Source organism: Bradyrhizobium sp. WSM3983 (assembly GCF_000473045.1).
Lineage (GTDB): Bacteria > Pseudomonadota > Alphaproteobacteria > Rhizobiales > Xanthobacteraceae > Bradyrhizobium.
In genome coordinates this window covers 224557-281639 of record NZ_AXAY01000002.1, presented here as the reverse complement: position 1 = coordinate 281639, position 57083 = coordinate 224557, and the positions used below count along the sequence as shown (strand labels likewise).

General features: G+C 64.7%; 51 protein-coding genes and 2 pseudogenes (2 of these 53 only partly in view). 29 read left to right on the top strand and 24 right to left on the bottom strand.

The genetic code is table 11. From position 1 onward, the window contains the following. A protein-coding gene (locus tag YUA_RS0104215) for an ester cyclase (protein WP_027529546.1) crosses the window boundary here: on the top strand, nucleotides 1-116 show its end. It extends 334 nt beyond the left edge of the window; 116 of the gene's 450 nt are visible here — the last part of the coding sequence; the start codon falls outside the window, past its left edge; it ends in the stop codon at nucleotides 114-116. Nucleotides 117-344: 228 nt separating this feature from the next. On the opposite strand, the gene YUA_RS0104210 is transcribed toward YUA_RS0104215, so the two are convergent. Beyond that, nucleotides 345-833, bottom strand: coding sequence for a MarR family winged helix-turn-helix transcriptional regulator (locus tag YUA_RS0104210; protein WP_245285099.1), 489 nt, complete (start codon nucleotides 831-833; stop codon nucleotides 345-347). Between the two features lie 124 nt (nucleotides 834-957). On the opposite strand from YUA_RS0104210, the gene YUA_RS0104205 reads away from it, so the two are divergent. Both YUA_RS0104205 and YUA_RS0104200 read left to right on the top strand, forming a co-directional pair. Continuing rightward, nucleotides 958-1857, top strand: a complete 900-nt coding sequence (locus YUA_RS0104205; protein ID WP_027529544.1) for an alpha/beta fold hydrolase — start codon at nucleotides 958-960, stop codon at nucleotides 1855-1857. 68 nt (nucleotides 1858-1925) lie between these two features. Next, on the top strand, nucleotides 1926-2729 hold the full coding sequence (locus YUA_RS0104200) for an isocitrate lyase/phosphoenolpyruvate mutase family protein (protein ID WP_027529543.1): 804 nt from the start codon (nucleotides 1926-1928) through the stop codon (nucleotides 2727-2729). 24 nt (nucleotides 2730-2753) lie between these two features. On the opposite strand, the gene YUA_RS0104195 is transcribed toward YUA_RS0104200, so the two are convergent. The 3 genes from YUA_RS0104195 to YUA_RS0104185 form a co-directional block, all read right to left on the bottom strand. Continuing rightward, complete coding sequence (locus YUA_RS0104195) at nucleotides 2754-5333, bottom strand: EAL domain-containing protein (protein WP_027529542.1); 2580 nt, start codon at nucleotides 5331-5333, stop codon at nucleotides 2754-2756. Between the two features lie 157 nt (nucleotides 5334-5490). Further along, nucleotides 5491-6792, bottom strand: coding sequence for an MFS transporter (locus tag YUA_RS0104190; RefSeq protein ID WP_027529541.1), 1302 nt, complete (start codon nucleotides 6790-6792; stop codon nucleotides 5491-5493). A gap of 261 nt (nucleotides 6793-7053) precedes the next feature. Then, on the bottom strand, nucleotides 7054-9483 hold the full coding sequence (locus YUA_RS0104185; RefSeq protein WP_027529540.1) for an EAL domain-containing protein: 2430 nt from the start codon (nucleotides 9481-9483) through the stop codon (nucleotides 7054-7056). Nucleotides 9484-9767: 284 nt separating this feature from the next. Between YUA_RS0104185 and YUA_RS0104180 the strand changes: the two genes are divergently transcribed. Then, nucleotides 9768-10934: an ABC transporter substrate-binding protein gene (locus YUA_RS0104180; RefSeq protein WP_027529539.1), complete on the top strand. Its 1167-nt coding sequence runs from the start codon at nucleotides 9768-9770 to the stop codon at nucleotides 10932-10934. Nucleotides 10935-10940: 6 nt separating this feature from the next. On the opposite strand, the gene YUA_RS0104175 is transcribed toward YUA_RS0104180, so the two are convergent. Genes YUA_RS0104175 through YUA_RS0104165 form a run of 3 tightly spaced genes read right to left on the bottom strand, consistent with a single transcriptional unit; the run spans nucleotide 10941 to nucleotide 14838 of the window. After that, entirely contained in the window at nucleotides 10941-11918 is a 978-nt protein-coding gene (locus YUA_RS0104175; protein ID WP_027529538.1) for a hydroxyacid dehydrogenase, read from the bottom strand. 12 nt (nucleotides 11919-11930) lie between these two features. After that, entirely contained in the window at nucleotides 11931-13784 is a 1854-nt protein-coding gene (locus tag YUA_RS0104170; protein WP_027529537.1) for a TRAP transporter large permease subunit, read from the bottom strand. 22 nt (nucleotides 13785-13806) lie between these two features. Next, nucleotides 13807-14838, bottom strand: coding sequence for a TRAP transporter substrate-binding protein (locus YUA_RS0104165; protein WP_027529536.1), 1032 nt, complete (start codon nucleotides 14836-14838; stop codon nucleotides 13807-13809). A gap of 515 nt (nucleotides 14839-15353) precedes the next feature. Between YUA_RS0104165 and YUA_RS43440 the strand changes: the two genes are divergently transcribed. Next, the gene (locus YUA_RS43440; protein WP_051383088.1) at nucleotides 15354-16820 is read left to right on the top strand and encodes a cytochrome-c peroxidase; all 1467 of its coding nucleotides are present in this window, start codon (nucleotides 15354-15356) and stop codon (nucleotides 16818-16820) included. Nucleotides 16821-16888: 68 nt separating this feature from the next. Here YUA_RS43440 and YUA_RS0104155 read toward each other — a convergent pair whose 3' ends face one another. Beyond that, the gene (locus tag YUA_RS0104155) at nucleotides 16889-17332 is read right to left on the bottom strand and encodes a DoxX family protein (protein WP_027529535.1); all 444 of its coding nucleotides are present in this window, start codon (nucleotides 17330-17332) and stop codon (nucleotides 16889-16891) included. Nucleotides 17333-17427: 95 nt separating this feature from the next. Between YUA_RS0104155 and YUA_RS0104150 the strand changes: the two genes are divergently transcribed. From YUA_RS0104150 to YUA_RS0104140, 3 genes are all read left to right on the top strand, one after another. Continuing rightward, a complete protein-coding gene (locus YUA_RS0104150; RefSeq protein WP_027529534.1) occupies nucleotides 17428-18348 on the top strand; it encodes a LysR family transcriptional regulator in 921 nt (306 codons plus the stop codon). A 146-nt stretch (nucleotides 18349-18494) separates the two neighbouring features. Next, on the top strand, nucleotides 18495-19973 hold the full coding sequence (locus YUA_RS0104145) for a caspase family protein (protein ID WP_027529533.1): 1479 nt from the start codon (nucleotides 18495-18497) through the stop codon (nucleotides 19971-19973). 231 nt (nucleotides 19974-20204) lie between these two features. After that, entirely contained in the window at nucleotides 20205-21872 is a 1668-nt protein-coding gene (locus YUA_RS0104140) for a SulP family inorganic anion transporter (RefSeq protein ID WP_027529532.1), read from the top strand. A 186-nt stretch (nucleotides 21873-22058) separates the two neighbouring features. Here YUA_RS0104140 and YUA_RS0104135 read toward each other — a convergent pair whose 3' ends face one another. The 3 genes from YUA_RS0104135 to YUA_RS0104125 form a co-directional block, all read right to left on the bottom strand. After that, a complete protein-coding gene (locus tag YUA_RS0104135) occupies nucleotides 22059-22421 on the bottom strand; it encodes a hypothetical protein (protein ID WP_027529531.1) in 363 nt (120 codons plus the stop codon). Between the two features lie 97 nt (nucleotides 22422-22518). After that, complete coding sequence (locus tag YUA_RS0104130) at nucleotides 22519-23859, bottom strand: Spy/CpxP family protein refolding chaperone (RefSeq protein ID WP_027529530.1); 1341 nt, start codon at nucleotides 23857-23859, stop codon at nucleotides 22519-22521. 101 nt (nucleotides 23860-23960) lie between these two features. Beyond that, complete coding sequence (locus tag YUA_RS0104125) at nucleotides 23961-25385, bottom strand: FAD-binding oxidoreductase (protein WP_027529529.1); 1425 nt, start codon at nucleotides 25383-25385, stop codon at nucleotides 23961-23963. Nucleotides 25386-25472: 87 nt separating this feature from the next. Here YUA_RS0104125 and YUA_RS0104120 point away from each other — a divergent pair, with 87 nt between their 5' ends. Beyond that, complete coding sequence (locus YUA_RS0104120) at nucleotides 25473-25979, top strand: thioesterase family protein (RefSeq protein ID WP_027529528.1); 507 nt, start codon at nucleotides 25473-25475, stop codon at nucleotides 25977-25979. Between the two features lie 2 nt (nucleotides 25980-25981). On the opposite strand, the gene YUA_RS0104115 is transcribed toward YUA_RS0104120, so the two are convergent. Continuing rightward, nucleotides 25982-26152, bottom strand: coding sequence for a DUF1328 domain-containing protein (locus tag YUA_RS0104115; RefSeq protein WP_027529527.1), 171 nt, complete (start codon nucleotides 26150-26152; stop codon nucleotides 25982-25984). A 241-nt stretch (nucleotides 26153-26393) separates the two neighbouring features. Here YUA_RS0104115 and YUA_RS0104110 point away from each other — a divergent pair, with 241 nt between their 5' ends. From YUA_RS0104110 to YUA_RS0104080, 7 genes are all read left to right on the top strand, one after another. Then, on the top strand, nucleotides 26394-28955 hold the full coding sequence (locus YUA_RS0104110; RefSeq protein ID WP_063627774.1) for an ATP-dependent helicase: 2562 nt from the start codon (nucleotides 26394-26396) through the stop codon (nucleotides 28953-28955). A 217-nt stretch (nucleotides 28956-29172) separates the two neighbouring features. Further along, nucleotides 29173-29589 (top strand): hypothetical protein, encoded by a 417-nt coding sequence (locus YUA_RS50870; protein WP_027529525.1) that lies wholly within the window; start codon nucleotides 29173-29175, stop codon nucleotides 29587-29589. Beyond that, entirely contained in the window at nucleotides 29589-30281 is a 693-nt protein-coding gene (locus tag YUA_RS50865) for an OmpA family protein (RefSeq protein WP_027529524.1), read from the top strand. The genes YUA_RS50870 and YUA_RS50865 overlap by 1 nt, the downstream gene beginning before the upstream one ends. Nucleotides 30282-30440: 159 nt before the next feature. Further along, nucleotides 30441-30959 carry a DUF962 domain-containing protein gene (locus YUA_RS0104095; RefSeq protein ID WP_027529523.1) on the top strand — a complete coding sequence of 173 codons (519 nt, stop codon included), beginning with the start codon at nucleotides 30441-30443 and terminating at the stop codon, nucleotides 30957-30959. Between the two features lie 32 nt (nucleotides 30960-30991). Then, nucleotides 30992-32023: an NAD-dependent epimerase/dehydratase family protein gene (locus tag YUA_RS0104090; RefSeq protein WP_027529522.1), complete on the top strand. Its 1032-nt coding sequence runs from the start codon at nucleotides 30992-30994 to the stop codon at nucleotides 32021-32023. A 30-nt stretch (nucleotides 32024-32053) separates the two neighbouring features. Beyond that, nucleotides 32054-32680, top strand: coding sequence for an isoprenylcysteine carboxylmethyltransferase family protein (locus YUA_RS0104085; RefSeq protein WP_027529521.1), 627 nt, complete (start codon nucleotides 32054-32056; stop codon nucleotides 32678-32680). 430 nt (nucleotides 32681-33110) lie between these two features. Further along, nucleotides 33111-34415 (top strand): sorbosone dehydrogenase family protein, encoded by a 1305-nt coding sequence (locus tag YUA_RS0104080; RefSeq protein WP_027529520.1) that lies wholly within the window; start codon nucleotides 33111-33113, stop codon nucleotides 34413-34415. Between the two features lie 192 nt (nucleotides 34416-34607). On the opposite strand, the pseudogene YUA_RS43435 reads toward YUA_RS0104080, so the two are convergent. Next, a pseudogene (locus YUA_RS43435) lies at nucleotides 34608-35431 on the bottom strand (aspartate dehydrogenase). 37 nt (nucleotides 35432-35468) lie between these two features. Then, a complete protein-coding gene (locus YUA_RS0104070) occupies nucleotides 35469-36386 on the bottom strand; it encodes a LysR family transcriptional regulator (RefSeq protein WP_027529519.1) in 918 nt (305 codons plus the stop codon). A gap of 130 nt (nucleotides 36387-36516) precedes the next feature. On the opposite strand from YUA_RS0104070, the gene YUA_RS0104065 reads away from it, so the two are divergent. After that, entirely contained in the window at nucleotides 36517-37815 is a 1299-nt protein-coding gene (locus tag YUA_RS0104065) for an MFS transporter (protein WP_027529518.1), read from the top strand. 21 nt (nucleotides 37816-37836) lie between these two features. Further along, nucleotides 37837-38910, top strand: a complete 1074-nt coding sequence (locus tag YUA_RS0104060) for a tartrate dehydrogenase (protein WP_027529517.1) — start codon at nucleotides 37837-37839, stop codon at nucleotides 38908-38910. 51 nt (nucleotides 38911-38961) lie between these two features. Here YUA_RS0104060 and YUA_RS0104055 read toward each other — a convergent pair whose 3' ends face one another. The 3 genes from YUA_RS0104055 to YUA_RS0104040 form a co-directional block, all read right to left on the bottom strand. Next, complete coding sequence (locus YUA_RS0104055) at nucleotides 38962-39915, bottom strand: LysM domain-containing protein (RefSeq protein WP_027529516.1); 954 nt, start codon at nucleotides 39913-39915, stop codon at nucleotides 38962-38964. A gap of 131 nt (nucleotides 39916-40046) precedes the next feature. Next, nucleotides 40047-40385, bottom strand: a complete 339-nt coding sequence (locus YUA_RS0104050; protein WP_245285098.1) for a hypothetical protein — start codon at nucleotides 40383-40385, stop codon at nucleotides 40047-40049. A 409-nt stretch (nucleotides 40386-40794) separates the two neighbouring features. Further along, on the bottom strand, nucleotides 40795-41646 hold the full coding sequence (locus YUA_RS0104040) for a DUF3313 domain-containing protein (protein WP_035970487.1): 852 nt from the start codon (nucleotides 41644-41646) through the stop codon (nucleotides 40795-40797). Between the two features lie 182 nt (nucleotides 41647-41828). On the opposite strand from YUA_RS0104040, the pseudogene YUA_RS52500 reads away from it, so the two are divergent. From YUA_RS52500 to YUA_RS0104015, 5 genes and pseudogenes are all read left to right on the top strand, one after another. Beyond that, a pseudogene (locus YUA_RS52500) lies at nucleotides 41829-41954 on the top strand (TetR/AcrR family transcriptional regulator); the annotation flags it as partial. A gap of 39 nt (nucleotides 41955-41993) precedes the next feature. Then, complete coding sequence (locus YUA_RS0104035; protein ID WP_371259869.1) at nucleotides 41994-42491, top strand: TetR/AcrR family transcriptional regulator; 498 nt, start codon at nucleotides 41994-41996, stop codon at nucleotides 42489-42491. A gap of 420 nt (nucleotides 42492-42911) precedes the next feature. Then, nucleotides 42912-43793: an NmrA family NAD(P)-binding protein gene (locus YUA_RS0104025; protein WP_027529511.1), complete on the top strand. Its 882-nt coding sequence runs from the start codon at nucleotides 42912-42914 to the stop codon at nucleotides 43791-43793. Between the two features lie 2 nt (nucleotides 43794-43795). Then, on the top strand, nucleotides 43796-44407 hold the full coding sequence (locus tag YUA_RS43430; protein ID WP_084292068.1) for an SDR family NAD(P)-dependent oxidoreductase: 612 nt from the start codon (nucleotides 43796-43798) through the stop codon (nucleotides 44405-44407). Between the two features lie 71 nt (nucleotides 44408-44478). Then, nucleotides 44479-44940 (top strand): MarR family winged helix-turn-helix transcriptional regulator, encoded by a 462-nt coding sequence (locus tag YUA_RS0104015; RefSeq protein WP_027529510.1) that lies wholly within the window; start codon nucleotides 44479-44481, stop codon nucleotides 44938-44940. A 103-nt stretch (nucleotides 44941-45043) separates the two neighbouring features. On the opposite strand, the gene YUA_RS0104010 is transcribed toward YUA_RS0104015, so the two are convergent. Beyond that, nucleotides 45044-45661 (bottom strand): ABATE domain-containing protein, encoded by a 618-nt coding sequence (locus YUA_RS0104010; protein WP_027529509.1) that lies wholly within the window; start codon nucleotides 45659-45661, stop codon nucleotides 45044-45046. 128 nt (nucleotides 45662-45789) lie between these two features. Between YUA_RS0104010 and YUA_RS0104005 the strand changes: the two genes are divergently transcribed. After that, on the top strand, nucleotides 45790-46641 hold the full coding sequence (locus YUA_RS0104005) for an alpha/beta fold hydrolase (RefSeq protein ID WP_027529508.1): 852 nt from the start codon (nucleotides 45790-45792) through the stop codon (nucleotides 46639-46641). Between the two features lie 107 nt (nucleotides 46642-46748). Here the strand turns inward: YUA_RS0104005 and YUA_RS0104000 are convergent, their stop codons facing one another. Continuing rightward, the gene (locus tag YUA_RS0104000) at nucleotides 46749-47465 is read right to left on the bottom strand and encodes a hypothetical protein (protein ID WP_027529507.1); all 717 of its coding nucleotides are present in this window, start codon (nucleotides 47463-47465) and stop codon (nucleotides 46749-46751) included. Between the two features lie 280 nt (nucleotides 47466-47745). Here YUA_RS0104000 and YUA_RS0103995 point away from each other — a divergent pair, with 280 nt between their 5' ends. Next, on the top strand, nucleotides 47746-48669 hold the full coding sequence (locus YUA_RS0103995; protein ID WP_027529506.1) for an ABC transporter ATP-binding protein: 924 nt from the start codon (nucleotides 47746-47748) through the stop codon (nucleotides 48667-48669). Then, the gene (locus tag YUA_RS0103990) at nucleotides 48666-49427 is read left to right on the top strand and encodes an ABC transporter permease (protein ID WP_027529505.1); all 762 of its coding nucleotides are present in this window, start codon (nucleotides 48666-48668) and stop codon (nucleotides 49425-49427) included. Before YUA_RS0103995 ends, YUA_RS0103990 begins: the two co-directional genes overlap by 4 nt. 111 nt (nucleotides 49428-49538) lie before the next feature. On the opposite strand, the gene YUA_RS0103985 is transcribed toward YUA_RS0103990, so the two are convergent. Further along, on the bottom strand, nucleotides 49539-49862 hold the full coding sequence (locus tag YUA_RS0103985; protein WP_027529504.1) for a hypothetical protein: 324 nt from the start codon (nucleotides 49860-49862) through the stop codon (nucleotides 49539-49541). Nucleotides 49863-50191: 329 nt separating this feature from the next. Between YUA_RS0103985 and YUA_RS0103980 the strand changes: the two genes are divergently transcribed. Next, nucleotides 50192-50977: a L,D-transpeptidase gene (locus YUA_RS0103980; protein WP_027529503.1), complete on the top strand. Its 786-nt coding sequence runs from the start codon at nucleotides 50192-50194 to the stop codon at nucleotides 50975-50977. A gap of 2 nt (nucleotides 50978-50979) precedes the next feature. Here the strand turns inward: YUA_RS0103980 and YUA_RS43425 are convergent, their stop codons facing one another. Next, on the bottom strand, nucleotides 50980-52179 hold the full coding sequence (locus YUA_RS43425) for a hypothetical protein (protein ID WP_245285097.1): 1200 nt from the start codon (nucleotides 52177-52179) through the stop codon (nucleotides 50980-50982). A 335-nt stretch (nucleotides 52180-52514) separates the two neighbouring features. Between YUA_RS43425 and YUA_RS0103970 the strand changes: the two genes are divergently transcribed. Together YUA_RS0103970 and YUA_RS0103965 are read left to right on the top strand one after the other, a co-directional pair. Further along, entirely contained in the window at nucleotides 52515-52769 is a 255-nt protein-coding gene (locus tag YUA_RS0103970; protein ID WP_027529502.1) for an acyl carrier protein, read from the top strand. 26 nt (nucleotides 52770-52795) lie between these two features. Further along, a complete protein-coding gene (locus YUA_RS0103965) occupies nucleotides 52796-54496 on the top strand; it encodes a fatty acyl-AMP ligase (RefSeq protein WP_027529501.1) in 1701 nt (566 codons plus the stop codon). A 12-nt stretch (nucleotides 54497-54508) separates the two neighbouring features. Here YUA_RS0103965 and YUA_RS0103960 read toward each other — a convergent pair whose 3' ends face one another. The 3 genes in view from YUA_RS0103960 to YUA_RS0103950 are tightly spaced (at most 38 nt apart) and all read right to left on the bottom strand, a layout consistent with a single transcriptional unit that may run on beyond the window. Continuing rightward, nucleotides 54509-55519 (bottom strand): hypothetical protein, encoded by a 1011-nt coding sequence (locus YUA_RS0103960; protein WP_027529500.1) that lies wholly within the window; start codon nucleotides 55517-55519, stop codon nucleotides 54509-54511. Further along, nucleotides 55494-56876, bottom strand: a complete 1383-nt coding sequence (locus tag YUA_RS0103955; protein ID WP_027529499.1) for an MBOAT family protein — start codon at nucleotides 56874-56876, stop codon at nucleotides 55494-55496. Before YUA_RS0103955 ends, YUA_RS0103960 begins: the two co-directional genes overlap by 26 nt. 38 nt (nucleotides 56877-56914) lie before the next feature. Then, nucleotides 56915-57083, bottom strand: the 3' end of a protein-coding gene (locus YUA_RS0103950) for a fatty acid desaturase (protein ID WP_245285096.1). Its footprint extends 791 nt past the window's final position; only the last 169 of its 960 coding nucleotides appear in the window; its start codon lies off the right edge, out of view — the gene reads right to left on this strand; it ends in the stop codon at nucleotides 56915-56917.

Below are 57083 nucleotides of genomic sequence, written 5' to 3'. Positions count from 1 at the left end.
TGAAATTCACCGGCACGACCGTGTTGAAACTCAGGGATGGAAAGATCCTCGAGGAAATCGGTCTCGACGATGGGGTCACGGCCTTGCAGCAGCTTGGCCTGATCCGCGCTGCGTGAATACCACGTTGCCCCATGCCGGCCGCGGAAACCTCGGGGAAGAAACCGGCGACCTTGCGGTCGCTGGTACCATGTCGGAGTGCGCGCGCTAAGCCGATCGTTTCACCGCGGCCACACCCGCCGCCTTGACATCGAGCCGGCCCAGCATCGCCCTCGCCTGCTCGGCGCAGTGCTCGATCAGCCAGCGTTCGAAGGCGACCGGCCGCCCCCCGTTGGCAACACCTCTGGCTAGCGATTGCGTTTGCCCTTGCTGGTGGGCAATGGACAATTCGTACAGACGCTATCGTCGCACATCCGGCAGATCGTGAAGCGATCCAGTTCCGACGTGTCCTGCCGTGCCAGCAGCTCGTGGATCAGCGTTTCAAGTCGCTTCGTCTCGGCCGGCGACAGTACATCCAGAAGTGATGCGACGGCTGAAATCCGGGACATCATCAGATCGTTCCGGGTCGCAACGCCCGAGGCCGTCAGGTGCAATGCGACCTCGCGTCCGTCCTTTCCCGGCCGGCGTTCGACAAGCCGATCCGAAACCAGACGGTCGACCAGCCGGACCGTTCCGGAATGCGACAGGCCAAGGATCCGCCGCAGCTTGTCGTTGGTCATGCCCTGGCCATAGCCAATGACGACGAGTGCTGCAGGCGTCTCGCCGCCGCGGCCGATGACCTCGCGCGCGCCCTGCTCGATGCGGTCCATGACCGCGAGCGAGAGCGCTCCCAGCAAATTCGCGATTCCAGTTTCCATGCCGGCAATAATATGTGCGCTGCGCACAAAAAACAACTTGACCTGACATGTGTGCTGCGCACATATTTGTCGCAGAAGAGTGACGACGACATGGAGGATGACGATGACGATCCGGAGCGCAGCCTTATCGACGCCGACTGCCAACGGCAGTGAACCCGTCTTGAAATACGTGCAGGCCAATGGCGTGCGGTTCGCCTATCTCGAACAGGGGAACGGTCCCCTTGTGATCTTCATGCACGGCTTTCCCGACAACGCCTGGTCCTACCGAAAGCAGCTGCAAGTCTTCGCGGATGCGGGCTATCGCGCGGTGTCGCCGTTCCTGCGCGGATATGCGCCGACCGAGGTCCCGGCGGACGGCATTTTCGATCCCATCGCATTGGGCAAGGATCTTGAAGCGCTGATCGCGGCGCTGAGCGAGGACGGACAGGCCCGTGTCGTCGGCATGGATTGGGGCGGCACGTCGACCTTTCAGGCGCTGGCGACGGCTCCGTCGGCGATCAAGGCCGCGGTGGTCATGAACACCGCCCATCCGATCACATTCTCGAGCATCAGGCGGGACCCGGAAATCGTTCGATCGATCTTCCACGTCTATTTCTTCCAGCTGCCTGGCGCCGAGTCGGCGGTCAATACCGAAGGACTGCCCTTCGTCGATTATCTTTGGAAGCTGTGGTCGCCGACCTTCAACGATGCCGAGCACATCCGTTCGATCAAAGAGACGCTCAGCTCTCCCGGCACCATGGCCGCGGCGCTTAGATATTACGGAGGCCTGACCGAGGCGGGACGCATGGGCCGGCTGCCGATCAACGAGATGCAGACGCCGACGCTGACGATCTACGGCGGCAACGATCCGACAGCGAGATATTCGGTGAAGGAAGAGCCGCTGTTCAAGGGACCGCATCAGCGCGTTGTCCTGCCGGATGTCGGACACTTCCCGCACCTCGAGCGTGAGGCCGAAGTCACCGGCCTGATCATGGACTGGTTCAGGACGCACGCGCCCGACTGAACGCCTTTCGCGGACGCCGGACGGCGCCGCCCGATCGGCTTCGGAATTTCTGACGAGGAGTACGCGAGATGGACGCCAACATGCAGCAGCAATACGCCGAAGCGTTTCACGGTCTTCACAGGACGGGGGATCCGCTCGTCCTGTTCAACGCCTGGGATGCCGCCACCGCCAAAGCCATCGCGAAGACGTCCCCGGCGATCGCGACCAGCAGCGGGGCGGTCGCGGCCGCACTTGGATATGCGGACGGAGAAAATGTCCCCCTCGATATGGTGGCAGGTCTGGTGTCGCGGATAACCGCGTCCGTGTCAGTTCCCGTGTCGATCGATCTCGAAGCCGGCTATGGCGACACCCCAGACGCCGCCGCGACATCGGCAGCCAGAATTCTGCAAGCTGGTGCCGTCGGCATCAATATCGAAGACGGGCTATCCGGAGGAAAGCGGCAGCTCGCGAGCCCCGAACAGCACGCCGCGAAGATCAAGGCCGTGCGGCACGCTGCGCAACAACTCGGCGTTCATCTATTCATCAATGCGAGGACTGATCCGTTCTTGCTGAAATACGGATCGCCGGCGGAGTGCCTGGACGAAGCGGCAAGGCGTGCGAAGATCTATGCCGACGCCGGCGCCGACGGAATTTTCGTGCCCGGCCTCACCGACCTCGCGCTTATCGGGAAGTTCGTTCAACTCGCGCCTCTGCCGGTCAACATCATGGTGACGCAAGGCGTTCCCGCAATTCCGGATCTCGCCCGCGTCGGGGTTCGGCGGGTGAGCCTCGGGCCGTGGCCGATGCTGGCGGCGATGCGTGCGATCGGAGCGGCCGCCGCCGAGGTCGCCATGAGCAAGCAATACGGCACGTTCCTGCAACCGAATGCCTGAGCCGCCGGCTCGGGCCGTCGTGCCCTAAGCGGACCGTTTCACCGCGATCGCATCGACCGGCGCGAGCCGCCCCAGCATCGCCCTTGCCTGCCCGGCGCAGTGCTCGATCAGCCAGCGCTCGAAGGCGACCGGTGCGAGCGCGGGGGCGTAGAGGAAGCCTTGCACGACGTCGCAGCCGAGCTCGGCCAGCATCTTGCGCTGGCCTTCGGTCTCGACCCCTTCGGCGACGACGGTCATGCCGAGGCCCTGGCCAACGCGCACCACGGCGGTGGCGATCGCAAGCGCGCCCGCGTCACGCTCGATATCGCGCATAAAACTGCGGTCGATCTTGAGCTCGCGGATCGGCAGATGCGCGAGCCGGCTGAGGCTCGAATAGCCAGTGCCGAAATCGTCAACCGACAGCCCGATGCCGAGCGCGCGAATGGCCTGCATTGTTTCCAATGCGGCGGCACCGTCCTGCATGAAGGTGCCTTCGGTGATCTCCAGCATCAGCGCGTCCGCCGGCAGCGCGTACTCAGCGAGGATATCGGCGAGGCGCGCCGCGAGCGCGACATGGCGGAAATTGATCGGCGACAGGTTGACCGAGACGCTGGGAATGTCGAGCCCGGCACGGCGCCAGCTCGCCATCTGCCGGCAGGCCTCGCGCACCGACCACAGGCCAATCTGCTCGATCAGGCCGCATTCTTCCGCGAGCGGAATGAACTTTGCCGGCGAGACATCGCCCAGCGAAGCATCGTGCCAGCGCGCCAGCGCCTCGACGCCGTGGATGGCGCCGTCGCCACTGCGGATCTGCGGCTGATAGCTGAGGCTCAGCGCGTTGTCGACAATGGCGCGGCGGAGTGCTGCGATCATCGCCAGCCGCTGCTCGGCCAATCCGTTCATCTCGGCGCTGAACATGCGATGGGTCGAGCGGCCCGCCTGTTTGGCCATGTACATGGCGGCGTCGGCCTGTTGCATCAGCGTGTCGATATCAGTCGCATTGTCGGGATAGAGGCTGATGCCGATGCTGGCCGACATCGGCATCAGCCTCGATCCGAGCCGCAACGGCGAGGCCAGCGCTTCAGTGACGTCGGCCGCGACGCGCTCGGCGCTCTCGGCATTGCGGTTCGGCAGCAGGATGACGAACTCGTCGCCGCCGAGCCGGCCCAGCATGTCTTCGGGCCCGATCTGCTCGCGCAAGCGCTGTGCCAGCCGGATCAGAAGCTCGTCGCCGGCGGCGTGGCCGAGCGTGTCGTTGACGTCCTTGAAATGATCGACGTCGAGGAAGGCGAGCGCAACGTGGCCGCCGGTCGGACAGGCGTCGATCGCGGTCGTGATCAGGTGCCGCAACTGCGCGCGGTTCGGCAGGCCGGTGAGGATGTCGTGATAGGCGAGCCGCGCGATCTCGGCGCGCGCCTCCTTGCGCTCGATCGCGAAGGCGCCGAGGTTGACGCAGGCATCGACGATGCGACGGTGCCAGTTGCTCGGCGCGCGCGGCTCACGGAAGTAGAAGGCGAAGGTGGCGATGACGCGGCCGTCCTTGGCCTTGATCGGCGTCGACCAGCAGGCGCGCAAGCCGACTTCGAGCGGACGGGTCTTGTAGGGTTGCCAGCGCGGATCGGTGTCGAGATCTTCGGCTAGCACCGGCTCGCCGTAGAAGGCCGCGGTCCCGCAGGAGCCGACGTCGGGGCCGATCGCCACGCCGTCCAGCGCGCGGGAATAGTCTTCGGGCAGGCTCGGGCCGCCGAGCGGATGGACCAGGCCTGAGGCATCGACGTGCAGCAGCGAGCAGACCACGTCGGGCGCGATCTCCTCGACGCGGCGGCACAGCCGGTCGGCGATCTCGGTGATCGGCACCTCGTCGGCGAGCGTGCTCATGATGAGCTGCTGGAGCGAGCGCAGCTGCCTGGACTCGGTGATGTCCTCGAGCAGCGCGAAGATGTGCTTGACCTGTCCCTTCTTGTCACGGAAGGCATCGATCTGGGCGCAGACCCAGATTTCCTCGCCGTCCTTGTCGTAGGCGAGCACCTCGGCCTCGCCGCGGCGGCCGCCATGCATCAGGCGCTTGACAAGCTTGGCGATAGCCGTGCGATCGGTATGGCGACCAGCAATGAGCTCACCTGCGTGCCGACCCTCGGCTTCCTCGCTGGTGTAGCCGAACAGCGTCGTGAACGCCGAGTTGACGTAGACAATGATCTGTTCGACGTCGGTGATGATCACCGCGCGGTTGGTCTGATCCGCAACGGTATCGAGAAGGCCGATCCGCGCGCGGCGTTCGGCCTCGGCGGTGACGTCGCGCGCGAACACGATGTGATGATCGGCGCCGTCGATGGTCACGGACGAGAGCGAGACAGTCGCCCTGATGTGGCTTCCGTCATGGCGCACGAGGCTGATCTCGTCGCGGAAGTCAGCGACCGGATCGGCCTGAAGGCATCTGAGCGTGAGCAGGGCGGCATCGCGGCCGAGCACGTCAGCGCGCGCGAATTTCCAGATCCGCTCCGCGCCGGCGTTGAAATGCGTGATGCGATGCGCGCCATCGACAATGACGATGCCATCGTCGGCGCATTCGAGCGCCGCGCGGAGCACGTCCGACATTTCGGTCACTGGGTCATCGGAGGCAGACATCGTTGGGCTCGGCAGCATCAGGAAAATGCGGCAATCCGCTCCAAGCTAATGCTTCGATGGTGTCCAAGACGTTTTTGCTACCGGCTCGCGTTCGGCGAAGCCGCGACATGCTTAACATTCCGCGAAAGATGCGAAGGTAATCCGTTGCAGAAGGAACCTATTTCGACGCAGCTTCGGCCTGGCGCTCGTGCAGCCGGCCGGCCACGGCCCGCACCTTACCAGGCGAAGCCTGCCAGATCGACAGCGCCGACAGCCCGCTGATGACGATGGCGATGGCAAAGGCGAGCGTGTAGTCGCCGACGCGGTCGTAGAGCAAGCCTGTCACCCACGGGCCGGCCGCGCCACCCGCCAGCGCCGCGAGCATGATCATGCCGAAGATGCTACCCTGATGCCGGCCGCCGAAAATCTCGAACACCACTGCGCCCATGATCGAGGTGAGGCCGTAACCGAGCGCGCCTTGCGTGAGCACCATCAGCCAGACCAGCCAGAGCGAGGGGTGGAACTTCAGCGCCATTAGCGCCGCGAAGCAAATCGCAAAGCCGGCGCAGCTGATCGCCCAGACCCATTCCCGCCCGATCCGGTCGGAGACATGGCCGAGGAAAATCTGGCCGGGGATGCCGAGCAGGCTGACGGCGCCGAGCGCCCATACCGCAACGCTCGGGCTGAAGCCGATATCGAGCAGGAATTTGGTCTGGTGCACCTGCACCGCGTACCAGATGTACAGGCCGCAGAAATAGCCGAGCGCAATCCACCAGAAGCGTGCAGTCGCAACCGCTCGCCGCAGCGTCCAGTCGGTGGCGGCCCAGACGGGGTCGACGATGTTGGAGACCGGCCTTGCGGTGCCCGCGGCCGGCGCTGCGTCGCCGTCCGGCTGGAGGCCGATGTCTTCGGGGCGTTTGTGCACGAGCAGATTGATCGGCGCCAGCACGATCAGGATCATCAGGCCCATCGCGGTGCAAGCCGTGCGCCAGCCGGTCTGCTCGATCATGTGCTGCACCCATGGCAGCAGCGTCATTGAACCGATGCCGACGCCGGCAAAGGCGATGCCGATGGCAAACCCGCGCTTGCGGATGAACCAGTTCGGCAGGAACAGCGACTGGCCGGAATAGCCGAGACACACCGAGCCGGCGCCGACCATGACTCCGATCGTGACATAGAGATGCCAGGGCTGGCTGGTGAGCGGCGCGAGCAGCAGCCCGCCGGCCATCAGCAACACGCCAAGCTCCATCACAGCGCGCGGGCCCGCGCGATCCATCAGCCGGCCGATCAGCGGGCTGGCGATCGCCGATGCAACGAATCCAAACGAGAAGGCACCGGCGGTGACGCCGCGCTCCCAGCCGAATTCCGAGAGAATGGGCGGATAGAACAATGAAAAGGCGGTGCGCGCATTGACGCCGATGGCCATGGTAACAAAGGTCACCACGACCACGACCCAGCCGTAGAAGAACGGTCGCCGCATTTTTTTATTTCATCCCTAGACGATCACTACCGATCATCCGTGGATGTCTGGGTCAAGCGATTTTCGCGAATGCCTGTTGGGCAGCAGCGCAATCCCTTTGAGCGCGGTTTCCCTGTGGCCTTTCCTTCGAGACGCCCGCTTTAGGCGGGCTCCTCAGGATGAGGACGGAGTGCTCTGCAGCAACTTCAAAAGGTACCGATGCCGCTTAGCCTCATCCTGAGTAGACCGCGAAGCGGTCGTCTCGAAGGACGAGGCGCGCGCTCAGGCGGCGTCGCGCTGCGAACGCTCGGTGGGCTCGTCGAGCTCGATCTGGTCGATCGGCATCGGGCGGCCGAACAGATAGCCTTGCGCAAAATTCACGCCGAGTGCCTTCAGCCGCTCGAACTCCTCAGCCGCCTCGACGCCCTCGGCGGTGACCGACATGTCGAGCCCGCGCGCCAGCGTCACGATCGAGGAGATGATGGCGGAAGAGCGCGGCTGGTGCGTGAGGTTGCGGATGAACGATTTGTCGATCTTGATCTTGTCGAACGGAAACGCGGTGAGATAGCTGAGCGAGGAATAGCCGGTGCCAAAATCGTCGAGCGCAAGCTCGATGCCGATGTGCTTGAGCCGCTCCATGAAAGCGTGGTTCTCGGCGCCGCGCTCGAGCAGGACGGATTCGGTGATCTCGATCTCGAGCCGTTGCGGCGACAGGCCGGAATCCCGCAGGGCCGCGCAGATGACGTCGAACAGATCGGCTTCCTTGAACTGTATCGGCGACAGGTTCACCGCGACCATCAGATCGGACGGCCAGGTGGCCGCATCCGCGCAGGCGCGACGCAGCACGAATTCGCCGAGCGGCACGATCAGGCCGGTCTCCTCGGCGAGCGGGATGAACTGATCCGGCGGGATCAGCCCGCGGGTCGGATGCCGCCAGCGCACCAGCGCCTCGAAGCCGCGCCGCACGCTGGTGTTGGCGTCCATGAACGGCTGGTAGTGCACTTCGAGCTGGCAGAGCGCGATGGCGTCGCGCAGATCGCCTTCCAGCGTGTTGCGCGCCTCGAGCTCGGCCGACATCGCCTCGTCGTAGATGGTGAAGCAGTTGCGGCCGGCCGATTTCGAGCGGTAGAGCGCGAGGTCGGCCTTCTTCAGCAGTTGCTCCTGGTCGCCGCCGTGATCCGGCGCGATCGCGATGCCGATGCTGGTGCCGATCTCGACGCGATGCCCGGGCAGCAGGAACGACTCGGCCACGAGCTTGGCGACCCGCGCCGCCAGCTCGGTCGAGCAGGCACGCTGATCCTCGCAGCCTTCCTGGATGATGGCGAATTCGTCGCCGCCGAGCCGCGCCAGCACGTCGCTCGCGCGCACCGCGGATTTCAGCCGCTGCGCCACCAGCCGCAGCAGCGCATCGCCGGCGCCGTGACCGAGGGAATCGTTGACGTTCTTGAAGCGGTCGAGATCGAGCATCAGGATCGAGAAGGTCGGGCCGCCGTCCTTCAACTGGCTGTTGAGCTCCTCGAGCCGGGCGAGGAAGAAGGCGCGGTTCGGCAATCCGGTCAGGACGTCGGTCTGCGCAAGCTCGAGCACGCGCCGGTTGGCCAGCGACAACCGCCGCGAATTGCGGCTCGCAAGCATCAGATAAGTCGCCAGCGACAACGTCAGCAATATGCCGACGATGAAGACTGCGCCGGCGCGGTCATAAGTCGTCTCCAGCGGGCCGCCGGCGGTCGGAACCGCCCGCACCTGCCAATCGGCGTCGCCGATCCTGAGGCCGCCCGACCAGTGTCTGCCTTGCGCGACATCGCGCATCGATTGGGGCGCCTTGGGCGCCGATGCGAAGTCCGGCACCGCCTCTTCGAGACTGACGATGCGTCCGGTGAAGGGTGGATAGATGTTGACGCTGACCGCCGGGTTCGCCCCGGTCGTCACGCGAATGGCCTGCATCAGCAGCGGCAGATCGAACACCCCGACGACATAGCCCGCGAGATTGCGGCGACGGTCCGCGACCGTGTCACGCGAGGTGCCCTTCGCATAGATTGGCACGGAGACAATCACGTCCGGCTGACGGCCGGTCTCACGCTCTGCGTAGAGGCGCGCGCGGATGGCAACGATCCGGTCGTAGTCGCGTGCGCGGTCGAGTGCAACGCGCCGTTCCGGAACGCTTCCATGGTCCATGCCGTACACCGACGAGGTCTTCGGCTGGGTCGAGTAGAACACGGGAAAATATTCGTCGTTCTCGGGAGCCACCGCGAAATTGTCGCCGTGGAGCGACTTGATGCGATAGCCGGAGACACCATCCGTGATTGCGCCGGCCTCGTACTCGGCCCGCTCCTTGCGGTTGACGCGCGGCAGCCAGGCGATGCGCAACATGCCCGGATGGCGCTCGAACAGGCGGGTGCTGAAGGTCTCGAACTCACTGCGGGTGATTTCCTCGTTGGTCGATTCGAACAGGGTCCGCAACGCGACGAGCCGGCTGATATATTCGCTCATGCCGTTCTGCATGACGATGGATTCGGTCTCGGCCGCGTTCTCGAACTCGATCTTGTTGACGCGGTCTTCCCAGCGCGCCACCGCAGCCGCGCCGACCAGCGAGAACAGGAGACCAAGGCCGGCCGCAACGAGCGCAGGACGATAGAGCCCGAGCAGCGGCGCAGCGCGCCACCAACCGGTCGCCCCTTTCCGATCCTGATCATTCTGATCCCGATCGCCCATCCGCAAAACCGCCGTCCCCTCTTCGCGACGGGCCGAACTTGTGGTTGAGCGGCCCGCAGGACTATCGGACAAGGACCGCGGTTAAGAACTGCACAATTTCGGACCCCGGTTGATCCGCATTGCGGGGCTTAGTTAACGAAGTGCGCGGAGAAGCCCGCTTTATCTGGCAATTTGCCGGATTTACCCGGAATGTTACGGGGCGCCGCTCCGCCACCGGTTAGCGAGCTATTCAGGCTGCCCGGCTATGCTCCTTGCGATTTCTCCTGCATCGGCAAAACCTCCTGATGAGACCATTTCGATCAGCGCTACGCGTCGTCATGAGCTTTGCGCTGCTTGCCATGGCCACGGGCGCGGCCACAGGCGAGGAGGTCGGCGTCAGCGAGGACGCAATCCTGTTCGGGCAGGCGGCTGCCCTCGAAGGCCCGTCTTCGGCGCTCGGGCAACGCCTGCGGCATGGCATCGTCGCGGCGTTCACCGAGATCAACGCCAAGGGCGGCGTCCACGGCCGCAAGCTGCAACTCATCAGCCGCGACGACGGCTACGATCCGGATCGCTCGGTGGTGCAGACGCTGCGGCTGATCGAGGACGACAAGGTGTTCGCGCTGATCGGCGCGGTGGGCACGCCGACCGCGATGGCGACGATCCCGATCACGAGCGCCCGTAACATCCCCTTCATCGGGCCCTTCAGCGGCGCCGGATTCCTGCGCGACCTCGAACTGACGAATGTCGCGAACATCCGCGCGAGCTATGGCGCGGAGTCGGAGACCCTCATCAAGCATCTCACCGAGGATCGCCACTTCAGCCGGATCGGCATCTTCTACCAGGATGACTCATTCGGCCGTGACGGTCTCGCCGGCGTGAAGAACGCGCTTGCCAGGCGCGGCCTCGAGCTCGCCGCTGAAGGCACCTTCGAGCGCAATACCCGCGCCGTCAGCTCGGCCTGGCGCACCATCAAGCGCGCCGAGCCGGAGGCGATCGTCATGGTCGGCACTTATGGTCCGAGCGCCGAGTTCATCAAGCTCGCGCATCGCAACGGTGTCTATCCAACCTTCGCCAACATTTCCTTCGTCGGCGCCACCGCGCTCGCCAATGAGCTCGGCCCCGAAGGCGAAGGCGTCGTCGTCGCGCAGGTCGTGCCGTTTCCCTGGGATCGTTCGATCAAGCTCGTCGCCGACTATCAGGCGGCGCAGACGGCATTCGACCCGACGCTGGCGCCGGACTTCGTTTCGCTCGAAGGCTATCTCTCCGGACGCCTCGCCGCTGCCGCGCTGGAAAAAGCCGGACCGAACCCGACACGCGCGGGGCTGCTGCGCGCCATCCAAGACGTCGGCCGCTTCGACATCAGCGGCAGCATCGTCACCGTCGGCATCCGCGCCATCGAGACGCCGCCAAAGGTGTTCTTGACGGTGATCCAGAAGGACGGGACGTTCCGGGCGATCGATCGGCTGTAGGGCCGTTCAGGGACGCCGCGCCCAGCGCTCGGCGTTGACGGCGCCCTGAGGCGCCTCGCCCTTGATGATGGCGTCGACCTGCCGCACCGTCTCCAGCGACTGGTATTCGATCGCCTGCGGCGTCAGCCCGCCCACATGTGGTGTGGCGACGACGTTGGGAAGTTTTGCCAGCTCCGGCGTCGGCATCTGGTCCGGGGCGCGGCCGACATCCATCGCCGCACCGGCGATGCGGTTCTCCAGCAGCGCCTTCGCGAGGGCGGCCTCGTCGACGAGATTGCCGCGCGAGAGATTGATGAAGACGGCATGCTTCTGCATGCGCGCCAGCGCAGCCTCCCCGATCAGCTTCTCGGTCTGCTCATTGGCAATCGCGAGGCAGACGACATAGTCGGAAGCCGCCAGGAGTTCGTCGAGGCCGACCTGCTTGATCGCGCTGTCGCTGACGGTCGCGAAGGGATCGGAGACCAGCACCTCCATGCGCATGACCTTGGCGATCTCGGCGAGGTAACGCCCGATGCTGCCATAACCGATGATGCCGATCTTGCTGCCCGCGAGCTGGCGGCCCATCCGCGCCTCCGGTTTGCGGCCGGCCTGGTAGTCGGCTGTGGCCCGCGACACGCCGCGCGACAGATCGACCATGTAGCCGACCGCGAGCTCGGCGACCGCCTGCACGAAGCCGGGACCGGCGCGGGTCACCAGCACGCCGGCTTGCGAGGCGGCCTCGACATCGACGTTGCGGATATCGACAGCGCAGCGGACGAAGGCACGCAGGCGCGGCAGTTGTGCAAAGATCTCGCCGCGGCCCTCGGTCATGCGGTCGGCGACAATGATGTCGACGTCCTTTGCCGCGTTCACGAGGTTCGCGGAATCGAGCGCCTGGTCACCCTCGTGCAGGATCACGTCCGCAATTGCGCGCAAGCCGTTCAGGCTGCGATCGCCGTAATAATTGCGGCGCATCTCCGGCGTGTGGGCCAGCAGGACTTTCACGGCAACACTCCCTCAGTAGCCGAACGCGCGCGGCAAGGCGGTGCTCAGCCATGGCACGAAGGCGATGACGAGCAGGCAGAGAAACAACAGGCCAAGATAGCCCAGGATCGGCTTCACCGTCTGCTCGATCGGCACGTTGCCGATCAAACAGGCGCCGTAGAGCCCGAGCCCGAGCGGCGGCGCGAACAGGCCGACGCCCATCGCAATCACCAGCACGACACCGAAATGCAGGGGATCGATGCCGAGCTGCACCGCGACCGGCAGGAGCAGAGGCCCGAAGATGATGAGCGCAGCCGCACCTTCCAGCACCGAGCCCATCACGATCAGCACGGCGATCGCGAGCAGGATGAACAGCCAGGTGCCGCTCGTTTTGGACAGTCCCAGCATGAAATCGCCGACCGCATGCGGCACCTGCTGCAAGGTCAGCGTGAACGCCAGCGATTGCGCGGCGGCGACGATAAACAGCACCAGCCCCGCGCGCGTCGCCGCCTGGACGAAACTGTGCGTGGCCGATTTGAAGCTGAGCTCGCGGAACACGACACTTCCGACGATGAGCGCGTAAGCGACCGCGAACGCCGAGATCTCGGTCGCCGTGGCAAAGCCGCTCTTGAAACCAAAGAAGATCATGAAGATCAGGCCGAATGAAGCGATCGCGCCGCTCCACAGGCCTGAGACCGGCATCTGCGGCTCGACCGCCTCGGCATCCGCCGGCGGCTTGCCGAAGATGATGGAGAAGACGATCAGGACCGCCGCCATCAGCGCGGCCGGCAGCAGCCCTGCCATGAACAGGCCGCCGATCGACAGGTTCGCGACAAAACCCAGAATGATCAGGTTGATGCAGGGCGGAATGGTCTCCGCCATCACCGCGGACGCCGCGAGCAATGCCACCGCGCTGCCCGGATTCTGCTTCGAGCGGCGCGCCGCCGGAATCAGCACGGAGCCGACGGCCGCGACATCGGCCATCTTCGAGCCGGAGATGCCGGAGAACAGCACCATCGAGGCCACCATCACGACATTCAGGCCGCCGCGCATGCGCCCCACCGCGCGCTGCAGCAGCTCGATCAGGCGCACCGACATGCCGTTGGCTTCCATGAGGTAGCCGACGAGGATGAAGAACGGAATCGCGAGCAGCACGAAATTGTCGATGCCGCGCGCCATCTGCTGGGCGAAGATGACGCCGGGCAGCGCGCCCTCGACCCAGATGAAGATCAGCGCGGCGAGCGCCAGCGCAAAGCCGATCGGCAAGCCGCCGAATAGCGTGGCGAAAAAGCCGATCAGCATCAGCGTGCCCGCGGACGGCACCGAGGACGGCGACAGATAGTCCCAGGCTAGATAGAGGCCGGTCACCACGGCGACTGCAACGAGGCCTCTGACGAGGTCAGAAAGCGGCCTTGCGCAGAGGTGGTCGATCGCGAACACCGTCATGAACAGCGCGCCGATGCCCATCGGGTAGAAGGTGAGCTCCAGCGGCAGGCCTGAGCCGGTGGTCTGCCCCGCCGTCAATGATCCGAGCTTGATGGCGTTGTAGGCGACGTAGCCGGAGATCAACACCACAAGCACGGCGCTGGCGGCGTCGACCAGGCTGCGCAGCCGCAGGGCCAACAGATCGCGGAAGAAGGACACGCCGACATTCTCGCCGCGCGCCAGCGCACTTGCCGCACCGAAGAAGGCCGATCCGACCATCAATCCGCGCGCGACGTCATCCGACCATTCGACCGGCGCGTTGAAGAAGAAGCGCAGCAGCACGGAGCCACAGACGACAGCGAGATCAGCGGCCAGAAGGATGGCCGCGATCGCGTCACTCACGCGAAGCAGAAGGGCGATGCTCCCGTTTCGACCGCCCGAGAGTGGCAAGGCTTCCGTCATCGCCAACTCAGATTTGGCCATCTCAGGCTTGCGTCGAACGAATGATGTCGATGACTGCCTTGGACTCCGGCCGCGCCTTGATGAAGTTCTCGGTCTGCGGTGCGACACGCTTCTTGAACGCCTCGCGGTCGCATTCAGCCACCGTCACGCCCTTCTCGGTCAAGGCCGCCAGCGCCTCCTTCTCGACCGCGAGCCCATGGGTGCGCGTGTCGACCGCGGCCTTCTTCGCGGCGTCGAGAAAACCCTCGCGCAGCTTCGGATCCATGCGGTTGAACGTCGTGTCGCTGAAGTAGATCGCGAGCGGCGAGAAATTGTGCTGCGTCAGCGCATAGAATTTCGCGGTTTCGAAGAACTTGCTGGCGAGGATCGTCGGCGGATCGTGCTCGAGGCCATCAAGCACGCCGGCCTGCAGTGCCGTGTAGATTTCGCCGAACGCGAGCGGCGTCGCAGCGGCGCCCATCAGCCGCAGGCATTCCGTGATGACGGGATTCGGCAGGGTGCGGATCTTGAGACCGGCGAGATCCTCCGGCGTCTTCACCTGCTTCTTGGCGAAAACGCTGCGCGAGCCGAAATTATAGGCCCAGGCGATGATGCGGATGTTGCTGCCCTTGAGCAGCGCGTCCTCGATCGGCTTGGCGGCACCGGCGTCGAACGCCTTGGTCTGCTGCGGGAAGCTCGAGAACAGAAAGCCGAGGTCATAGGTGCCGACCAACGGCACCAGATTGGCCGAGATCGACGAGCCCGACACCATGAGGTCGATGACGCCGAGCTTCACCGAATTGATGACGTCGATTTCCTGACCCAGCTGGTTGTCCGGGAAGAAGGCGACATCGACCTGCTCGCCGAGCCCGTTGCCTTTCAAATTCTTGACGAGGTTGTCGTAGTAGACACGGCCGTTGGCGAATTTGGGATCGTTCGGCAGCGAGGAGGAGCATTTCAGCTTCAGCGTGGCGGCTTCGGCGCGGCCGATGATGGCGGGAGAGAGCACAAGGCCGGCGGTCAGTGCCGTCGACGACTTGATGAACGTGCGACGGCTGACGGGCACGATAGTCATGGTGCGGTCTCCCCGATTATTTTTGTTCGCCGCGATCATGGTCGCGGCGTGTTGGCTCGACTGTATGGCCAAAGCAACTGCGCAGGCAAGGGTCGCGGCCGGCGCTTGCGCGACGGCTCGAGCAAGCGGTGCTTCGGCAGAAACCGAAGCGAGAGCCTATGCTTGTCGATGTTTCCGGTTGCGCAAGCGACAGCTTGGTGGACCGCAAAGCCCATTGCCGGCGATGGAGGCGAATTGATCCAATTCAGGTATGGATCAATGCGCAACTCCTATTGATCGCCGTCATGAGCGGTTCGCTGGCGGCCCGGGCATCTTCACGACTTCGGCAAGAGAATGTGAGGGGCGTAACGAGCGTTCAAAAATCCGAGCTGCCTTAGGGAGATGCGAGTTTCATCAGATTTCCTGATCGCAATCATATCCCATTGCAATTGGACCTGATCATCCGGCCGCCCTAAGCTTCTCGGAGTGACCTCGCGACTTTCATACCGATCACGTGGGGGTATCGCGGAGAAGACATGACCTCCAAGGTTGCTCGGTTGGCCGTCACGGCCATTGCCCTCTTCGGACTGAGCTCGCAAGCCGTCAGCGAAGGTTCATCTCTATCACCCGGCGTGCTCCGCGAGATCGCGCGCGTCGAAGCCGAGATCGATCGAATCGAAGCGGAAACGCTGGAGCGGCTTCCGTCACCGCCGGACAATCAGGTGCAGCAGATCGAGCTGCTCGGCAAGCTGCTGCTCTTCGACAAGGAGCTGTCGGTCAACCGCAACGAGGCTTGCGCCTTCTGCCACATGCCGGAGACCGGCTTTACCGGTCCGATCTCGGAACTCAACCGGACGACCGGCTCGTATCCCGGCTCGGTGCGCACCCGCTTCAGCGAGCGCAAACCGCAGACCCATACCTACGCGCCGCTCTCTCCCGTCCTCCACTACAACGAGGGCCAGGGCGATCTCGTCGGCGGCAACTTCTGGGACATGCGTGCAACAGGACGCCGCCTCGGCAATCCGGCGGCCGAACAGGCCGAGGGCCCGCCGACCAACCCGGTCGAAATGGGTCTCCCTGACATCGCCTGCGCGGTGTACCGGGCCTCACAGCGTCCCTATCGCGGCCTGTTCGAAGCCGTCTGGGGCCTGCAGGCATTCGCCATGACTTGGCCCGCCAACACGGAGGATGTCTGCAACAATCCCGGTCCGCCGCCCGCCGACGACCCGGCGCCTGTTCATCTCGGCCCCGTCGATCGCGGCCGCGCGGCCGCCACGTTCGATCAGATGGCGCTATCGATCGCAGGTTACGAGGCTTCGCACGAGGTCACGGCGTTCTCGTCAAAATATGATGCCGTGCTCGCGGGGAAGGCGCAGTTCACGCCGGAAGAGCAGCAGGGCTACGACTTGTTTCGCGGCAAGGCGCAGTGCAACGGCTGCCATCGCGATGGCGGCCCGGGGGAAGATCCGCTGTTTACGGACTTCACGGCCTCCAACATTGGAACACCGGCCAATTCCGACTTGCCTTACTATGCCGAGGGGGTTGCGGATGAGCGCGGCTATGTCGCCAACAAGAAGGGATCGTCCTTCGTCGATCCTGGCGTCGGCGGATTTCTTGGCAACGGTCACCCGCTCAGCCAACCCTCGGCCGTCGACACCCGCTGGAAGCCGCTCGAGCAACAGAACCGCAGCCGATTTCAGACGCCGACGCTGCGCAATGTCGACAAGCGGCCAAGCCCCGATTTCGTCAAGGCCTACGCCCACAACGGCTACTTCAAGAGCCTGAAGGAGATCGTGCACTTCTACAACACGCGCGACGCGCTGCCTCGTTGCGAGCCCCACGATCCACGCGAGCGCTCCGGCTGCTGGCCGGCCCCGGAATCGGCCGAGAATATGAACAAGAGCAAGGTCGGAAATCTGGGACTATCCGACACCGAAGAAAATGCTCTTGTCGCCTTCATGCAGACCTTGAGCGACGGATTTTCGCCCTGGGGACCAAAATAACCGCGCGATCCGGATGCAGACAGGCTGCGGGATTTGAGTTCGCAATCCCGCAAGCCCCTGTGACAACGTCAGCGCGAAGCCGCGGCGCTCAACTGTCCGCTCGCTGCCTCGACATCGCGCGAGGGCCGCAGCGCGAAGGCGCCATCGCCGAGCAGCGCCTGCGCAACCAGCGCAATCGCCCAGAACGCGGGGTATTCCCAGCCACCCTTCGGGTTGGTGAAAAAGAACCCGGCCGCACCATGGACGGTGAAGATCGCACCGAGCAGGACCGGGATGCCGATCAGCGCCACATAGCGGGTCCAGACACCGAGGATCAGGGCAATGCCGCTGAGAACTTCCACGGTCATCACGAGGTAGGCAAGCTCGGGCGGGAAGCCGAGGCTGCCGAAGAACTTTGCAGTCCCGGCCGGGGTGAAAACGAACAGTTTCAGGCCGGCGTGGGCCAGGAACAGCGCGCCCAGCGTCACGCGCAGCACCAGCGCGGCGTAGGGAGCGGTACGAGAATCAATCATGGCGGTCTCCTTTGTCAGGGCCAGCTATGATCTATTCTCAGAAAAATGATAATCGGCTATTATGGAAATATACTTCACACCCTTAGAGTGAGATGATGCTCGACCGGCTGACCAGCCTGGAAGTCTTCGCCAAGGTGGCGGCGAACGGCAGCCTGTCGGGCGCGGCCCGCGCGATGGGCCTGTCACAGACGATGGTGACCAAGCATGTGGCCTCGCTGGAGACGCGGCTCGGCATCAAGCTGTTCCACCGCACCACGCGACGGCTGTCGATCACCGAGGCCGGCCGCCTCTATCTGGAATCCTCCGAGCGGATCCTCGCCGACATGGAGACGGCGGATGCCGCGGTCGCGCGCGAACGCGTCGAGCCGCGCGGATCGTTACGGGTCAACGTGCCCGTCGTGTTCGGCACACGGCAGATCGCGCCGCTCATCGCGGAATTCTCGGAACGCCATCCCGAGGTCACGATCGAGCTCGGCCTCAATGATCGGCTCGTCGACCTCGCCGAGGAGGGCTGGGACCTCGCGATCCGCATCGGCAAGTTGCGCGACTCCAGCATGGTGGCGCGGCGGCTCGCGCCGAACCGCTTGGTCGTCTGTGCCGCACCTTCCTATCTGGCGAAGCACGGCACGCCGCGCAGCGTGGCCGACCTCGCCGCGCATAATTGTCTCGGCTACACGCTTTCGCAGCAGGCAAGCGCGGCGGAATGGCTGTTCGGCGCGGATGGCGAAATCCGCGTCCAGGTGTCCGGAAATCTGCGCGCCAACAATGGCGATGCGCTGCGCGCGGCGACGCTGGCTGGCCTTGGCCTCGCCCGGCAACCGACCTTCATCATCGCCGACGACTTGCGCGCGGGCACGCTGGTCGCGCTTCCACTCGATCAGCCGGAGATCCAGTCCTCCGCGGTGCATGCGGTCTACCTGCCCGATCGGAGGCCGCCGGCGAAGGTGCGCGCCTTCATCGATTTCCTCGCCGCGCGCTTCGCACCGGACCCGCCCTGGGATCGCGGACTATTCTGACGCCGCACGGCGTGACGCGTCAGCTCCGGCAGACCCCTTGCCCCTATTTGCCACACGCAAATGCGTGAGATAGCGCACAGACAGAGCGGTGGCGGACGACTAGAAAAGGTGACATCGTCGCGCCCATTGCCGATGGAGGTGACACCATGCGCCGTCCAGTCCTTTGCAATTTAGTTCTTGCCTCCGGTCTCCTCGCACTTTCCCAGTTGATGATGCCGACACAGGCCGCAGCCGAAGCCCGGCTTGCGCTGGTGATCGGGCAATCCGCCTATCGCACGGTGCCGGAACTGCCCAACGCCGCCAATGACGCCAAGGGAATGGCCGAGCTGCTCGGCAATGCCGGCTTCACCGTCACCGCGGCGCCGAATCTCGCGCAGAGCGACATGCGCCAGGCGATCTCGGATTTCGCCGGCAAGGTCAGCGCCAGCGGCTCCGACACTGTCGCGCTGGTGTTTTATGCCGGCCACGGCCTCCAGATCGACGGCGAGAACTATCTCGTGCCGGTCGATCTCGATCCCAAGCGCGAGGCCGACATTCCGTTGCAGGGCGTACGACTGAACGATTTGCTCAACACGCTCGGGGCGCTGCCGACGCGGGCGCGCATCTTCATGCTCGATGCCTGCCGCAACAATCCATTCCCGGCGCTGAGCGGCGCCGGCCACGGGCTCGCCATCGTCGACACCAAGGCGGGCGCCCCCGGCTCCTTCATCTCGTACTCGACTTCGCCCGGTGCGGAAGCCGAGGACGGCTCCGGTGCCGACAGTCCCTACACCACGGCCGCGCTGACCGTCGCCAAGCAACCGAACATCCCGATCGAGGAGGTGTTCAAGCGCATCCGCATCGCGGTCGCGCAATCGACCGACGGGCGGCAGATCCCCTGGGAAAGCTCGTCGCTGACGACCGACTTCAAATTCTTCGGCGACAGCGGCGGCCAGCCGCCCGCGCCCGGTGCAAACGCGATGGCGCTCGCCAGCGCCACGCGCAGCGTCGCGGACTGGCGCAAGGATTTGCAGGGCAAGGATGCCAAGGTCGCCTATGATCTCGTGATCGCCGACGACACCGTGGAAGCCTATCAGGCCTATATCGAGCTTTACGCGCAGGCCTCCTACACGCCGCGCCTGCGCACGGTGCTGGAGCGCCGGCGCCAGATGCTGGCGTGGGACCGCGCGGTGGCGATCAACACTCGCGCCTCCTTCGAGGCCTATCTCGCGAACTGGGACAACAGCGATCTCGCCGCGACCGCGCGCCGGCTGCTGCTTCGCGTGCAGAACCGCAATTATGCCTTGCCGGTTGCGGCCGCCGCGGTGCCGGTCGCCGTCGCCATGGCGCCGACCTGCCCCTGCTCGACACCGACGCCGCCGGTGACGCCGGTCAACCCGACGGTTGCGCCCGTCATCAAGAAGCGTGTCGACGATACGCCACCGCCAAAGCGCAAGGTCGTCGACACGCCGCCGAAGCGCCGGCCGCCGCCTGACGAAGTCGTCGTCGAGCGCGCACCGCCTCCCGGCCCGCCGCCTGAAGCCGTCGGCGTCGGAATTGGTCTCGGGATTGGTCTCGGCATGGGCATGGGCAGCCACGGCGGAGGAATGGGACGCGGCGGCGACTACAACCGCGGTAGATACTGAGGCTCGCTCGCCCGTGCCCCGGACGCAGCGCAGCGCGTAGCGATGCGCTGCAGAGCCGGGGCCCATCCTTGCACCGACTGTGGCCTTCTGGGTTCCGGCTCTGCGCAGCAACGCTGACGCGTTGCAGCGCGTCCTGGACACGAGCGTTGTGGATATTCGACATTCTGCCCTCCCTTCGGAAATGCTGTAGTCTGATCGACCGACTCAAGCCTTTCCGGGGACACTTCGCCGATGCCAAACGACGCTCACGCCAAGGGATTATGGCCGCTGTTCGGCTCGCTCGCGTCCTATTCCCTGCCCGGCGATCTCATGGCGGGGCTGACGCTGGCGGCGATCGCGATCCCCGAGCAGATGGCGACCGCGCGGCTCGGCGGCTTTGCGCCGCAGATCGGCTTCTTCGCCTTCATGGCGGGCTCGCTCGGCTTTGCGGTGTTCGGTGGCAACCGCTTCCTGTCCTGCGGCGCCGATTCCACGATCACGCCGATCTTCGCCGGCGGGCTTGCGGCGCTCGCCATGGCGGGCTCACCGGAATATCAGGGGCTCGCGATCGCGCTGGCGCTGATGGTCGGCGCGATGATGCTGGCCGGCGGCGCATTCCGGCTCGGCGGCATCGCCAATCTGCTGTCGATGCCGGTGATGGTCGGCTTCCTCGCCGGCATCTCCGTCCATATCATCGTGTCGCAATTGCCGGGCGTGCTGGGACTGGGATCGCCTGATGGCCCGACGCTCGATCGCATCGGCGTGCTCGCAAGCGAGATCGGCCGCACCAATCCCATCACGTTTTGCATCGGCTTTGGCGTGCTGGCGGTGGTGTTCATCTCCGAGAAGATCAGCGCCAAAATCCCCGGCGCGCTGATCGGGCTCGTCGCCGCGACGCTCGCCACGATCGCGCTCGGCCTCGAGAGCAAGGGCGTCAACGTCGTCGGCGCAGTGCCGGGCACGCTGCCGCGGCCGACCCTGCCCGTACTAGCGCCGGAGCAATGGGTTCATCTGGTGCCGCTCGCTTTCGTGGTCACCGTGGTGGTGATGGTGCAGACCGCGGCCACCACGCGATCCTTCCCGTCCGATCCCGACAAGCCCGCCGATGTCGATCGCGACTTCCTTGGTGCCGGCGCGGGCAGTGTGCTCGCCGGCCTGTTCGGCGCGTTTCCGGTCAATGCCAGCCCGCCGCGCACGGGCATCGTCGCCGAGACCGGCGGACAATCTCAGCTCGCAGGCCTTGCGGCGGCGGTGATCGTGCTGTTGCTGCTCGCCTTCGGAACGGGATTGTTGCGCCATGTGCCAGATGCAGCACTTGGCGGCATCCTGCTGTTCGTGGCGCTACGCATCATCCGCACCAGGCAGATCGTGACGATCTATCGCCAGTCGTTCAGCGAGTTTCTGCTGATCGTTGCCACCGCCGCGCTGATCATCGTGCTGCCGATCGAGCAGGGCGCGTTCCTCGGCATCGTGCTGTCGCTGCTGCACGGCATCTGGAGTACGACGCGCGCGCGGCTTGTCGAGTTCGAGCGCGTGCCGGGCACCACGATCTGGTGGCCAGCGCACAAGCACATCACCGGCGAGCGCATCGCAGGCGTCGCCGTGATCGGGCTTCAGGCGCCGCTGTCCTTCCTCAACGCGCCCGGCTTCCTCAGCGACGTGACGAAAGTCCTGGGCACGGCGACGCCACAATTGCTGGTGCTGGAGGCAAGCGGCATGGTCGAGATCGACTTCACCGCCGCGCAGATCCTGCTCGACGTCTTCAAGGCCTGCAATGCGCAAGGGGTCACGGTCGCGCTGGCGCGGCTGGAATCGGTACGCGCGCAGGAGGCATTCGAGCGCTTTCGGTTGTTCGACGTCCTGCCGAAGGAGCACGTTTTCCTCAGCGTGGATGAAGCCGTGCGCAGCTTGGCGAAATAATGCGCTTTGAGTTGAATCGATCGTGCCGCGGGCTTCCAACCTCTCCGCTTGCGGGAGAGGTCGGCGCGGAGCGCCGGGTGAGGGCTTTCTCCTCTTGGGGATTGTCCCGTTGCGGAAATACCCTCTCCCCCGCCCTCTCCCGCAAGCGGGAAAGGGAGCGCACTTATGTTGCGGAAGCGGCAGCCGTCACTGCACCAGCGCCGGGTGATCCCGCTGCGCCGTTTCGCGGATCCAGCTGGCATGGATCGCGCGGAACAGGATCTGCGCCGTCTTGATGTCGTTCGCGGTCATGCAGAGATTGACGATGCGGTGCACCGCGTCGTCGCGCATCAGGCTGTCGGAGATCTTCATAGCGATCTCCATGGCGACCTTTGCGGCGCGCTCATAGCGCGCACTCTCGCTCTTGTCGTTACAGGCGGAGCCGGCGGCGCTCTGGGCCGCAGCGTCACAGATGGCGCGGATGCGCGCGGCGGCTTCGATGTCGCCGAGCGGCCCTTCGATCGTTTCGTCCCAGATATCCGCCGGCATCTGCTTCGCGAACCACTTCATCGCCCGCTACCCGTGCGCTTCAACCGCGCCCAGCATAGAGAACCATATCGAGGTCGGCGAGGCGGTTTTTCCGCCACACTCCGTTGCCCCGACACGTTCAGGACGCCCGACGTGGTCCGATGGCCTCGAACTGCGCCTTCTGCTCGTCATTCAGCGTGGCGTAGAAATCCTCCAGCGCCGCGCGAACCGATTTGACGCCGTCGAGCATCGTGTCGAGCCGCTTGCGGATCGCGGCCATTCGCGCCGGCGGCGTCATCACGTCGTTGGGCTCGCAGGCCGCCTTGAGCGAAGCGCTGACCTTGGCGCTGGTATCCTGGAGCACCTGGAGCGCAGCGCGCTGGGTGTCGTCGGGATGAAGCCTCGCCTCGATGTCGGCGCCGGGCCAATCGAGTGCAGCAGACGCTCCGCAATTCTGGACCAGCGATCCACTGGTGTTGTTGGAAGCCGTCGCGCGACGCTGATCGTCGGCCAGCGCATTGAAGCGGGCCTTCTGCTCGTCCGTGAGCGAGCCATAGAATTTATCGAGGGCAGGCTGAACGCGGTCGACGGCTTTCTCCATCGCCTCGATACGCTGCTGCATCGCCATCAGACGACCGGGCGCAGTCGCTGCGACCTGCGCCGGACAAGATGCGCGGATCATCTCCGCCGCCTGGATCGAGGCATTGCCGAGATCGTCGAGGGCTGCGCCTTGCGCGTCTGTCGGCTGCACTGCGGCTGCGATCTGGTCGATCGGCAGACCGACGATTTCGCGGCGGTCGCTGCCGCAAAGCTGATCGAGCGCAACGCCTCGCGCTTGCCGTCGTCCTTGCGGACGTTGCGGCAGATAGGCCGAGAGACCGTCATAGCCATAGGGTCCGAAGATGCCGGCATAGATATCCGGATAGCCGTAGCCCCAGAAGCCTAGACCGTCGCCCCAGATCGTATAGTCGTAGAGGTCATTATAGGCGAACGGCCAGAACAGCGGTCCGACCCAGCCATAGCCGCCCCCAGCATGTTGCCACCATCCGCTGCTTGCACCATGCCAACCGGCGAGTGCAGCAGCGGCTGCGATCTGGGCCCGCGCCCCCGGATTGCTGATCAGCCGGCCGTTGCGGAAGGCGGCAGAGTGCGCGTTGAGAGCATTGCGGAAATTCGCAGGACGGACGGCCGCGTTGCGGATCTGACCGAAGCTCGCGCCACCATGTCGGGCTCCGGTTACGAACCGCACCCCACCATGATGCCCGCCGCCACCATGCGCGTGCCCGAAACCGTGACCACCGAAGTGGCCGCCGCCGTGATGGCCACCACCATGCCCACCGCCATGACCGCCACCATGACCGCCACCATGGCCGCCTCCGTGCCCACCGCCATGGCCGCCGCCACCGCCCTTCCCCAGAGCCGCGCCTGCCAGCATGCAGGCAAGCGCCATCCCGGCAATTCCAATGACCGGTCGCAACATCGCATCCTCCCGCAGAGCCGCGCCATTGAGGCATCGGAAATTGACGGGACTGGAACCAGCCTGGCAGACGAAAGTTCCGCGACCGCGAGGGGCAGGCCGCCCTACGCCTCCGGCACGATCTTGCCGGGGTTGAAGATATTTTGCGGATCAAGCGCCTTTTTCAGCGCACGCATCGCATCCAGCGCTTCGGGGCCGAGCTCGGCCTTAAGATATTTCTGCTTGCCTTGGCCGATGCCGTGCTCGCCGGTGCAGGTTCCGTCCATCGCCTGCGCGCGCTCGACGAGGCGATGCATGAATTCCTCGCCGCGCGCCATCTCGGCCGCGTCGTTGGTGTCACACACCAGCGAGCAGTGGAAATTGCCGTCGCCGACATGGCCGACGATCGGCGACAACAGATTGAGCCGCTTGAGATCTTCCTCGGTCTCGCTGACGCAATCCGCAAGCCGCGAGATCGGCACGCAGACGTCAGTTGCGACCACGCCGATGCTGTCGCCGGGCCGCAGCGCCTTGACGGACCAATAGGCATCGTGCCGGGCCTGCCACAGTTTTGTGCGATCCTCCGGCTTGGTGGTCCAGGAGAAATCGCCGCCGCCGCACTCCTTCGCGATCTCGCCGAATGCCTTCGACTGCGCATCGACCTCGATCTCGCTGCCGTGGAATTCCATCAGCAGCAGCGGCGTCTCCGGCAGCGTCAGCTTCGAATAGGCATTGCACGCCTTCACCTGCGCGGCGTTGAGCAGCTCGATGCGCGCCACGGGAATGCCGGTCTGGATGGCCAGGATCACGGCCTGACACGCCCCATGCACGGTCTCGAACGACACCGCACCGGCCGCGATCGTCTCGGGGATGCCGCGCAGACGGATGGTGAGTTCGGAGATGATGCCGAGCGTGCCTTCGGCGCCGACGAACAGATGTGTCAGGTCGTAGCCGGCGGATGATTTCTTGGCCCGCGTGCCCGTCGTGATGATCTCGCCATCGCCGCGCACGACTTTCAGCGCCAGCACGCAGTCACGCATAGTGCCGTAGCGCACCGCGTTGGTGCCGGATGCGCGGGTCGAGGCCATGCCGCCGAGCGAGGCGTCCGCGCCGGGATCGATCGGGAAGAACAGGCCCTGGTCGCGCAGATACTCATTGAGCGCCTTGCGGGTGACGCCGGGCTGGATCACGCAGTCGAGATCCTCGGCATGCACCGCGAGCACCTTGTTCATGTCGCGCAAATCGATCGAGATGCCGCCGGCGGGCGCATTCACCTGGCCCTCGAGCGAGGTGCCGGTGCCGAAGGGAATGACCGGCACGCCGTTCCTGGCGCAAATCCGCACAACGTCCTGGATGTCGGCGGTCTCCTGCGCCATCACCACGCCGTCCGGCGGCTGGTTGACGATCCATGTCGTGGTATGGCCATGCTGCTCGCGGACGGCTTGCGAAGTGATGAGGCGGTTACCGAAGCGTGCGGCGAGCTGCTCCAGCGCGCTTGAGAGGGCTTTCGGCTCCGGCCGCGGCGGATTATTGGTGATGGTCGTACCCACGGATAGTCCTCCCGACAGACGAAACCGTGGCAAAGGACATCTCACTGGTCAAGTCAAGCGACCGGACGCATAGCCAGGGAATGAGACATGCCGGAGACTGCCGCTTCAGCGCCCAACGCCCAGCCATTCCGCAGCTCGATCATGCAGATCGAGCCGCAATGGATCGATTATAACGGTCATCTCAACATGGCCTATTACAACGTGATGTTCGACCGTGCGATCGACGAGTTCTGGCTCGAGCTCGGGATCGGTCCGGTCTACAAGAAGGAGCGCCACGGCTCGACCTTCACGGCCGAATGCCATGTGCGGTATTTGCGTGAGATCCACCTCGGCGATCCCGTGCAGATTTTGGTGTGGCTGCTCGAGGCCGACGACAAGCGGCTGCATACATTCGAAGAGCTGCGGCATGGTACCGAAGGCTGGCTGTCGGCCACTTCGGAGAACATGTCGCTGCACATGGACATGGGCTCGCGCAAGGTGGCGGCGTTTCCGCCCGACATCCGCGAGCGCATTGCGGCCGTCGTTCACGCCCACAGCGCCATGCCGCGGCCCGAGGGCATCGGCCGAAACGTGGCGATGCCCTCGAAGAGATAGCGCTAGATCCTGCGGCCGCGGGCAAGGCCGACCACGGCCGAGACCAGGAACAGCACGACCGCGATGAAGAAGATGATTTTGGCGATCTCGACCGAGGCGCCGGCGATGCCGCCAAAGCCAAGGATGCCCGCGATCAGTGCGATAACGAGAAACGTCACAACCCAGCCAAGCATGGTCAAAACCTCTGTTTTGATGTCTGTCTGCGATCGGCGCGGCTGACGCGCCTCACTTGTCCAGACAATCTCCAACTCGGAACAATGGTTCCGGCGGTCTCCCGCCGGAAATTCGCACAGACATCAGGAACAAATCGGCTTGCCGCGCACGTGGAAAACCCCTGCCCGCCGCCCCATATAGGCACCAATCCCTGTTAAGAAGGCTCCCCTTCCACCACCCCGCGGTGCCATCGTGGGGCCAATGATTCGCATGACCGAGCCGAGCAAAATCACAGGCGTCCCCGACCACCAGCCCGCAGCCGGCGGCATCGCCGCGCGTGCGCGCGCCTCGGTGGGCCCGAAATACCTGTCCGGGCTCAATCCGGAGCAGCGCGACGCCGTGGAGATGCTGGACGGCCCCGTTCTGGTGCTGGCCGGCGCCGGCACCGGCAAGACCCGCGTGCTGACCACCCGCATCGCCCATATCCTGAGTCAGGGCCGCGCCCGCCCCGCCGAGATCCTGTCGGTGACTTTCACCAACAAGGCCGCGCGCGAGATGAAGCACCGGCTCGGCCAGATGCTGGGACAGGCGGTCGAGGGCATGCCGTGGCTCGGCACCTTTCACTCCATCGGCGGCCGCATCCTGCGCACCCATGCGGAGCTGGCGCAGCTCAAGTCCAACTTCACCGTGCTCGACACCGACGACCAGGTGCGGTTGCTCAAGCAGCTCCTGCAAGCCGACAACATCGACGACAAACGCTGGCCCGCGCGCATGCTGGCCGGCCTGATCGACGGCTGGAAGAACCGCGGCCTGACGCCGTCGCAGGTGCCATCAGGCGAAGCCGCCGTCTTCGCCAATGGCAAGGGCGGCAAGCTCTATGCGAGCTACCAGGAGCGGCTGAAGATCCTGAACGCGGCCGATTTCGGCGATCTGCTGCTCGAAGACATCCGCATCTTCCGCGAGCACCCGGATATCCTCCGGCAGTACCAGCAGCGCTTCAAGTTCATCCTGGTCGACGAGTACCAGGATACGAACGTCGCGCAGTATCTCTGGCTGCGGCTGCTGTCGCAGGCGCCGTCGTCTTCTTCCCCAAGCACCGTGCTCTTGGAGACTCCCCCTCATCCCGACCTTCTCAGCGCGAGCGAAGCTCGTCGCGACCCCGCGAGCGGGGAGAAGGAGAAGACCAAAAACATCTGCTGCGTCGGCGACGACGACCAGTCGATCTATGGCTGGCGCGGCGCCGAGGTCGACAACATCCTGCGCTTCGAGCACGATTTCCCGGGCGCCAAGGTCATCCGCCTCGAGCGCAACTACCGCTCCACCGGCCATATCCTCGCCGCCGCATCGCACCTGATCGCCCACAACGAAGGCCGGCTCGGCAAGACGCTGCGCACCGAGGACCAGGACGGCGAGAAGGTCACGGTCACCGGCTCCTGGGATTCCGAAGAGGAAGCCCGCGGCATCGGCGAGGAGATCGAGCAGATCCAGCGCCAGGGCGAGAAGCTCAACGAGGTCGCCATCCTGGTGCGCGCGTCCTATCAGATGCGCGAGTTCGAAGACCGCTTCGTCACGCTCGGCCTGCCCTATCGCGTCATCGGCGGCCCGCGCTTCTACGAGCGCGCCGAAATCCGCGATGCGCTGGCTTATCTGCGCGTCATCAACTCACCGGCCGACGATCTCGCCTTCGAGCGCATCGTCAACGTGCCCAAGCGCGGCCTTGGCGACGCCACCGTGCAGATGCTGCACGACCACGCCCGCAAGCGCCGCATCCCGCTGTTCGAGGCAGCGCGTGCTGTGGTCGAAACCGACGAGCTGAAGCCGAAAGCGCGGGGCAGTCTGCGCGACGTCGTCGCCCAGTTCGACCGCTGGCGCGCCCAGCGCGAGGTCACCGCGCATACTGACCTCGCCCAGATCGTACTCGACGAGAGCGGCTACACCGAGATGTGGCAGAAGGACCGTTCGGCGGACGCCGCGGGCCGGCTCGAGAATCTGAAAGAGCTGGTGCGCTCGATGGAGGAGTTCGAGAACCTGCAAGGGTTCCTCGAGCACATCTCGCTGGTGATGGACCGCGAGGGCGGCGCCGAGGACGACGCTGTGTCGCTGATGACGCTGCACTCGGCCAAGGGGCTCGAATTCGACAATGTGTTCCTGCCCGGCTGGGAAGAAGGCCTGTTCCCGAGCCAGCGCACGCTGGACGAACAGGGCCGCGCCGGCCTGGAAGAAGAGCGTCGGCTCGGCCATGTCGGCCTGACCCGCGCACGGCGCCGGGCCAAGATCTATTTTGCGACCAACCGCCGGATCCATGGCACCTGGTCGACCACGATCCCGTCGCGCTTCCTCGACGAATTGCCGGCGGCCAATGTCGAGATCACGGAATCCAAGGGCGGCTCGGCCTGGGGCGGCACCGGCGGCTACGGCGCCTCGCGCTTCGACGACATGGAGGCGTTCGGCTCGACTTATTCGACGCCCGGCTGGCAGCGCGCGCAGGCCAATCGCAACCGGGGCCAAGCGAACGCACAAGGCCGCAATGGCGGCGGCGGGCGTGGCGGCTTCGAGGAAGAGGCTTCGAATTTCTCGTCCTCTTCGTCATCCGGGCCCGATTTCGGCAGCTTCTCCTCGCGCCGCCGCGGGCCGATGACGATCGAGGGCGAGCTGGTCGCCAAATCGACCGGCACCACTTCCGAATTCTCGCTCGCCGACCGCGTCTTCCACCAGAAATTCGGCTACGGCCGCGTCACCAAAGTCGACGGCAACAAGCTCACCATCGCCTTCGACAAGGCCGGCGAGAAGAAGGTCGTGGATAGCTTTGTGCAGCGGGCGTGAGGCACGGCATGAGAGACCACACCTAGGACGCTGACCGAACTCAGGGCCGATCCGGAGGTTGCCGAGGACCTCAAGAATTACATGGTCGCCCTGATCGAATTGCCTACCCGCGCCCACGCTGCGGAGTGAGGACTGTTCGCCGCACTGGCCGGACTCTCGACAGTTCTGGGGCGAACAGCTCTTGACCATAGCGAACTTCCCCGTATCAGATGCACCCATGGTCCGGGGCTCCATCACACTGATCGTGCTTGCATTGGGGATGCCGTCGCTTGCGACGGCGGAGACCATGAGCTTTGGCGATTCGATCGGACTGCTGGCCAAGAGTTGCGGTGCGGAAATCGTCGCCAATTGCCGCGGCGTCAATCCGGACTCCACCCGCCTGAAGGAGTGCCTGTCCCGCAACCGGGACGTGCTCTCCCAGCAGTGCCAGAGCAACTACCTCACGGCGTTCGATGCGATCCAGAAGCGCGTCGCCGCCCGGGTCACGGTGGCCAACGCCTGCCAGCGCGAGATCGTCAAGGTCTGCGGCGGCTCGACCAAGGAGACCAGCAAGTCGATCCCCTGCCTGACCTCGACGCCCAAGGGCATCAGCAACAACTGCCTGAAGGCCGTCGACGACGCGGGGTATCGATGATGCGCGCAACCGGGCACATCACCGCCGGAATCGGTTTTGCTCTTGGTAGTGCTCTTGGTAGCGCTCTTGGCCTCGCTCTGCTCGCAGGCGCGGCCGGCGCGCAGACGGCGCCGACCCGCGACGACATCGTCGGCAAACTCAACCATTTCGAAGAGCCCCCCGAGGTCGACATGCCTGCGCTGAAACAGCAGGTGATGGAGCGGGCCAAGGCCAGGATCAAGAACGATCCGGGTCCGGTGAACCGGCCGCTGATCGCGCCCGATCTGGCCAAGCTGCCCGCCTTCAACGCCCAGATCCAGTTCGACGCCGACACGCCGATCATTCAGCCGGACTCCTACCAGACCGTCGGCCGGATCGCCGACGCAATGGTTCACGCCTCGCTGCTGCCCTACACGTTCCTGATCGTCGGCCACGTCGAGTCCAATCAGAAGACGCGCGAGGCCAACGCGATCCTGAGCCAGCGCCGGGCGGATGCGATCCGTGACGTGCTGGTGAACACGTTCAAGATTTCGACCAAGCGCCTCCAGCCGATCGGTCTCGGCGAGGAACAGTTCCTCGACCGCGCCAAGCCGACCTCGGCGGTCAACGGCCAGTTGCAAATCCTGACCTTTGCCAAAGTGCCCGATGCGGTGCCTCCACATCCCACCGCAGCCCCTGCGCCTGCGGCGAAAAAGCCCGCCAAGAAGCACTGAGCGCACGGCGGAACCCGTTGAAGTCTTGACTATTTTGTGACCTGTCTCACAGCGCGACAGCACGGTCTTGCGCGACAATAGCGCCGGTTTGTGCACTGCCCTATCCGGTGCTATAGGCTGTCTTCGCCCTTCCCCGACCCCGTGCCGCGCGAGACCGAGATGGCTGGCTATTTTCAACGCCAACTGGCCGATTATGTCGAATACCATCGCGATCCCTGGAATTGCGCGATGCATGTGGTCGGCATTCTCCTGCTCTTCACCGGCGCGACGCTGCCGCTGACGCGGGTCGCGTTTCCCGTGTTCGGGGTCGAGGTCAGCCTGGCGGTGATTTTGGCGCTGCCGGTCCTGGTATACTGGCTGATGCTGGACGCCGGGGTCGGGCTCGGCATCCTCGCGTCGATGATCGTGCTGCTTTCGGTCGCAACCGCCATCGGCAATCAGGTCTCGACCGCCATGATGTGGTCGATTTTTGCGGTGCTGATCGGGCTTGGCGTCGCGTCGCAGATCGTCGGCCACAAGGCGTTCGAGGAGCGGCAGCCGTCGATGGTCGACCACCCCACGCATTTCCTGCTTGGACCGATGTTCGTCATGGCAAAATTATTCATTGCACTGGGTTTTCGTCGTGACCTTGCCGCGATTCTCGCGCCTCTTCCGACGAACTCCCTTTCAACCCGATAGCTTTCTCGAAGCGGAACAGCAAAACCTACTTCATGACTCTCGTACTGGTTACCGGTGGCAGCGGTTTCATCGGACATCATCTCGTCGAAGCGGTCCGCGCCCGTGGGCAGCGGGTGCGTGTTCTCGACGTCCAGCCGCCGGCCGCCGCGAACGCGGATGTTGAGTATGTACACGGCTCGGTGCTGGACAGTGCCGCGGTCGATGCCGCGCTTTCGGGAGTCGATCAGATCTATCATCTCGCCGGCCTCCCCGGCATGTGGGTCGCCAACAAGCGGGACTTCCACGACGTCAATTTCCGCGGCACCGAGGTCGTGCTTGCGGCTGCGATGAAGCGCGGTGTGTCGCGCTTCCTGCACTGCTCGACGGAATCGATCCTGTTTCCTTATGCAAACCTCAACGGCGTTGCCGCCGAGGAGGCGCTGCAGCCGGCCGACGCGATGCCCGGCGCCTATACGCGGTCGAAGTCGCTCGCCGAGCATCACGCCGCGAAGGCAGCCGCCGCAGGCTTCCCACTCGTGATCGGCACGCCGACCATGCCGATCGGTGCCGCCGACCACAATCTGACGCCGCCCACCGCAATGCTGTGGTACTTCCTGCAGAAGAAGGTGCAGCCGCATCTCAACTTCCTGGTCAACCTCGTCGACGTCCGCGACGTCGCCATGGGCCTGGTGCTGACGATGGAGCGCGGCCGCATCGGCCAGCGCTACATCCTCGGCGGCGATTGCGTCAGGCTCGGCCAGATCCTGCGGATGATGTCGGCGATGAGCGGACGGCGGCAATATCCGGTCGTCGTTCCCGGCAAGATTGCCGAGCTCTCCGCCATCATGCTGGAATCGATCTCCGATCGCATCACCCACCGTCCGCCCAACGGCACCGCCGAGGGCGTGCGCATCGCGCTTGCCGCGAGCGACCTTTCAATCGGCAAGGCCCGTAACGAGCTCGGCTATGCACCGCGCGCGATCGAGCCGGTGCTGCGCGAAACCATCACCCATCTGCTCGCCCGCGGCGGCCAGGCCGCGTCCAATGCCATCGAGCATCACGCGCTGTCGTCGCGCGCGAGCTGATCTGCTCCCCAACCCAAAGAACCTTTCCGCATGTCCTTCGATTTCAGCAAGCTTCTCTCTGTCGCCTGGGGCGGCTGGACCACGACCTGGCCGACGCAGCTGCTCGCCCTGATCTGGCTCGCCTGGCTCGCCAGCTGGGTCGGCGCTTCGTTCTGGCAGGGCCGCACCCAGAAGCAGGTGATGACGCTGGAGTCCGGCCGCTATCGCATCCCGATCCTGGTCGGCGGCATCCTGTTCACGCCGTGGACGGCGGAGATTCTCGGCGAGAAGCCGCTCTGGGTGTTCAGCAATACCGCCGTCTACGTCGCGGCCTTGATCGTGCTCGCCGGCATTTCGTTCACCTGGTGGGGCCGGCTGCATCTCGGCCAATTCTGGTCCAACACGATCACCCACAAGGAAGACCACCGCGTCATCGACACCGGCCCGTACGGCATCGTGCGGCATCCGATCTACACCGGTCTGATCCTTGGCATGCTGGTCACCGGCATCGCGGTCGGCACGGTGACGGCGATCCTCGGCGCCATCCTGATCTCGCTCGGCATGTGGCAGAAGGGCCGGATGGAAGAGGTGTTTTTGTCGAAAGAGCTCGGCGAGGACGCCTACGGCGCCTATTGCCGCCGCGTGCCGATGATCATCCCGTTCCTGTCGCCGCGGTGATGGCGGGCGAGCGCTTCGCTGTTATTGAGAGCCTAGCAAGCGGCCACATCCTCTGGTGTCTTCCTGGCAAAGGCCAGGACCCATAACCCCAGGGACAACTGGTCGGCCGGTGCTCCTATCGCTCATCACCGATAGATTCCGCGGTATGGGTCCTGGCCTTCGCCAGGACGACGTTGGAGAAGCAGTGTGCGCTCTGCCGCCTGCATCCTTGCCATGCAAATTCGGCGTGCTGCCATTTGCGGCCGCCATAACGGCCCGATGCTGGCCCGCGCATGTTGACCTTTTGACCACTACCCAGTTGGATGCGCGCGCAAAAGGCACGACGGCATTCCATCGTCGATCTGGAGAGGTCGACGATCACGCCTGAGCCCGCGCGGGGCTTCGGGCGATCCGACGTTGGACAGTGCCGCAGGTTCGACAGGGGATTTTCATGACATTTTCCAGCATCTTTGCGCAGTTCGTCGCGTTCGTCGGCGGCATCGCGCTGCAATGGCGCAAGCTGTCAGGCACCACGCCCGCGCCGGCCTGGGGCCAGGCGCCGGCGATTCCCGAAGCGAAGCCGCAAGGCGCGCTGCCGACTTTGAAGATGCCGACAGCCAGGGGCTGGAGCGAGGGGCAGAAGCCGACGGTCGCGCCGGGGCTCAAGGTCAACGCGTTCGCAACCGGCCTCGACCATCCGCGCTGGATCGAGGTGCTGCCCAATGGCGACGTGCTGATCGCGGAAGCAACGCAAATCGCGGGAGCGCCGAGATCGGTGTTCCACTACGCCATGCAGGCAACGATGCGGCGTGCCGCGGCGCTAGGCGAGTCCGCCAACCGCATCACGCTGCTTCGCGACAAGGACGGCGACGGCGCCGCCGAAGTCCGCGGCGCCTTCATGGAGAACCTCAGCCAGCCGTTCGGCATGGCGCTGGTCGGCGACACCTTCTATGTCGGCAACACCGACGGCGTGATGGCCTTCCCCTATGTCGCCAATGCCGACAGCATCACCGCGCCCGGCAAGCGGCTCACCACATTCAAGCCAAGCGGTCACTGGACGCGGAGCCTGCTCGCTAGCCCCGACGGCAAGAAGCTCTATGCCGGCGTCGGCTCGCTCAGCAACATCGCCGAAATGGGCATGGAAGTTGAGGAAGGCCGCGCTGCCGTTTACGAACTCGACCTCGTCGCCGGCACGCATCGCATTTTCGGCGCGGGCCTGCGCAATCCCGTCGGCCTTGCGTGGGAGCCGACGACGGGCGTGCTCTGGACCGTCGTCAACGAGCGCGACGGGCTGGGGGACGAAACGCCGCCGGATTATCTCACCTCGGTGCGCGACGGCGGCTTCTACGGCTGGCCCTATTGCTACTGGGGCAAGACGGTCGACGACCGCGTGCCGCAGGATGCCGCGATGGTCGCCAAGGCGCTCACGCCGGACTACGCGCTCGGTGGCCACACCGCTTCGCTCGGCCTGTGCTGGATGCCTGCCGGCACCCTGCCGGGCTTCCCTGACGGCATGGTGATCGGCCAGCACGGCTCGTGGAATCGCAGCACGCTGTCCGGCTACAAGCTGGTGTTCATCCCGTTCGAGAACGGAAAGCCCTCCGGCCCCGGTCGCGACATCCTCTCTGGCTTCCTGTCCCCGGACGAGAAGGAATCCTACGGCCGCCCGGTTGGCGTCGTGATCGGCCCCGACAAGAAGTCGCTGCTGATGGCCGACGACGTCGGCAACGTGATCTGGCGCGTTACCGGCGCGTAGTCGAAATAGTTGAGATAGGCGTCGCGAGCGACCTGCACCTCTCCCGCTTGCGGGAGAGGTCGCGCCGTAGGCGCGGGTGAGGGCTCTCTCCTCTGGGGGAGTACCCCGTTGCGGAAACACCCTCTCCCCAACCCTCTCCCGCAAGCGGGAGAGGGAGCGCACCGCCGTCTCGGCTAATCACGCCTCAACTCATCACGTCCCCACACACAACGTGGCGCGCTGCTTGCGCAGCAGCGCGATCACGGACAGCGCGGTGATTATCCCGGTCTTGGGATTCTCGGACGGGATGTTCTCGATCGACATCGAGAAGCGCGCGGAGTCTGCCTCGACCTCGATGCGATGAACATTGCGCGGCACCGTGGGGTCGGCCCAGACCTGCATCCGGGTGCGATCGGGCCCGATGCCCGCCAGCGACAGCGCAACGGCGACATTGACGTTCGCTGGAAAGCCCTTTGCGGCCTCGCGCGCGCTGCCCTCGAACAGCTTGAGCGGCTCGCGCAGATTGTCGATATCGATGTTGTTTTGAACGATGAATGGCGCGCCCTTCAGCCCGTCGATCGGCTTGCGCGTGACCATCTTCACCGAATGAATGGTGCCGATCGCAGCGGCGTTGACCGCATCGAGCCCGATCAGCGCGCCGGTCGGGACGAGGATGCGGCCGCCATTGGTGCGGCGAGATCGACGAGATCAAAATTATCGAGCAATCCGCCAACGCTGACCACGACCGCGGACTTGCCGCGCGTCACCGCGGGCTCGACGATCGCGCGCAACTGGCTGCTCGGCGCGCATTCGACCACGATGTCGGCGGCGTCGCCGAGCTGGTCGATCGGCAAGACTTTCGGTGGGCGGCGCAGGCCGTTGAGAAAGGCCTGATGCTTGGCAGGATCGCGCACGGCGACGGCCGAGAGCGTCAGCCCCTCGATACCCTGATCGAGCGCGGTCGCGATCTTGCTGCCGATCGAGCCCAGCCCCGCAATGGCTACCCGCAACTCGTTTGGCGCTTTCTGATCAGTCATCGCATCCACCCTCTATCCCGGTTTATGTCATAGCGCCTCACGCCTCCCGCGCATACCTGCGCAGGCGCGTCTCCAGCACCGCCAGCATGGCATCGCGGGCCGGGTCGCGCGAGCCGCGCAACCAGACCGCCGCCAGCGGCAGCCGGCCGACCGGCCCGCTCTGCCTTGGCCTGAGCGGCACGAACCGCACACCCGTCACAGCCATCCGCGTGGTCCAGCGCGGCACGATCGCAGCCCCGAGCTTGGTTGCGACCAGATGAATGATGGTCTGCTTCTCGTCGGCGACCTGCACGATGCGCGGCGTCAATCCGGCCTGCTCGAACAGCTTTATGGTGAGGTCGTGGCTGTGCGGCCGCGAGCGGCGGTCCGGCACCAGCATCGGCTCGTCGGCGATGTCAGCCAGCGTGATCGACTTGCGCGCGGCGAGCGCGTGGCGCTGCGGAAAGGCCACGATCGCGGTCTCCTGAAGCAGCGGCCGGAGCTCCAGCCGCTTGTCCGGCCGGTCGGGCGGGCGGACGAAGGCGAGATCGAGCGCGCCGGTCAGGATCTTTGGCAATAGCCGGACGGTCTTGTCTTCCAGAAGCTGGACCGAGACCTCGGGATACTTTGCGCGGAAATCACGCAGCAGCAGCGGCAGCAGCCCCGCTGCAGCGCTGTCGATGGCGCCGACCCGCAACCGCCGCGCGGCGCCTGCGCGCGAGCGGTTGCGTAAGCTGCTTTCGACGGCCTCGACCCGGGCGAGGATGGCGCGGGCATCGCGCAGCAGGGTCGCGCCATCCTCGGTGAGCGAGACGGCGCGGGTCGTGCGCGCGAACAGCCGTGTTCCCAGATCCTCCTCCAGCAGCCTGATTTGGCGCCCGAGTGCGGAGGGCAGCATCTGGAGATGCTGCGCGGCGCGGCCGAAATGCAGCTGCTCGGCCGCCGCCATGAAGCATCGGAGCTGATGCAATTCCATTCCGGATCCCTCGTCTTGCCGTAAGAGGATTATATCATTTTTTTGTATAAACCAGCGCCAATTGAGTTCGCGTCCCCTCGCCGCCTAGGCTCGCTGCCACAATGAAAACCAGGACTTGAGGGAGGCGAGAGTGGTGAGCGAGATTCAGACGCGCGTGCTGCGCAAGATCAGCTGGCGCATCGTTCCCTTCATTATGCTGCTCTACTTCGTGGCCTTCATCGACCGCGTCAATATCGGTTTCGCCTCGCTGACGATGAACAAGGACATCGGCCTGTCGCCGACCGTCTACGGTTTTGGCGCCGGCATCTTCTTCTGGGGCTATTTCCTGTTCGAAGTGCCCTCCAACATGATCCTGCACAAGGTCGGCGCCCGGATCTGGATCGCACGGGTGATGATCACCTGGGGCCTGGTCTCGGCGGCGATGGCGTTCGTGCAAGGTGCGACCAGCTTCTACATCCTGCGCTTCCTGCTCGGCGTCGCAGAAGCCGGCTTCTTTCCCGGCATCATCCTCTATCTCTCCTACTGGTTTCCGGCACGCCAGCGTGCCGCGGTGACCGCATTGTTCATGGCGGCAGCGCCGCTCTCGACCGTGCTGGGATCGCCGGTCTCCGGCGCGCTGCTGGAGATGGACGGCCTGTTCGGCTTCAAGGGCTGGCAATGGCTGTTCATGCTGGAGGCGCTGCCGGCCGTGCTGCTCGGCTTCGTGGTGCTGGCATTCCTCACCGACCGCCCCGAGAAGGCGAAATGGCTTGCCGAGGACGAGCGCCGCTGGCTGGTCGAGACCATGAACGAGGAGACCACCAGCAAGGCCGCAACCGCGAGCCACAGCATCTGGCGCGGGCTCGCCGATCCGCGCGTGTTGGCGCTGTCGCTGATCTATTTCGGCACCTCGGCCGGCCTCTACACGCTCGGCGTCTGGGCGCCGCAGATCATCAAGCAGTTCGGCCTGTCCTCGCTCCAGGTCGGCTTCCTCAACGCGCTGCCGGCGACGGCTGCCGTCATCGCCATGGTGCTGTGGGCGCGGCATTCGGACCGCACCGGTGAGCGCACCTGGCACGTCGTGTGGGCCTGCCTGATCGCCGCCATGGGCCTCGCCTATGCCGGCCTCGCATCCGGTGTGGTCGCCGTGCTGGTCGCGCTGGCGCTGGTCAATATCGGCATCTCCTCGGCAAAACCGCCGCTCTGGAGCATGCCGACCCTATTCCTCTCCGGCCCCGCGGCCGCGGCCGGCATCGCCACCATCAACTCGATTGGCAATCTCGGCGGCTTCGTCGGTCCCGCCATGATCGGCTGGATCAAGGACCAGACCGGCAGTTTTGTTGGCGGGCTCTATTTCGTCAGCGGCCTGCTCGTTCTCTCGGCGGTCCTGACCCTGCTATTGTCGCGTGCGCAGACCGCGTCCGTCGAACCCGTCACGCAGTCCCACTGATCTCTCAAACGGAGCTTTCTCATGCGCACCCATTCGATCGCAGCCATTCCCGCCGACGGCATCGGACCCGAGGTCATCTCGGCCGGAATCCGCGTGCTGGAGGCGCTGGCAAAGCGCAGCGACGACATCGCCTTCAACGTCAAGACCTTCGACTGGGGCTCGGACTATTACAGGAAGCATGGCCTGATGATGCCGGCCGACGGCCTCGCTGAGCTGAAGAAGTTCGATGCGATCTATTTCGGTGCGGTCGGCGCGCCCGACGTGCCCGACCACATCACACTGTGGGGCCTGCGCCTGCCGATCTGCCAGGGCTTTGACCAATACGCCAATGTACGGCCGACCAAGATCCTGCCGGGCGTCGCCTCGCCGCTGCGCAATGTCGGCGTCGGCGATCTCGACTGGGTGATCGTGCGCGAGAATTCGGAAGGCGAATATGCCGGCATGGGCGGTCGCGCCCACAAGGGCCTGCCCGAAGAGGTCGGCACCGAAGTGGCGGTCTTCACCCGCGTCGGCGTGACGCGGATCATGCGCTACGCGTTCGAGCTCGCGCAGTCGCGCCCGCGCAAATTCCTGACCGTCGTGACCAAGTCGAACGCGCAGCGCCACGGCATGGTGATGTGGGACGAGATCGCAGCCGAAGTCGCGACTGAATTCCCTGATGTCAGCTGGGACAAGATGCTGGTCGATGCCATGACCGTGCGGATGACGCTGCATCCGAAGAGCCTCGACACCATCGTGGCGACCAACCTTCACGCCGACATCCTCTCCGACCTCGCCGGCGCGCTCGCGGGCAGCCTCGGCGTGGCGCCGACCGGCAACATCGATCCGCAGCGCCGCTTCCCCTCGATGTTCGAGCCGATCCATGGCTCGGCCTTCGACATCACCGGCAAGGGCATCGCCAACCCGGTCGCGACGTTCTGGACCGGCGCGCAGATGCTCGAGCATCTCGGTGAGAAGGACGCCGCCGTGCGGTTGATGAAAGCCGTCGAGCAGGTTTGCGCCGCCGGCGTGCTGACGCCGGACGTGGGTGGCAAGGCGACGACGAAGGAAGTGACGGATGCCGTGATCGACGCGATCCACGGCTCGAACGTCTGATACTCTACGTCATGGCCGGGCTTGTCCCGGGCATGACGAGTTGTCGATGAGCTACTTTCGCCTCGCCGCCGGCGGAGGCGCCGGCACTGCCATCGCGGCCGCGGCGTCCGGCGGCGTCAGATGCCGTGGCACGATGATGGACTGGCCCGGGGTGAGCGTTGCGTTTTCCGGCAGCGAGTTGCTCTGTGCGAGCGACCACAGTGGCACGCGGTTGGCTGCGGCGATGCTCTCCAGGGTGTCGCCGCGGCGGACCGGCATGCGCACGCCGCTGTCCCACAATTCGACCAGCGTGTCGCCGGGGACGAGATAGCGCAGCGGCACCGCATCGGCCTCGGTCTGCGTCGCCTGGATCCGCGGCAACTGCGTCACCATGTCGACGATCTGGCGGTGGATGTCGTCCGACTTCTCGATGTTGATGTGCGAGACGCGGTTGTTCTCCTTGAGGTCATAGCTCGCATAATGGCCGCGATAGCCGGGCATCGCCACGACGTTGCCGCCGCCGAGCACGCTGTCGGAGAGGAAGATGTTGATGAAGCGCTCGACATTGAGCGGCACGTCATCGGTCGCATGCGCGGGGTCGATGGTGATGACGAGGCTGATCGGGATGTTCTCCTTGGCCGCCATCTCCGAGATGATGACCGAGCACAGCCCCCCCATCGAATGGCCGATCAGCACAATCGGCGCCGGGCTCTCCTTATAGCTGGCGATGGCGCGGTTGCCGATCAGCCGGCAGATGGTGAATTCATAGACGTTGGCGGAGAAGCCGGCCGTCGTCAGCTTCTCTTCGAGCCGATCCATTCCAGTCGAGAAGATCGGGCCCATGGCGCCGCGGAACAGGTAGATCTTCGGCGGCGGCAAAGGTTCGGCGGGTGGAGCGGGAGGCGGCGGCGCGACAGACGGGCTCGCAGCCGGCTTCTGCTTGGCGGGCGAGGCATCGGCCGTGCCGGTGCCCAGGGCCAGCAGCGCAACCGCTGCGAGCACGACTAACCGCCTCAAATCAATCATCAGTCCCACCACAGGAGGCGGCCGCCTCCCCCGGGGCTTAGTGAGCATCGATTGGGTGGATTTTGGGGCACGGGGCCGGGCCCGTGAGGTCCGGCGGTCGAGGCCTCATTCTGCATCCTGCGGTCCTGGCGTCAATTGAACGGAACCCATGGCTGAGCTTCGCAGGCCTCGAGGATCACCGAACTCTGGATTCCCTTGTAGACATCGTCGTCGAAAAAGACCGAATAGACGGGGCGTCTGCCATCTGACGGGCCAAGCTGCCTCAGGCAGATGAAATACGATCCCGGTCCGTGGTCGGTATCGCGGACGGCGGTTGTCTCGAGCCCCCCGGTCAGCTTGGCTTCAGCGGCCCCTTTCCTGACGCCCTCCTGCACCGCCTTCGCGCTCGGTGCGCGCGGAGGGTGATAGACCGGAGGCAGATTCGCGCTCGACGCGCATCCCGCGAGCAGCAATGTCAGGCCGGCGGACAAGGCCGGCAGAGACCGGCGGCCGCAGGCGGGCCTCCGACGGGCGCACCGCGCCAACTCATATGGTGCATGCATCGCTTGCCCTCGGCGCCGCGCTCGATGCGCGCCTCAACCTTGGGTCAGGAAGAGATAGAGGCAGCCCGCGACCGTGGGCAGGAATGCGACCAGGGCCGTCATCCAGAACCCGGGCTCGAGCATCGAGTCCAGGTCTTCTGTCTCGCCGGCCACACGCCGATCCGCAATCGTCCCGCTCCAGGCTTCATCAGCCGTGAACAGAGGGACGCTCCTCGCGCTCGCATCGCTGCGCGTTGCCCTCTGCCGGGATGGGCGTGTCGTTCGGGATGTCAGCATGTCATTGACTCTGATCGGCTACAATTTGTCGGGCTCGGATATCGCAAGGGACGCGATCGCATCACTGCGTCAGCACCTGCTCTGAACTCGGCCCCGGCGGCGATGCCGGGGCGGGATTGTCCTTGGCGCCGGAATCCGTCCATGCCGGCGGCAGGCCGAGCCCCTGTCCCGCAAAGCCGGTCAGGCCTGGAAAGCGTCCGAACGCCTCGCACGCGACGTATTTGGGCGCGCCGCCAAGCCGCACTGGAATGGTGTCCATCGGGGGCAATGCGGGGACACCGCCGAAGGGCGACTCTCCGGTCGCAACGAGCTTGGCGAAGTCGGCGCCGAAATCGGCGGCGAGATCGTAGGCATCGCCCTCGTTGGCGACGCGCGCAGAGTTCGAGATGGAGTTGGCGTTGCGCGCCCAGACTATCGCCGCCTTCTGGAAACCGGCGAAGTCCCGCGCCTCCGCTTCGACCGACAGGCTGCCGAGCCCGACCGGAAGCCTCGGCACCGGCACGGGCACGCCAGGAAGGGCAACGGTCTTGGCAATCGAAAGGGCCTTCGACGCGCCGGCGGCGGTCGGGCTGGTCGGCGTGGCATGCGTCACCGTTGCCTGCACCGTGAGGTCGGCGTCGTCATCGGAGGAGACGATGCGGAAGCGCTCGCTCAGGCGGAGACACAGCTCGCGGCTGACGGCGTTCGCAACCAGGCGGCGCTCCTTTTCGGTCAGCTCAACGCCCGTGCGCGCGGGAAAGACGGTCGATGCGATTCGGATTGTTTTCGCCGCCAGCAGATCCTTCTTGTTCACACGGATCTGCGATCGCGTCACCAGTCCGTTCGCATCCGACATCCGGTCGTAGCTCCGCAGCGAGCCGGCCCGTTCGAGCGGCGGTGTCGCGCAGCCACCAAGAGCCAGTGCAACAATCATCAGGGCCGTCCGTGGAAAGCGCATGGTTACATTCCCGCATCGACGGCTCATTAGAGAGATTTCTCCAACAATCACTCTCACGCCGCCCTCCGTCAACATAAATAGATGGAACTCTCTAATTTTGATTTTCTCGTGGCGAATCGTCGTGCTAACTGGGCGAATGAGAATGGAGATGTCCGGATTTGAGGAAAGTCGACCCCGTCAAGCATGAACAGAAGCGCGCCGAGATCCTCGGCGCGGCGATCCGCTGCTTCATCAGGGACGGCTTCCGAGGCGCCAGCACGACGGATATCTGCACGGAAGCCGGGATCAGTCCCGGCCACCTCTATCACTACTTTCCGAGCAAGGTGGCGATCATCGAGGCGATGATCGATTTGGGTCTCGCACGCTCGGCGGAGCGGTTTGAAAAGATTCTCGCCGCCCCCGACGTGATCGAGGCGCTGCTCGTCGATATCGAGGAAACCAGCCTGCGGTTTCGTCCGGCCCAGGTCCTCAACCTGGATGGCCTCGCGGAGGCCGCCCGAAATCCGGAATTCGCCAAAATCATCGAACGGCACACCAAGGCGGTCCGCCGCATGTGGAGCGACTTCCTGCGCCAGGCGCAAGAGCAGGGACGAGTGGATTGCGGACTCGATCCGGATGCGACGGCGAACATCCTGATCGCCCTCATCGACGGATCCCGTGCGCTGCCGATCCGCAATCCCAAACTGGATATCAGGCAGAATGTGGAGCATCTGCGGACGATGCTCGTCCGCTTCCTGAGGCCGGCCGACGCGCAAGGCGTAGCGGTCAAGCCGCGCAATCAGAAGGCCGGCCGCTCCCTGAAACTGGTCGGGAAGCGATAAGACGCCCGCTTTCTCGTCAAACCCGGCCGCCATGTCCGCGACCCGGGCCCAGGTTGTCGCACGAAACGAGGGACGATCTTCTATCCGCGCAAGCCATGGCGCGAGATTGGCGCCGTCTGCGGTCAGTTCTCCCCACTCCGGGGCTGTCCCAAAAGCTTCGGCCGCACGATGCGCTGGAAGGTGATGATGTTGCCGCAGCCCTGGAAGAGATACCAGTCGACGATTTTCATCACCTGATCCATGCGCGCCGCGGCCTTGGGATCGGCCGGGTTGCGGCAGCGCGCGGTCGAGATAGCGCCACACGGTGATGTGAACCGCCCCACTCCAACCGACGAGAGAAACGGGTTGATTTAAGAGCATATACACCTATTTTGGTTCTTATAGGAGCATATGCTCTAATATGAACAAAGGAGTGGCGTCATGAGCGAAGCAACCATTCTCGTCAGCGGTGCGACCGGACGAACCGGGGGCGCCGCCGTCGACGAACTCCTCAAGATGGGCAAGACGGTACGCGCCTATGTGCGCACGGACGGCGAGCGGGCGGCTAAGCTGAGGCAGCGTGGCGTCGACATCGCCATCGGCGATTTCACCGATATCGACGCCATTCGCGCGGCCATGGAAGGTATCCAATCGGCCTACTTCCTTCATCCGATCGCGCCGGGAATCATCGGCGCCGCCGCCTATTTCGCTCAAGCGGCGAAGGAGGCCGGCGTCACCGCGATCGTCAACATGTCGCAGATTTCGGCACGCCGGGAATCGGCAAGTCATGCCGCACAGGACCACTGGGTTTCGGAGCGGGTGTTCGACTGGTCAGGTGTCTCGACGACGCATCTGCGCCCCACCTTCTTTGCTGATTGGCTTGTCTACCCGCATTTCGGCAAGGAGATATGGGCCAGGAAAAAGATCGAATTTCCGTTCGAGAACGGACGCCACGCGCCGATCGCCAGCGACGATCAAGGCCGTGTCATCGCCCACCTCCTGGCCAAGCCGCAAGGCCACGAGGGCAAGATCTATCCGCTGCACGGCCCCGTGGAGTTGAACCACACCGAGATCGCAGCTGCGATGAGCGAGGTGCTCGGCGCCAGGATCGAATACGCGCCGACATCGATCGAGGTATTCAAGGACAAGATGGAGAAGCTCTACAAGTTTCCTCCATTCCTGGTGCAGCACCTGGTCGAAGTCGCCCAGAATTATCGCGAGGGCATTTTCTCGGGCACCAACGATGCCGTCGAGAAGATCACGGGAGCACCGCCCCTCTCCGTTCAGCAATTCATCGCGCGGAATCGCGCCGTGTTCGCCTGAACATGACCAAAGCCGACACGGGGTTTAAAAATGAACCCGGCATCGTCCCGGTGAAAATCGCCGTCACGGATCCGGCAACGATCACCGCTGCCGCCGGATTCGCTGCCGATACGACGCTGCTGGTCAACAACGCCGGCATCGCCGCTCTGATAGACGGACTGCTGTCCGCCGACATCGCGGCACAATCGGCCCGCATGTTCGATACCAACTATTATGGCGTCGTGCGCGTCACCCAAGCCTTCGAACCAATCTTGTCCAAGAAGCCGAGCGCCGCGATCATTAACGTGCTGTCCGACATCGTCTGGCTGCCGCGGCCGATTCTGGCGCCCTATGCGGCGTCAAAGGCGGCAGCATGGAGCTATACCAACCAGCTTCGCTTTCATCTGCGCAACCGTGGCGACCAGGTCCTCGGCCTGCATGTCGGTTTCGTGGACACCGACCTGACCAACGGCATTGACGTGCCGAAAGCGAGCCCCGAGGACGTCGTGCGCCAGACCTATGACGCCCTCGCCGCCGGCAAGAGCGAGGTGATGGCCGACAAGGGAACGGTGGTGTTGAAGAGTACGCTTGCGGCTGATGAGCCCGGCTATATCACCCCACCGTCCGGGTTTTGAGAATATCGTTGCGCCCGCGCCAGGCCTATATTCGCGGCGCGGGCCCACGACGAAAATGAAAGGACACGGAGATGTTGCCGGTGAGCAGGCCTCTCGGAATCGATCAATGCAACTGCTCCGCCATGAGGAAGGCAAACCGGCAGATCTCGCGCTTCTACGATGGTCATCTCGAACAGGTGGGCCTGCGCATCACGCAATTCCTGACCTTGTCGGCCCTGAACGAGCTGGGAAGCGCCGCGGTCAATGCTCTCGCCGAGCGGCTCGACATCGAACGTACCGCGATGGGCAAGATGGTTGGCTTCCTGGAACTTGACGGCCTGGTCCGCATCCGGCCCTCGCCCACCGACGGCCGAATCCGCCTGATCGAACTGACTGATGCGGGGCGACGTCTTCACGAAAAGGCCGCCCCGCTTTGGCAGCATGCCCAGCGCGAATTCGAGCAGCTGAACGGCGCGAAAAATGTCGCCGTGCTGCGGGGCGCCCTGCGGGACATGGTCGCCGGCGACATGAAGCCGGACAAATCCAAGGACTGAGCGTCGCCATCCGATCATGGTTGACGTCGAAGACGGTCAGGGCAAGATCAGCAATTGTGCTGGACTCCTTTTTGTTCGGTCCAGTCTCGCCCCCTGGCCTTGGTCACTGCCTGCTCTTGAGCCGGCTGCGATGTGCGGCCTGTTTGGCGCGGTTGCCGCAGACCGCCATGATGCACCATCGGCGCGCCCGCCTGCGGGTGTGATCTGCGAACAGCATCGTGCAGTTATGACCCTCGCACGCCTTCACGTCGGCGAAATCCTCCTCGCAGACAAACTTCGCCATCGCCTCGCCAACTGGTAGCAGCAGGGATTCCGGCGACCGCCAGCGTCGCGTCCTGTGCAACGACAGAGCGCCGCCATTGTCATGTCCGGGTTCGATACGACTGAATGCCTCGTCATGCGCCAACAGGCTGTTCAACGGACCGAGCTCCTTCAGCGCTGCCTCCGTGAGCGGCCGGCCCGCATGCCGGCGCACGAAGCCCCTGAACCATTCGCGCAACGCGCGCGCCTGGTCCGCGACCTTGTCCAACTCGCCCGGCGTCGCGCGGGCCTTCAGCGCGTTCAGTTCGTCTGACGGAACGAGCTTCGCCTGGGTGAGCCAGTCGATCAGGCCATTGCCGCTGTCGAGCCAGTCGACGGGCGCATCCGCCGGCGTCGCGACCGAGTTGAGAAAATCGAGGCCGAGCGAGTCGGCGATGAACGTGGCGGGCGGTTTGCCCATGGATGGTCCCTAACGGATCCGAGGGGAACACGGTCTAAGTAACCATTTGAACGGCTATTGACAAGTTATTATCCTCCATCATAACCTTATCGTTGGCATTTAACAGGTTACAATCGAATGGAGACGTCATGACCCCAACCACCTACCGCACTGCCGATGTCGATGGCCTCAAGGTCTTCTACCGAGAGGCCGGCCGCGCCGGCGCGCCGAAGCTTTTGCTGCTGCATGGCTTCCCGAGTGCGGGCCATATGTTCCGCGATTTGATCCCGCTGCTGGCGGACAAGTTTCACATCGTGGCGCCCGACCTCCCCGGCTTCGGTCAGTCCGACATGCCTTCGCGCGAAGCATTTCGCTACACCTTCGACAACATCGCGCGCGTGATTGAGCTCTTCACCGAAGTGATCGGCTTCGACCGTTTCGCCGTCTACGTCTTCGACTACGGCGCGCCGACCGGCTTCCGGCTCGCGCTGAGCCACCCCGAACGCATCACCGCCTTCATCTCGCAGAACGGCAACGCCTATGAGGAAGGGCTGAGCGAGGACTGGGCTCCAGTGAGGGCCTATTGGGAAGATCCGTCACCGGCCAATCGCGAAGCGTTGCGAGCCATGCAGACGCCGGAGGCGACGCGCTGGCAATACACGCACGGCGTTCCTGATACGACGCTGGTGTCTCCGGACGGCCAGAACCTCGACAACTACTACCTGGCGCGCCCAGGCTCCGACGAGGTGCAGCTCGATCTGATCGGCGACTACAAGAGCAACGTGGCTCTTTATCCTGCCTTCCAGGAGTATTTCCGCAAGCACAAGCCACCTCTCCTCGCGGTCTGGGGCAAGAACGATCCGTTCTTCATCCCGCCCGGCGCAGAGGCGTACAAGCGCGACAATCCGAACGCCGTGGTGAAATTCCTCGACACCGGACATTTCGCGCTGGAAACGCATGCAAGGGAGATCGGGAATGCCGTCCGCGCCTTCCTCGCATAGCGAGACCGGGCCGATACGGCGTTACGGCAGCGCGGACAAGACAATGCCGCCATCGACAATCAAGTCGACGGCGGCATGATGACGTCAGCCGTTACAGGCGAAAGTCTTTAGTTCCTCGCCGGTGCCACAGCCGCCGCCGAGTGCGCAGCCCGCGGCGCGCGGGGTTCGGCGACCGGTCCAGCCGGACCGCGCGAGCGGGCGATGGCGGCGTCGATCTCGGCGATGACGCGGCGCTGGATCGCCTCGTTCTTGTCGATGGTGATGTGGCCGACGCCGCTGCCGCGCACGTCGACATTGTCGAGCTTGCCGCGCAGGCCGTTCGCGGCCCGCACCGGCTCACCCGGACCGTCGCCGATATAGATGTTGATGTAGCGTTCAGCGCCGGTCGACAGCCTGGTCTTGAACACGGAGTCGAGCCCGATCGCGAGCTTCACGGGCACGCCGAGCTGATTGAGCTTGGCGATCATATCGGGCAGCGCGGTCGCCCCCGAGGAATGCCCGACCAGCACGATGGTCTTGACCCGGCCGGCCTTGTAGTTCGCTGCAGCCTCATCGGCGAGCGAGGACCAGGACACGAAGTTCGCGACGGTTACCGGGATGCCCTGCGCCTCAAGGCGGGCGCCGATCGTGTCGAGCCCGAGCGAGAAGATGTTGAGCACGCCGCGGAGCAGATAGACATGCGTCGTCGCCGCGGCCTGGCTCGGCGCCGCCTTGGCTGTGGTCGGGCTCATGGCAGCAGCTGACAGCAGAAGCAGGCAGATTGCCCACATGCGGAGAGGGGACAACTGGCTGGCGCCGGCGGTGTGACGGCCGTTCGGTCTCATCGATCTTTTCCCTGAGGACATACGCTTCGCGATTGGCCGGAATCGTAGCCATGGCCTGCTCGCAGACGCAACAAAGAGCCGCGTGAACGGTGATCTTAGCCGCAAGTCGTGACCATCGCGCAACACTTGCCCGAAACCGGCCACTTAAGGGCCTGTTTTGAGACCATTTTTCTCCAGGCAATTGCGACCGGGAAAGGCCATTCCTATTTCAGGGCTCCGCCACTCTCCACCCGCCAGGGTGTGGGTTCCGGCACATCCCTCCCCACCCCCACCGGCCCTCATGTCCTCCATCATTTCCGTCGCCAATCTGTCGAAGACCTATGGGTCCGGCTTCAAGGCGCTCAAGAACATCAATCTCGACATCAAGCGCGGCGAGATCTTTGCGCTGCTTGGCCCCAACGGCGCCGGCAAGACCACGCTGATCTCCATCATCTGCGGCATCGCCAACCCCAGCGAGGGTAAGGTCCTCGTCAGCGGCGAGAACATCCAGACCTCCTACCGCAAGGCGCGCTCGCTGATCGGCCTCGTGCCACAGGAATTGCACACCGACGCCTTCGAGAGCGTGTGGGCGACCGTGAGCTTTTCCCGCGGCCTGTTCGGCAAGCCGAAGAACCCGGCGCTGGTCGAGAAGATTCTCAAGGATCTGTCGCTCTGGGACAAGAAGGACAACAAGATCATCACGCTCTCGGGGGGCATGAAGCGCCGCGTGATGATTGCGAAAGCGCTGTCGCACGAGCCGCAGATCCTGTTCCTGGACGAGCCGACCGCCGGTGTCGACGTCGAGCTGCGCAAGGGCATGTGGGAAGTGGTGCGCACGCTCCAGCAATCCGGCGTCACCATCATCCTCACCACGCATTACATCGAGGAAGCCGAGGAGATGGCCGACCGCATCGGCGTCATCAACAAGGGCGAGATCGTGCTGGTCGAGGACAAAGCGACCTTGATGCAGAAGCTCGGCAAGAAGCGGCTGACGCTGCATTTGCAGGGCAAGGTGACTGCGCTGCCGGAGAGCCTCAGCCATTACGAGCTCGACCTCTGCGACGACGGCGCGACGCTCGTCTACGACTACGACACCAAGGGCGAGCACACCGGCATCACCAGCCTGCTCAGCGACGTCCGCACCGCCGGCATCCGCTTCAACGATCTCGACACGACCCAATCGTCGCTCGAGGACATCTTCGTCGACCTCGTGAGGACGTCATGAATCACCGCGCCATCCGCGCCATCTATCTGTTCGAAATGGCGCGCACCTGGCGCACGCTGCTGCAAAGCATCGTCTCGCCTGTCGTCTCGACCTCGCTCTATTTCGTGGTGTTTGGCGCCGCGATCGGCTCGCGCATCAGCCAGGTCGAGGGCGTCAGCTACGGCACCTTCATCGTGCCGGGCCTGATCATGCTCTCGGTGCTGACGCAGAGCATCGCCAACGCGTCATTTGGCATCTACTTCCCGAAATTCACCGGCACGATCTACGAGATCCTGTCGGCGCCGATCTCCTATTTCGAGATCGTGCTCGGCTATGTCGGCGCGGCCGCGACCAAGTCGATCATCCTCGGCCTGATCATTCTCGCCACCGCCGGCCTGTTCGTGCCGCTGCACATCCATCATCCGGTCTGGATGCTGGCCTTCCTGGTGCTGACGGCAGTGACGTTCAGCCTGTTCGGCTTCATCATCGGCATCTGGGCCGATGGGTTCGAAAAGCTGCAGATGATCCCGATGCTGGTGGTGACGCCGCTGACCTTCCTCGGCGGCAGCTTCTATTCCATCGACATGCTGCCGCCCACCTGGCGCACCGTGGCGCTGCTCAACCCGGTCGTCTATCTGATCTCGGGCTTCCGCTGGAGCTTCTACGAGATCGCGGACGTCAGCGTGTCCGTCAGCATCAGCATGACGGTGGCGTTCCTGGCGATCTGCCTGGTCGCGATCTGGTGGATTTTTCGGACCGGCTATCGGCTGAAGAACTGACCCTGACTGTCATTCCGGGGCGCGCATAGCGCGAGCCCCGAATCCATTCATCCGCCAACGCTGTTGCTCAATGGATTCCGGGCTCGCCCTTCGGCCGCCCCGGAATGACGATCACCTGTAGCAGCGGAAGTGATGATAGCCGTCGTAGTAGCCACGGCAATGGCGGCGGCCGTGATAGGGAATGCCCAGGATGCCGTCCACGGCACCTACCGCGCCGCCGACGCCGGCACCGACGACGCCTCCGACCGCGCCGCCGACGGGCCCGGCAATCCGGTTGCCTTCATAGGAGCCCTCCTGGGCGCCGCGCACGATGCCCTGGGCGTGGCCGGGGTGCGGCAGCGACAACAGCGCGAGGAGGACAGCTGCGCCTGCAAACAGCAGGCGAACGGACAAGCCGGCCGGCAAGGCTGCGGCGGCGATACGGGCTTTGTTCATCTTCGGTCCCAAGGGAAGTTGAAAAGGAAATTTGACGGGGTGGATGGCAGCGAAAATCGCCTGTCTGATAGGACACGATCAACGCCTGAAGCGGCCAAATGGTTGCGCCTTTGTGACGAATTGTCGTCGTTGTGAGCGCAGCTCCCGCTCGCGAAAATGTCAGCATCGCCAGAGCCGGCGCGGCACAAAGCGGCCTTGCTTACGCCCGGCATCACGTTAACGATGGGTCGGCAGGCCGCTGGAACGAAAGCCGGATTGCAGGCATAGTGCACGCCGGGGGACGGAGAGCCGCGGCGCCTAGCGTGAACAGGCCGGAGGCCAGACGTCAGATGCGTTCATTTTTTATCGCTTTCACTTCCCTGATGCTTTTGAGCGCGGGCGCCGCGCAGGCCAAGGTCGACATTACCATCGACAAGGACAATCAGCAGATGACTGTCGTGGTCGACGGCGTGACGCGCTACCACTGGCCGGTGTCGACCGGCATCCCCTCGCGTGAGACGCCGGGCGGCTCGTTCCGCGCCTTCCGCATGGAAGAGGATCACTATTCCAAGGAATTCGACGACGCGCCGATGCCGCACTCGATCTTCTTCACCAAGATCGGGCACGCCATCCACGGCACCGACTCGGTCGGACGATTGGGCACGCCCGCCTCGCATGGCTGCGTGCGGCTGTCGCGCCAGAATGCGACGACACTCTATACGCTGGTGCAGGAGCAAGGCGTGCTCAACACCACGGTGACGCTGACCGGCTCGGCGCAAGTGGCGCTGGCCCGCAATCCGCGCGGCCGCACCAACAATGCGGTGGCCCGTGCCCAGCAACCCGCCGAGGAGCAGCAGTACGCGACCACAGGCGATCCCGTGAATTTGACGCCGCCGGCGCAGCCCGCCCGCCGCTACATGCAGCAGGATGACAACTACATCTATCCCGCCGACGGCAGCGATACCGGCGCGCGCTATCCGGCGCCACGCCCGATCACCCGTCCCTATGGCGCGCAGGTCTATCAGCAGCAACCGCAACCGAGCTACGGCTACGACCCGGCGTATGGCCAGCAGGGCTACTACTACCAGCAGCAGCCCCGGCAGTATTATCAGCCGCGCGGCTACTATCAGAACTGAGGCTATTTGAACGCGGCGTCGCCGCGTTCGACGATTTTCCGCACAGCATCGACGAATGCGCGTGCGACCGGCTCGAGGATATCGGGTCCGGTCGCGGTGAGATCGTCTGCAGGGGTGTGGAAGGTTTGATGGCGGCCGGCCATGCCAAGGAAATTGGCGTAACCCGCCGCATGCACGTCGCGCAGCTCGCCGACCGCCTGCTTCTCCGTCACCAGACGTTTTGCCGCGACTGCGACAAAGGCCTCATCGGTCAGCGCGACCGCTGACTTGCTCAGCACGAGATAGCGCTCCTCCTCGGTCCGGTTGCTGCGCGCGCCTTCCGCGAAGGCGTAGCACGCGTTCGACGAGCCGAAGTGAACCCAGGCCAGCGTGTCCTTTGGCGCCGGCGCGCCGTCCTTCAGAAAAAGCTCCATGCCGCCGTGGCCGATCTCGTGGCCGGCGGTCGCGATGAAGACGAAATGCGCCGGCCATTTTTCCGCGGCCGCCATGCGCGCCAAAGCGAGGAAGTTGGCGATGCCCGGACCGCGCTCGCAGACGCAGCTATACCAGCCGGTCATCGGCGTGGAGACAACGATGGTCGGCCCGCGGCCGATGCCGGTCTCGGCGATGACATTGCGGCCCGACACGTTGCGATCGTAATGCCCGGCAACATCGAACGTCACCGGTGCGCCTGACGCGAGCGCACGCTCGAACGTCGCCCGCACCTTGGCGCCGACCACCATCACCGGTACCGGCCAGGGTGCGTCCTCCTGCGTGACGTTGTAGGCAAAGCGGTCGTCGGCGGGATTGCCGATCATCAGCAGGATGGCGGCGGGCTTCTTGGCCGCGGCCTCAGCGATCGCCCCGCGATGCGCGGGACCGAGATAGGCGCCGCGATCGAACGGCAGATCGACCCAGAGAATTTTCCCGGCAACATCGCCCTCGCGCGCGAGCGGCGCGGAGAGACGGAAACTCGCCTTGTCCTCCGGCGGCCACCAGAATGGCGTCGCCTCGACTGCCGCGCCGGCCGCTTCCGCACGCGCGCGCTCCACGACATATTGCCGGCCGAGCATGACGGGCTGGAATCTTATCGCGAAGCCCGCAGCCGATAGCTCACTTGCGATCCAGTCGGCCGTTGCGCGATCGCCGGGCGAGCCGAAGCGGTGCAGGCCGAAGGAGGCGTAGCGCGCCACATCGGCATAAAGGCTCGCGCCCGACAACACGCCCTGGCTGCCGCCTGTCCAACCATCAGAGCTGCCATCGTTGCAATGAGGATGAGCCGCATGTGAAGCGCTCCCGGTCTTTTTTTGCAGACCAGTTTCGCCCCTTCGCGGCCGCCGTCAACCGCCCTCGCCGACCAGCACGAATCAGTAATCGGCGGCCTTGCCCGAGGCTGCCCCCTTCTAGACCGGAGGAAATCGCGCCATCTGGGGATGAATTGAGCATCCGGCGACGCAGGAAAGCAACAGTCCCCAACCTTCAACGCTGCGGCGCTTGGGCCAAATTGACAACCTTGAGGTCGCCCGTATTGTCATTCCGATTGTTTCTGGGAAATGACATGACACGCGAGCAGATTTCGGATTTCTGCGTTACGGCGCTAGCCAATATCCTGAGAATCTCGAAGGACCGCGTCGACACCGGCGCAAAATTCAGCCGCCTCGGCCTCGATTCGGCGATGCTCGTCTATCTCATGATGGAGCTCGAAGAGAAGCTCGACCTCGAACTGTCGACCGACGACTTCTACGACCACCCAACGGTTGAGGCGCTGTCGCGATTTCTCGCCGACAAGCGCGCGCTCCGCCCCGCCGCCTGAGCGCGGCTGAAGGCGGCGCAATCCAGATGGACAATCTCCGCTCGCTCGTGGCGCTACTGGCCCGGCGCGCGGCGGAGCGGCCCGACGATCGCGCCTATGTCTTCGTCTCCGATCGCGGCGCGGAGGAAGCATCCCTCACCTTCCGTCAACTCCATGAGGCCGCAACCGCGCTCGCGGCGCGGCTAGCCGCGTCCGCGCAGCCCGGAGACCGCGCGATCCTGGTGTTTCCGCCGGGCATTGAATTCATGGTGGCGTTCCTCGGCTGCCTGATCGCGGGTATCATCGCCGTGCCGATGATGATGCCCCGGCGAAACAGCACCCGCGATTCCAGCGCGGCGATCCTCGCCAATTGCACGCCGGCGCTGGCGCTGACCACTTCGGCTTTCGCTCTGCGCAGCGATCTGCGGGAACGCTTTGCGCAGGAGAACATCCGGTGGATCGAAGTCGATCTCTCCGAAGCGGACGGTGCGACGGTTGATTTACCTGAACCGGAGCCCGACGACACCGCGTTCCTGCAATACACCTCTGGTTCGACCTCCGAGCCGAAGGGCGTGATGGTGAGCCATGCCAATCTGCTCGCCAATCTCGAGATGATCCGGATCGCGCTCGGCAACACCAGGCAATCGACCTATGTCAACTGGGTGCCGCTCTATCACGACATGGGGCTGATCCTGAACGCGCTTCAGGCGCTCTATGTCGGCGCGACGTGCGTGCTGATGGCGCCGAACACGTTCATGCAGCGGCCACTCGGCTGGCTGCGCGCGATCTCGCATTATCGTGCGGAGGTCGCCTGCGGGCCCAATTTCGGCTTCGATCTCTGCGTCAGCCGCTATCGCGCCGATCAGATGGATGGCGTCGACCTGTCCTCGCTCAGGATCGCGCTCAATGGTGCGGAGCCGGTGCGCGCCGACACCATCGCGCGCTTTATTGAAACCTTTGCGCCGCACGGATTCGATCCGCGCGCGATGTATCCGGCCTATGGCATGGCGGAGGCGACGCTCCTGATTTCCGGGGGACAGCGCGGCGGCTGCCATATCACACGCAGCGTCAGCCGCGCCGCGCTTCAGGCGCATGCGGCCGAGGCGCCGGCCGATCCTGACGACGCCCAGATCGTCGTCGGTTGCGGCCGCGCGCTGAGGGGCGAGCAGATCGCCATCGTCGACCCCGAGCACCGTGTGCGGCTGTCGGCCGACCGTGTCGGCGAAATCTGGGTCAGCGGCACCAATGTCGCCCATGCCTATTGGCGCAACGATGCGGCGACGCGCGAGGAGGTCAACGCCAAGATTGCCGGCGAGGACGGCCGGTGGCTACGCACCGGCGACCTCGGCTTCCTCGATGTCACAGGCGAAGTGTTCGTCACCGGCCGGATCAAGGATCTCATCATCATCCGTGGCATCAACCACTATCCGCAGGACATCGAGCACACCGTGCAATCGCAGGACAGCGCCTTGCGCGAGAACTGCGGCGCAGCCTTTTCGGTATCGGACGAACATGGCGAGGAGAGCCTCGTCATCGTCCAGGAGGTCGAGCGCACCGCGCGCCACACGATCGACACCACCGAGATCAAGGGCCAGATCCGCGAGGCCGTAGCCGACAGCCACGAGCTCTTCGCACGCCACATCGCGCTGATCCGTCCCGGCGCGCTGCCAAAGACCACCAGCGGCAAGATCCAGCGCAAGCTCGCGCGCAGGCTCTGGCTCGACGGCGGCTTCGAGGAAATTTCCTAAGCCGCCAGCGGCTCAGAAATCGATCTTCGCGCTCTCGCCATCGCGCAGGCTGGCGATAATCCCTTGCTCGATCCGGCGCGCAAGTTTCGGGCGATAGTGGATGAAGTCAGCGAAGTTGTCGCGGTCGCGAGTCAGCTCGTTGTCGATGCGAAAGCTGATGAAATTGCTGCGCGGGCGCCTCGCGATGAGGGTTTTTAGCGCGGCATCGCAAGCGCCGCGCTCCTGCGCCAAATCCGTGCCGGGCTTCGGCACGGTGGCCGCGAAAGTCGGCGGCACGAGGATGACGATGGCCACATCGGCCGGCAGCTTCCTGACGATCTCTACCAGCGCAGCGATCTCGGGAAACGTTGCCCGCGTCTCTGCGGACGCAGCCGGCGCAGGATCCCTGGGCCAGCCAACCTCCTTGAATTGGCCGGGCGGCCAGATGTCCTCATAACTGACGAAGCCGTCCGGATTCATCCGCGGCCGCCAGCCGAGCCCGATGCTGAGCCGCTGAAAGGCCTGTTCGATCGCCTGCCAGGAGATCAGCCGCACCGCGTAGGTGACGACGCTTCTGTCATAGAGCCAATAGGGGAACGCAGCGCCCTCCTCCTTCGGCCGCGCATGCACGCACCAGCCGGGATCAGCCGCGATCACCAGCGCGCCGACCTGCTTGTGATTGCGCAGGAAGAAGTCGAGCACCGCGAGCTGTTCGCGCGGAGCCGAGCCGGTGGTGTAGAGCTGCACGAAGTGCAGGCCCGTGGCGCGAGACAATTCCGCCGGCTCGATCATCTGCGCCGTCGAATTGCCGAGGATGGCCGCGTTGAAATTCGGGTCTCGGGCGCGGCTTGCGGCCGTGATCTGGGTGAGACGATTGTCGACACCGTTGATGCCGAGCAGACCGAGCTTGCCGCTGTCATAGGGATCGACGATCACCATCAGCGCCAGCACCAGCACGGCAGCGCCGATCAGCGCGCCCAGGCAGGCTTTGAGGCTCCTCCCCCAGCCGGGATCGGTCTCAGAACTTGAAGTAGACGAACTCATGGAGATCCCGACCACCCATATGGAGCAGCAACGCAAAAAGGCAGATCCCGAGCACGCCCGCAAGGAAAGGATTCGGGCGGCGCGTGAAGAACCCAACGATGTCCTGGCTCGCCGGCAACAGGAAGGCGAACAAAGGTGCCACGATCAGCGGCCAGAGGTGCTGCCCGCGCGCGAGCGGCAGCGGCTGGGTAAGCCCGGCAAAGACATGCCAGGCGGCTTCGACCGAGCTGGCGCGAAAGATCACGCCGGTTGCCAGCACGAACAGCACGGTCAGCGCCCAGCCGAGCCATGACGGGAAGTGCGGGCCATAGCGACGCCACAACGAACAAGCGACCTGCGCAAGGCCGTGCAGCACGCCCCACAGCACGAAAGTCCAGCTCGCGCCGTGCCACAGGCCGCACAGCGCCATGGTGATCAGCATGGCGCCGAAGAACTGCACCGGCAGCCAGCGCCGCGGCAGGACGCGCAGATTGACGAGGGGATAGAACACGTAATCGCGCAGGAACAGCATCAGCGTGATGTGCCAGCGCTGCCAGAAATCCTGGATGTTGGTCGAGCGCAGCGGCGCATTGAAATTGTAGGGCAGCTGGACGCCGAACAACAGGCCGAGGCCGATCGCGATGTCGGAATAGCCGGAGAAGTCGAACAGGATCTGGAAGGAGAAGCAGAAGGCGAGCCAGGCGTCGCCGCTTGCGAGCGGTCCATCCGCCGCTTGCGTATAGATCGGATCGAGCAGATGCGCGATGCTGTCGGCGATCACGACCTTCTGGAACAGGCCGAGCGCGATGAAGCAGGTCGCGATGCAGAACTGACGCTGCCAGCCCGGCACATAGACCTGCCTGCCAAACTGATGCATCACCTCCGACCAGCGCGCCAGCGGTCCCGCGATCGCCTGCGGGAAGAACGCGATGTAGAGCGCATAGCGATCGAGCGCGTAGGGCGGCGCCTTGTCGCGCTTCAGATCGACCAGATACATGATGTGGTGGAAGGTGAAGAAGGAGATGCCGAGTGGCAGCCCAATGTCGAGCGTCGGCAGCGTGGCGCCCAGCACACGCCCGAGATTGGCGAGAATGAAGTTGGCGTATTTGAACAGTGCCAAGACGCCAATATCGAACACGATCACGAGCGTCAGCACCGCCTTCCACTCCACCCGCCGATAGGCGACCGAGGCGAGCCAGTTGATGGCAATCGACGCGATCAACAGCAGGATGAAGGACGGACTGCCCCAGGCGTAGAAAGCGAGTGACAGCGCCACCTGCACGCCGATCCGTAACTGCGGAAACGGATCGGCCAGGCGGTAGAGCAGCAGCGCCGCCGGCAGGAACACCAGGAGGAAGGGATAGTCGTTGAACAGCATCGGTTCAGCGCTGCGCCGTCATCGCCGATCGCCGTTCCCTAACCCGTTTCCAGATCAGGCGCCGCATCGCCCGGCTGGCGTAGCATGCGCCGGGCGATCTTCTCCTCGCTCGGCACCTTGACGTCCCAGGCTAGTCCGAGCGCCTCCAGCGCGCGGATGAAGATGAAGCCGGGATCGAACTCGAACCAGCGCAGGCCGAAGGCGGCC

Coding starts and splice junctions, on each gene's coding strand:
- YUA_RS0104115 (WP_027529527.1), bottom strand. CDS start 26,152: ATGCTTGGCTGGGTTGTGACGTTTCTCGTTATCGCACTGATCGCGGGC.
- YUA_RS0103960 (WP_027529500.1), bottom strand. CDS start 55,519: ATGAGTTCGTCTACTTCAAGTTCTGAGACCGATCCCGGCTGGGGGAGG.
- YUA_RS0104085 (WP_027529521.1), top strand. CDS start 32,054: ATGTCCTTCGATTTCAGCAAGCTTCTCTCTGTCGCCTGGGGCGGCTGG.
- YUA_RS0103995 (WP_027529506.1), top strand. CDS start 47,746: ATGTCCTCCATCATTTCCGTCGCCAATCTGTCGAAGACCTATGGGTCC.
- YUA_RS0103955 (WP_027529499.1), bottom strand. CDS start 56,876: ATGCTGTTCAACGACTATCCCTTCCTCCTGGTGTTCCTGCCGGCGGCG.
- YUA_RS0104095 (WP_027529523.1), top strand. CDS start 30,441: ATGGCTGGCTATTTTCAACGCCAACTGGCCGATTATGTCGAATACCAT.
- YUA_RS0104005 (WP_027529508.1), top strand. CDS start 45,790: ATGACCCCAACCACCTACCGCACTGCCGATGTCGATGGCCTCAAGGTC.
- YUA_RS0104015 (WP_027529510.1), top strand. CDS start 44,479: ATGTTGCCGGTGAGCAGGCCTCTCGGAATCGATCAATGCAACTGCTCC.
- YUA_RS0104145 (WP_027529533.1), top strand. CDS start 18,495: ATGCGCCGTCCAGTCCTTTGCAATTTAGTTCTTGCCTCCGGTCTCCTC.
- YUA_RS0104170 (WP_027529537.1), bottom strand. CDS start 13,784: ATGACGGAAGCCTTGCCACTCTCGGGCGGTCGAAACGGGAGCATCGCC.
- YUA_RS0104000 (WP_027529507.1), bottom strand. CDS start 47,465: ATGAGACCGAACGGCCGTCACACCGCCGGCGCCAGCCAGTTGTCCCCT.
- YUA_RS0104205 (WP_027529544.1), top strand. CDS start 958: ATGACGATCCGGAGCGCAGCCTTATCGACGCCGACTGCCAACGGCAGT.
- YUA_RS0104155 (WP_027529535.1), bottom strand. CDS start 17,332: ATGATTGATTCTCGTACCGCTCCCTACGCCGCGCTGGTGCTGCGCGTG.
- YUA_RS0104070 (WP_027529519.1), bottom strand. CDS start 36,386: ATGGAATTGCATCAGCTCCGATGCTTCATGGCGGCGGCCGAGCAGCTG.
- YUA_RS43430 (WP_084292068.1), top strand. CDS start 43,796: ATGACCAAAGCCGACACGGGGTTTAAAAATGAACCCGGCATCGTCCCG.
- YUA_RS43440 (WP_051383088.1), top strand. CDS start 15,354: ATGACCTCCAAGGTTGCTCGGTTGGCCGTCACGGCCATTGCCCTCTTC.
- YUA_RS0104180 (WP_027529539.1), top strand. CDS start 9,768: ATGAGACCATTTCGATCAGCGCTACGCGTCGTCATGAGCTTTGCGCTG.
- YUA_RS0104055 (WP_027529516.1), bottom strand. CDS start 39,915: ATGATTGATTTGAGGCGGTTAGTCGTGCTCGCAGCGGTTGCGCTGCTG.
- YUA_RS0103985 (WP_027529504.1), bottom strand. CDS start 49,862: ATGAACAAAGCCCGTATCGCCGCCGCAGCCTTGCCGGCCGGCTTGTCC.
- YUA_RS0104025 (WP_027529511.1), top strand. CDS start 42,912: ATGAGCGAAGCAACCATTCTCGTCAGCGGTGCGACCGGACGAACCGGG.
- YUA_RS0104185 (WP_027529540.1), bottom strand. CDS start 9,483: ATGGGCGATCGGGATCAGAATGATCAGGATCGGAAAGGGGCGACCGGT.
- YUA_RS0104090 (WP_027529522.1), top strand. CDS start 30,992: ATGACTCTCGTACTGGTTACCGGTGGCAGCGGTTTCATCGGACATCAT.
- YUA_RS0104080 (WP_027529520.1), top strand. CDS start 33,111: ATGACATTTTCCAGCATCTTTGCGCAGTTCGTCGCGTTCGTCGGCGGC.
- YUA_RS0104135 (WP_027529531.1), bottom strand. CDS start 22,421: ATGAAGTGGTTCGCGAAGCAGATGCCGGCGGATATCTGGGACGAAACG.
- YUA_RS0103965 (WP_027529501.1), top strand. CDS start 52,796: ATGGACAATCTCCGCTCGCTCGTGGCGCTACTGGCCCGGCGCGCGGCG.
- YUA_RS0104195 (WP_027529542.1), bottom strand. CDS start 5,333: ATGTCTGCCTCCGATGACCCAGTGACCGAAATGTCGGACGTGCTCCGC.
- YUA_RS0104140 (WP_027529532.1), top strand. CDS start 20,205: ATGCCAAACGACGCTCACGCCAAGGGATTATGGCCGCTGTTCGGCTCG.
- YUA_RS0104120 (WP_027529528.1), top strand. CDS start 25,473: ATGCCGGAGACTGCCGCTTCAGCGCCCAACGCCCAGCCATTCCGCAGC.
- YUA_RS0103980 (WP_027529503.1), top strand. CDS start 50,192: ATGCGTTCATTTTTTATCGCTTTCACTTCCCTGATGCTTTTGAGCGCG.
- YUA_RS50870 (WP_027529525.1), top strand. CDS start 29,173: ATGGTCCGGGGCTCCATCACACTGATCGTGCTTGCATTGGGGATGCCG.
- YUA_RS0103990 (WP_027529505.1), top strand. CDS start 48,666: ATGAATCACCGCGCCATCCGCGCCATCTATCTGTTCGAAATGGCGCGC.
- YUA_RS0104040 (WP_035970487.1), bottom strand. CDS start 41,646: ATGATTGTTGCACTGGCTCTTGGTGGCTGCGCGACACCGCCGCTCGAA.
- YUA_RS0104060 (WP_027529517.1), top strand. CDS start 37,837: ATGCGCACCCATTCGATCGCAGCCATTCCCGCCGACGGCATCGGACCC.
- YUA_RS0104150 (WP_027529534.1), top strand. CDS start 17,428: ATGCTCGACCGGCTGACCAGCCTGGAAGTCTTCGCCAAGGTGGCGGCG.
- YUA_RS0104110 (WP_063627774.1), top strand. CDS start 26,394: ATGATTCGCATGACCGAGCCGAGCAAAATCACAGGCGTCCCCGACCAC.
- YUA_RS50865 (WP_027529524.1), top strand. CDS start 29,589: ATGCGCGCAACCGGGCACATCACCGCCGGAATCGGTTTTGCTCTTGGT.
- YUA_RS0104165 (WP_027529536.1), bottom strand. CDS start 14,838: ATGACTATCGTGCCCGTCAGCCGTCGCACGTTCATCAAGTCGTCGACG.
- YUA_RS0104130 (WP_027529530.1), bottom strand. CDS start 23,859: ATGTTGCGACCGGTCATTGGAATTGCCGGGATGGCGCTTGCCTGCATG.
- YUA_RS0104190 (WP_027529541.1), bottom strand. CDS start 6,792: ATGCGGCGACCGTTCTTCTACGGCTGGGTCGTGGTCGTGGTGACCTTT.
- YUA_RS0104200 (WP_027529543.1), top strand. CDS start 1,926: ATGGACGCCAACATGCAGCAGCAATACGCCGAAGCGTTTCACGGTCTT.
- YUA_RS0103970 (WP_027529502.1), top strand. CDS start 52,515: ATGACACGCGAGCAGATTTCGGATTTCTGCGTTACGGCGCTAGCCAAT.
- YUA_RS0104010 (WP_027529509.1), bottom strand. CDS start 45,661: ATGGGCAAACCGCCCGCCACGTTCATCGCCGACTCGCTCGGCCTCGAT.